The sequence below is a fragment of the Paenibacillus sp. FSL P4-0184 genome (assembly GCF_038004625.1).
Classification (GTDB): Bacteria; Bacillota; Bacilli; order Paenibacillales; family Paenibacillaceae; genus Paenibacillus_AQ.
The window spans coordinates 922248-979918 of sequence record NZ_JBBORN010000002.1; the positions used below are offsets into that span (position 1 = coordinate 922248).

Consider the following 57671-nt stretch of genomic DNA (forward strand, 5'->3'; position numbering starts at 1 on the left):
AAGGGTATACAGCGTTCAAGGCAGGCTTGCTGCTACTTCCTGGGGGGATTATTAACGGATTGATGTCCCCAATCATGGGTCGACTGTTCGACAAATACGGTCCCAAATGGCTCGTTATTCCAGGCCTGATTATTGCAGCTACAGCTTTATGGTTCTTCTCCAGTATTACTGTAGCTTCTACGGTCGTATTCGTAATCGTACTTCACAGTACGCTTATGATTGGTGTGTCGATGGTATTTATGCCTGCACAAACCAACGGAATTAACCAGCTACCGTTAGAATTATATCCAGATGGTACAGCGATCATGAATACATTGCAGCAGGTTGCTGGTGCGATCGGTACTGCATTAGCAGTCAGCATTATGTCCGCAGGTTCTAAGAGTTATATGAAGACTGTGGCCGATCCAACAGATCCAGCTAATATGTTGCCTGCATTCACGCAAGGTGTACAAAATGCATTTATTTTCGGAATGAGTATGGCGATTGTAGGTCTAATTCTTGCGTTCTTCGTGAAAAGAGTAGTCGTTAATCATAAAATGAATACACCAATGCATTAATCATTAAATTTGTAAAATCCCCTTACGGTAGATAGTGGAGAAGGTTCATGTACGTATGAACATACCACTGTTAATCGGAGGGGATTTTTTAAATCATAACAAGAAAGAGGGACCTCTCCCCGGTAGAGTGCCGAGAAGCGTTCGCCACCTAACTTCTTTTTAAGAAAAATGCTGGGCTATATTAGTCAGATACTCTGCTTCATCTGTATTTTCTTTCATATGAATGAGCATCTTTGCATCTTCTCCAACAATGTACCGGAATTGACTTGTCCCATCTGTGGCGGCTTGATATATAGTTTCCGCAACAATTTCTGGAGGTGAAGCATAGGTAGGTTGTTTTTCCATCTCACCCAATTTACCCAAAAAAGCAGTAGTAAAGGGTTTATAATCTGTTAATGCATCATTAAAAAAGAACTCCATCGATCTTCCACCAAAGTCCGTCTGAATAGCACCTGGTTCAATTAACTTAACTTTAATGTTCTGTGATGCTAATTCATAAGATACGGATTCAGAAAAACCTTCTACGGCAAATTTCGTTGAATGATACAGAGACATTGTAGGAAAGGTTACTTTTCCACCCATAGAAGAGATATTGATTAGCAAACCATCTTGATTAGATCTAAAATGTGGCAATATGGCTTTAGTCATACTGATAAGACCAAACACGTTCACTTCAAACTGTCTTCTGATCTGCTCATCTGTAGCTACTTCTATAAGACCCATTGTTCCATAACCAGCATTATTGAGAAGAACGTCAATTTTACCGAACCGCTTAATCGCTTCCGCTAACGCAGGTTGAATTGTGTCTGATTTCTCAACATCAAGCTGTAAAACCAATACATTATCAAGTGTAATAAGTTCACTTTCTTGTTCAGGTGAACGCATCGTGGCTACGACGTTCCATCCTCTTTCAGCAAAATGCTTTGCTGTAGTTCTACCAATGCCAGACGAAGCACCCGTTATAAAAATTGTTTTCATTAACAATTCCTCCTAAATTTTTTTGAGCGTTACCTCTTCAGTTGGTTCGTACAAAACTTACTTTGTAAGCATTAGCTGCTCCATGTTTGACAACCCTTCGGCAATGATTCTGAGTTTTGCTTTATATTCTTCTATGCCAATTTGGATACAGATGATCTGTGCTGGATGCATTGTATCTTTATAAAGTGAATACTGCTCAAGTAATTGATCTAACTTATGTTGTGATTCCTCCTGTACTTGCTTCAACCAAAGAATCACCTTGTCATACCCAACAAATTCACCAAAATATAGTCTCATCATAAAATCAGATTTCTTAATACTGTCAGCCTCTAGTGGGGCAAGTAAATAGGCGTTAAAACTATCTCTTCCTTTATCTGTGATATTTAAAAGATTCTTATTAGGCTTACCTTCCTGCTGCACATTTTCCTTAGTTATCAAACCCTCCTTTTCCATTCGAGCAAGTGTGGGATAAATCGTTCCATAACTGGAACTATAGAAATTAGAGAATATATTCTCCAATAACTGTTTTATTTCGTAACCAGTCTTCGATTCTTTCATAAGCATGCCTAAAATAACATCCTGACTGTTCAAAATAGAACCTCCTTGTAGTTTAGAAATATTTGTATATCACGCTTATAATATATCGGTTGGATATATATTGTGTCAATATATATTATTTTGATACAGGTAACTTTATCGAAATCATAAATCACTAGTTCCTTCAGGATTGTTTGGAATGGGTACTATGAACCAAATAGTTTCAGGTTATTCCCGTATGTCTAAATATTAAGTACAATTACATATATGGCAAAAGGGAGGTTATCTATTGAACTGGAAAAAATCCGGCTTGTTAAGTATTGCTATAGCCCTTGGTTCAGTGACAGGATTCAGTACTTTGGGTATAGAGCCAGTATCTGCCGCATCGGCAACGGAATCTGCAGGCGTTTATAATCAATTCCAGCAGTATGTACAGAAGCCGACATCTCTTGCTAACGCACGTAATTATTTAATTAACCATATCAAAGAAGTGGATACCTGGACAGCGACTCAGATGACACTTCAGCTGGAGAATGCACAGAAGGCACATTTATCTATATACTCAGAAAAGGTTTTTCCGGACAAGATGCAGAAAGAGATAAATAGTGCTTTTTCCAAAAGCAAAAATCTAACCTATACCTCACTCCTTAATACGATCAAAGATGCCAACGTACGTAATATGTTAATTGAAGGCCGGGATAAGGGATATAAGCTGGAGACCAGTGAGGGCATGTACTATCCGGTGATGCATTATGAGGGATTTAAGATCTTTAAGCCGTATATTACGAAGGACATCGCAGCTTATATTGACATCATGGCCACCGAATCTAATCAACCGAGTGTATCTGATGCAGCGATTGTAATCAGTTGGACCGAGTTAACGAATAGAGCGCTTGCAATAGAGGATTTTGTGACGAAATATCCTGCTTCTAACCGTTCAACCGCTCTTCAAAAAGAACTTCTCATTGCAACGTCCCGCTTATTGTATGGAACAAGTAATACACCTGCATATGACTATGATGAGCAAGTTATCAAACCAGAAGTAAAAAAGGCATATGAGAATGCACTAAAAAATAGCAAAGTTGATACTAGAATTCTTTCGATTTTAGAAAAGCTACTACAATTACTTAATTCCACGAATAATAAATTCACTCCTGTAATAGAAAAATTTCTAGTTGAAACCGTAAACTCGTAATTATTAGGGTATGTAAAGACAAGACAACATCTGAGAAGAGGCTGGATTAATTGAGATTAGGATCAAAAGGAATAAGAATCGCTGTTTTCGCAGTCGTGCTGTTGTTGTGGACAAACAGTATGTTTATGGGTAGTGCTGATGCTGCTTATGTCGGCTCTTCAACAGACTCTGTGCTGCAGCAAATGCAAATGGAGAAGAAGAGCCATTTACCGCAAGGTTTTGTCTATCTGGATGAAGTGATTCCAACGGCACAATATGAGATTCGATATTACGGAGATAATAATTTTGTGGGGAAGCGGATTGATGGCTACAAGGCGCCTTTAGCGATATTCTCGCGGACAGCGGCAACAGCTTTGAAGGCTGTAAGTGAGGATTTAGCGAACAAAGGGTATATTCTTAAAATTTATGATGCTTATCGTCCGCAGACGGCGGTGAATCATTTTGTAAGATGGTCACAGAATGCCGTAGATACTAAAATGAAACAGCAATATTACCCGCGACTGGATAAACGTAATCTATTTAAACTTGGTTTTATAGCTAAAAAATCAGGCCATTCTAGAGGTAGCACCGTCGATTTAACGATCGTAAATAAAGAAACGGGAGCTGAAGTAGATATGGGAAGCCCGTTTGATTTTTTCGGAGACATCTCCTATTACGATACGTCCTTAATCAACAAGACTCAGAAAGCAAATCGGGCGATCCTCAAAGAGGCGATGGTAAAACAGGGATTTAAACCTTACAGCAAAGAATGGTGGCATTTTACGCTGATCAAGGAACCTTATCCTAAACAATATTTTGACTTCAAGGTGGAATAACCTAGAACTTTAATGTCCATGTAAGAAGCGATTCACTTTTTTTGTTGAGCTTTACTACCATTAGGATTAGCAGATGCTGGAAACGCACATAATACTAATAGTCAAAAAAAGGGAGGTTTCGAACGGATGAACAAAATCGCGGTTGTTGTAGTGTTAAGTGTACTGTTATTGGTAAATGGATTTGGAGGAACTACCTATTCTACGGCTTGGGCAGATGTTAGTGAAGTAAAGGTGGTTTTGAATGGTCAGGTTCTGAAATCAGATCAATATTCAGCGTATCCAAACGGTTCTACGGTCATGCTACCCCTTAGAGAGGCATCAAGCGTCTTGAAATATCAAACCACTTATCAAAAAAGTACGGACACCATTACATTAAGTGGAGTCAAACAAAAGATTGAATATAAAGTAGGAAACGACTATATTACCATTAATGATAAAGAGAAAAGAGACTTTAAGGATAATGTTGTGTTTAGGAAGGAACACTTATATGTTCCGCTCTCTTTTTTCACTAGTGTAGGACTGGTAACCTCTTATAATGCTGAAGCTAATCTAGTGGAAGTTTATGCGCCCGAGGTTACAGCAAGTGTGATAGCGGGACTGCTGAGCACTGGGCAATTTCAAGAGTTAGAGAATCGATTCTTTAGTGATGAAATGAAACGTTCGCTTTCCACTACGGGTTTACAGAAATATTGGGCTGATTTTACTGCACGAGCTGGTACTTACCATGGGATAAAGTCTACTGAAAGTATTCAAAAAGAAGATCAAATGTCAATACAATGTGTACTTGGCTTTGCTGTAACAGATGCTTCCCTTGAGTTTGTTCTCAATAAGTCTGGTAAGATTGTCGAGTTAAAAGGAAACCTTCCTTCCATTTAATCTTGAGAATAATAATGATTTAGGTTTAGAACAACAGGCTATGCGTGCGTCCCTTAAGAAGAGATTTCTTCTTGGGACCATGCATAGCCATTTTTGTGTTTCAATAAACATACTGAGATGAACGTAAATGCAATGTATTTTTATTGTAAAAAAGGGTTTTATTTGTTGACTTTCACATTCATCGAAGGTAAATTAAAATTTGAAATAATTGTTAAAGCATTTAACTAAATTAGAGAAAAGAGTGGAGTACTGGATGACAAAATCAATTACTCAGAGTAGCCCGACAGAAGAACGGCCATTCTCGCTAAGAGCGATCCTCCCCCCGCTTCTTGCTATTATCGTCGGGATGATTATGGTTATTCTGGATGGAACCGTCGTGAATGTGGCTATACCGAAACTGGTGGACTATTTTTCTTCAGATTTAAAAACGATTCAGTGGGCGATTACAGGTTACACGTTAGCTTTAGCTGCTGTAATACCGCTCGCAGGCTGGATGACAGATCGCTTCGGTTCTAAACAAGTGTTTCTGGTGACGCTCACGTTGTTCATTCTTGGCTCCATGTTATGTTCTGTGGCTCAAACTTCTTCGCAGCTTGTTATTTTTCGTGTGATCCAAGGACTTGGTGGGGGGATGGTAGCTCCTATTGGGATGGCTATGGTGTTTAAGTTAGCTCCAGCAGAACGAAGAGGATCGATTATGGGAATGCTTGGGATCCCCATGCTGCTTGCACCTGCACTTGGCCCGATATTGTCCGGATGGCTTGTTGAATATGTTAGCTGGCATTGGATCTTCCTGATTAACGTGCCGATTGGGATTGTTGGTATTATTCTTGGTATTAAGTATTTGCCCAAGACGGAGAAGATCGGTAAAGGCAACCTCGACATACTTGGCATTATACTGGCACCGATTGCGTTTTCCATGCTAGCTTATGGAGTAAATGAAGGTGGGTCGAATAGTTGGTCATCGACTCCAGCAATCCTTGGATTATCTGTTGGTGGCGTTGCACTGATTCTATTTATAATCGTTGAGCTGCGGCATAAACAGCCTTTGCTGGATCTGCGCGTCTTTCGCTCCTCAGATTTCACCCGCGGCATTATTTTAACATGGGTCATGCAAGCCGCATTGTTTGGTTCCATGCTGTTTGTGCCGCTATACTTACAGCAGATTCGGGCTTATACACCACTAGAGACGGGGCTGATTCTGCTTCCGCAAGCTTTAGCTTGTGTAATCGGCATGCCGCTTGGTGGTAAATTGTTTGATAAGATAGGGGCACGACCGCTGGCTTTTGTGGGTCTGAGCATTATTACAGTTACCCTATTCCTACTGTCTGGGATTACGATGACTACAAGTCTAAACACCATTATGATGTATCTTGCTTTATTAGGATTTGGGATGGGTATAGCGATGATGCCACTCAATACACATGTTCTAAATGCAGCACCGCGTGAATTGGTGAGCCGGGTCACATCGCTTACAGCAGCGGCACAGCAGGTGGTTGTGGCCTTTGCCGTAGCAGGCTTGACGGGTTATCTGACAAGTCAAATTACTGTGCATATGGGAGCATTGAAAGCAGGAAGCAATCCTTTATCAGCAGCAGTTCTAGGTTTTGATGATGTATTTTTTCTATCTGGTTGTATAGCTGTAGTCGGTGTACTTATGAGTATTATCCTGCGCAAACCAAAGCTTTCCTCGAATGATTCTTCCTCCGAAGAGAGTAAGAAAGCAGATGCAGCAATGATGATGGGACATTAATTTATACGATAATCTTAGATAATAAAAAAAGGCTTCGTTCAGCTTGTATAGCTAACGACGCCTTTTTTGTATGAGAAAATCATCCTATAGATGTTCTGGTTTCTTCTGAGCCCACCTAGGGCTGAATGTAACTTTACCGAGTAGCTCCGATGCTACAATGCCTAGTAGAACAAGAGCTGCACCAGCATATCCTTGTATCGATAGCTTTTCAGCGGCGAACCAATAGCCAAACAACGCGGCGAATACCGGCTCAAGGGAGAAGATCAGTCCGGTGCGTGTAGGTGAAGTATATTTTTGAGCAATGGGTTGTAGGATGAAGCCACAGGCACTACAGAGAATCCCAAGTGCGAGGATCGCAATCCATGCTGGTAAGGTCGAAGGAAGTGAAGGTGTCTCGAACAGTACAGATAACACTAGAGCAAACCCTCCGGCAAAACCCAACTGTAAGATTCCAATATTCAGTGAATCACACTCTTTTACAGCCTTGCCTGTAAATAAGATCTGTACCGCATAGAACACCGCCGAAAGAATACAGAGGAAGTCACCTGGCCCAATTTTTAAGGTAGCGTTTAATGTAAGAAGTCCAATGCCAGCTATAGCGAGTACGGAGCCAAAGACTTGCGGAGGTGCAACTCTTTTTTTGAAAAGTATACGATCTAGTATCGGTACAAATATGACCGTCAAGGCTACTAAAAATCCAGCGTTGGAGGTTGTCGTGGTCTTCAGTCCGAACGTTATGCATGTGAACACACCGAGGAGTAAGAATCCGAGCAGAGCACCATATTTCAATGTTTTGATGTCAACTTTTCTTAAACGTTTGTGGAAGATCACTGTGGCTAATATAAAAGCAAGTCCGAAGCGGAGTGCAATCAGATTGAATTCGCCTAACGTGCCTAACCCCATTTTCATAAATATGTAGGAGGAACCCCAAAATAATGTTACAACTAACAGCAGCAGCTCAGCTTTGAGCGGTTTCATCTCGTCATCCATCCTTCTTCATTTTCAACTCAATTTAGTATAATACGGCTCTATACATAAGGTAACTGAATGTTTATCATAGGATACATGAGTAAAACTTATGTAATTTAAAAAGGTGAGGGATAGAGGTTGAGCATCAATAAGTATGAGATTTTTCTAAAGGTTGTAGAGCTAGGTAGCTTAACAAAAGCAGCAGATGTGCTGGGCTTTACGCAATCTGGAATTAGCCACACGATTAGTAGCTTGGAGATGGAGTTTGGTTTCACTTTATTAATTAGAAATAGATCTGGCGTTAAATTGACGGTAAATGGGGAGCAAGTACTACAGCCTATCCGTGAAATTCTGAAGTGGAATGAAAAATTGAAGCAGGAAGTAGCAGATATACATGGGCTAGAGGTCGGGACCATTACCATCGGTACATTCACAAGTGTATCCGTGCATTGGCTGCCAGGAATGATTAAGCAATTTCGCAGTGAATACCCCTATATCGAAATCAGGTTGATGGAAGGTGGTTACTTAGAGGTTGAGCAATGGATCGAGGCTGGAGTCGTTGACTGTGGTTTTATTTCTCTACCTACGCGTGACAAGTTCGAAGTGATACCCTTAAAAAAGGACCGGATGTTAGGAATCGTATCCAAAGAAAATCCGCTTAGTGCAGAACCTTTTCTCTCCTTATCCCAAATTGCTAAAGAGGATTTCATCATCCCGAAGGCAGGTTCAGATTATGATGTTAGGCGTGTACTGGATAAGGCGGGCATCAAACCGAATATTAAGTTCTCAGCAGGTGATGATTATGCCATTATGGCCATGGTGGAGAAGGGACTTGGAATTAGTATTTTGCCAGAGCTTGTATTAACCCGTCAGAATTATAATGTAACGATGCTTGAATTGGAAGAACGTAGTTTCAGATCACTTGGAATCGCTGTACATTCCATGAAATACGCCTCTCCCGCCACTAAAAAGTTCCTAAAGCATGTACAAGCGTGGTTGATGGGGAATCCCTGAACCTAAGAATACACCGTTTAGAATGAGCAAAACCCCTGATTAATTCAGGGGTTTTATTATGAATGAATATCCAAAATAAGGGTTGACGAGGGACTTTGTTCATGAGAGAATGTACGCGCGTACATTTATTGAATGCGCTTTCGTAGGAGGGATTTCTATCGCCAGCCGTAAAGAGGTTGCCGAGCTTGCCGGAGTCTCAGAAGCCACAGTCTCTCGCGTGTTAAACAACGTAGGCCCGCTCAAGGAAGAAACGAAGGAGCGTGTGTTGGCAGCTGCGCTCAAGTTGGGATATACCCCTAGTTCACTCGCGCAGAGCTTTGCTCGTAGAAGAAGTGGGCACCTTGGTGTAGTAATGCCTTATTTGCCAAATGCACGCTTGTTCTCCACTTATTATTTTTCAGAAATATTAAGTGGAATTGGGAGTAAGGCGCGAGAAGAGGGTTATGATCTGTTAATGCTGTTTCGAAATGCCGAAGAGAGAGTGGACTATAACGAATTGTTTAAGATGCGGAAGATTGATGCTTGCATTGTACTCGGTGCCAAAGAGGATCCAGGTGAGCTAGCCTCACTTCGACGTTTGAAGGAGGAAGGTCATCCGTTTTGCCTGATTAATCAGCATTTTGAAGGAGAGGCTTTTCTCGAGGTGGATGCTGATCATGTCGAAGGAAGCTGGCAAGCGGTCAGGCACTTACTGAATCAGGGCTTTACGAGGATTGCCTTTCTAAACGGGCCAGCATCTTATTCGAACAGCCGAGATCGTTTAACTGGTTATTTGCGCGCTTTGGAGGAGTCTAACCTTCCTTTAGATGAATCACTTCTATTCGAAGGTAACTTCAGTCGTAAAAGCGGTGCTATTGCTGCCAAGAAGATGTTGCCTCTGCTGAATGAGATTGATGCCATTGTAGCGGCCAATGATCGAATGGCCATTGGATTGCAGCAAGGCCTACAGGAATTAGGCATCCCAAGAGATCGCATCCCAGCCATGGTGGGTTATGATGATTCAGATGCTGCTGAGCTTACTACACCAGCCTTAAGCAGTGTGCGTGTTCCCTTTTATGAGCTAGGAGAAATTGCTGTATCTAAGGTATTAGAATTGCAGGGGAATAGTCGCTCAGAAATATCAACTCCCTCCCAAGTCATCCAGATTAACTTACCGACTGAACTAGTAATACGAGCTTCATCTAAATCTAAGAAATCTGAGGAGGAATAAGATGAAACAGCTTCGCATTGGAATGATCGGTTATAAATTTATGGGTAAAGCGCACAGTAATGCTTACCGCAGTTTGCCTATGTTTTTCCCGAAAGCGCTTAAACCGGAAATGTCTGTGATTTGTGGACGAAATGCTGAAGCGCTCGCAGAGGCTGCCACTCAGTTAGGATGGTCGGATTGTGTTACGGATTGGAAAGATCTAATCGCACGTGAGGATGTCGATCTTATTGATATAAATGCCCCTAGTAATGCACATAAGGAGATTGCTCTGGCAGCAGCCAAAGCTGGTAAACATATTTTTTGTGAAAAACCACTCGCACTGACCTTGGCAGATTCCCGTGAAATGCTGCAAGCGGCTGAAGATGCAGGGGTTACACATATGGTTGGTTTTAATTATCGCTTTTCACCGGCGGTTAGACTTGCTAAGAAGCTAGTAGAGAGCGGGCGGCTTGGGAAGATCTATCATTTTCGGGCTTGGTTTCTACAAGACTGGATTATTGATCCGGAGTTCCCGTTAGTGTGGAGATTGCAGAAGGAGATTGCGGGTTCAGGCTCACATGGTGATTTGGGTGCGCATCTCATTGATCTCGCACATTTCTTAGTAGGTGATGTGAAGGAAGTAATCGGTATGAGTGAGACCTTCATTAAAGAACGTCCACTTGCTGCTGAAATGACCGGATTAAGTGCCAAAGGGGATAAGGATGCTCCTAAGGGCAAGGTAACTGTAGATGATGCCACATTGTTTTTAGCCCGTTTTGATAACGGTGCCTTAGGTAGTTTTGAAGCTACAAGATTCGCAGCAGGTCATCGCTCTACCAATTCTTTTGAAATCAACGGAAGCCTTGGCAGTGTGAAATTTGATTTCGAGCGAATGAATGAACTCGAGGTTTATTTAACCTCAGATACAGAGGATGTTCAGGGCTTTCGGCGTGTGCTAGCAACGGACCCAGCTCATGAATATGCGGAGGCTTGGTGGCCGCCGGGTCATACGATTGGTTTTGAACATACGTTTATTCACGAAATGTTGGAGCTTTCTAACGCGATTGAAGAAGGACGTCAGCCTGTACCTAATTTCCATGATGGAGTGAAATGCCAAGCTGTGTTAGAAGCGGTAGAACGCTCTATTGAACAGCGCCGGTGGGTCGAAATATCTGAGATGTAATCAACAAAAATGCGTGTTTGAACAACCTCTATTAGAAGGAGTGCTGAAGATGAGAAAAGCATTGATAGTATGGGGCGGTTGGGATGGTCATGAGCCTGAACAGGTAGCTGATATATTCGCTAAGGTACTGCAAGAGGAACAATTTGAAGTTGAGGTATCGAATACACTTGAGGCTTTTGCCGATGTGGAGAAGCTTCTTGAACTAGATTTGATCGTTCCGGTATGGACGATGGGTACAATCGAACAGAATCTTGTGAATAATGTCTCGGCAGCTGTTCAGAATGGAACGGGTCTTGCGGGTTGCCATGGCGGGATGTGTGATTCTTTCCGAAATAATGTGGATTGGCAGTTTATGACCGGGGGGCAATGGGTAGCTCATCCCGGCAATGATGGTGTGAACTACACCGTAGAGATTTGCCAAAGCTCAAGTCCTCTCGTAGAAGGATTAGAAGACTTCACCGTTTGTTCAGAGCAATATTATCTGCATGTAGATCCAGCTGTAGAAGTACTTGCAACGACTCGTTTTCCAGTTGTTGAAGGCCCACATTCTTTCAACAAAGCCGTGGATATGCCAGTAGCCTGGACCAAACGGTGGGGTCATGGCAGAGTGTATTATAATTCACTCGGACATCATGCCGATATTGTAGCTATGCCACAGGTAAAGGAAATGATGCGCAGAGGACTGCTATGGGCTGCCGAGGGTAAAGTTCGCGCACAATCCCAAATTTCAGCGGTTAGTAGTAGCTATAGCGGAATGGCAGACAGTCAATAATCTCTGGGAGCGATCAACGAATGGATAAAGTCAAAGTAGGAATTATCGGATGCGGTAAAATCAGTAGCATATATATGGAGAACTGTCAGAAGTTCGAGATTCTTGATCTAGTTGCATGTGCGGACTTGGACTTGGAGAGAGCGAAGGAACAAGCCGATAAATACAATATTCCAAGCGTTTACACCACAGAGCAATTACTGAATGATCCGGAGATAGAGATCGTTATCAACCTGACGATTCCAGCTGTTCATGCGGATGTATGCCTGAAAGCTATCGAAGCGGGTAAACATGTGTATGTTGAGAAGCCACTTGCTGTGACGAGAGAAGAAGGACGCCAAGTTCTGTCAGCGGCTCGAGAAAAGGGCGTACTAGTAGGCAGCGCACCGGAAACATTCTTTGGATCGGGCATCCAAACCGTATTGAAACTGATCGAGGAGGGGGTAATTGGAGAACCCGTTGCAGCTACCTCATTTATGATGGGGCGTGGACATGAGCATTGGCATCCAGATCCAGAATTCTACTATGCCGCTGGTGGAGGTCCAATGTTCGATATGGGACCATACTATTTGACAGCATTGGTGCAGTTATTGGGTCCAATTCGTACGGTTAGCGGGATGACTGGTAAAGCGCTAGTCGAACGCACGATTACAAGTGAGAAGAAATCGGGTAATAAAATTCCTGTTCAAATTCCAACTCACGTTGCCGGAACATTAAGATTTGAGAATGGAGCCATAGCAACGCTGATTACAAGTTTTGATATCTTTGGCGGCAGTAACCTGCCGCATATAGAAATCTACGGAACACTTGGAACGATTCAAGTTCCGGATCCTAATAACTTTGGCGGTCCGGTGAAATTCCGGCTCATGGGTCAGAATGAATGGACAGAGCAAAAGCTGTTATCTGGATATGATCAAAATACACGCGGAATTGGTCCAGCGGATATGGCATATGCCATTCGGACTGGAAGAAAGCACCGCGCCAGTGGAGAATTGGCTTATCATGTACTAGAAGCGATGTGGGCATTCCATGATTCTTCAGATACTCATTCATTCTACGAAATGAAGAGTACCTGCACCCGTCCTGAAGCTCTTCCGATTGGACTCGCTCCTTATACATTAGATTAGAGAATTCATTCTGAATCTGCAACCTATCACTTCCAATCTCCGTTTGAGAAGATAAAGAGTGAGGGAGTGACAAGGATGCGTAAGTGGCTTGGTGGCTGGATATGGATTTCTGTTATTATACTATTCATAAGTGGATGTTCAGAAGATCAACAATCGAATAAGGAGCCGGCTCTAGCTGTTGCAATTACTGCAACTCCAGATATCTCGCCTACTGCGAGCGCTGGAATAGAAGATCCTAAAGCTGAAAAAGTGCTTTACTCCAGTGATCCTGAAGCGATTAAAGCTTTCCTATCCGCTCAGAAGATTCCTAACGGAGATATCTATCTACAGGATAATAAGGTTCATATCAATATCGTGGGTTTGAACTCGCAGATTGAGCAGCGGTTTGCTCAGACTTTCGCGGCAGGTACTTATGAGCTCCATGATGTTAGATATTCGATGCAAGAGTTATTAGCTGCACAAGAGCTTTTGCATAAACAAGAACTCTATCAGAAGCTTAATCTATACGGTTCCGGTGTGGACACGATTGGTAATAAAGTAACGATCACAATTCCATCTGATTATGCTGACACGGCCATACTTGAGATAGAAAAATGGATCGCTCCGGATATGTTGACCTACGACATTTCAGAGCTAGGCGAACCACATGTAATAGGTCAAATCGTAGATATCGATACCAAACAGGCGAAGCGGATTCTCATCCTTGAACCTGGCATGGAAGATCCCTCTTACTGGTTCTCATTCAATCAGAAGTCAACAATGTTTAACGAAGCTGGAGAATCGATTAGCTTTAAGGATTTGAAGGTTGGACAGCAGGTTGAGCTATGGAGTACCGGTATGGTGGATGAATCTTTTCCCGCGCTTGCAAGTGTGCGGAGGTTACAGCTTAATGCTACGGAATAATCCAATAGCCAGCATCGTTTGGGAGAGGCAAACGGTGCTATTTTTCGTGAATAGAGACCGAATCTCCTATTTTCGAACCCCTGAAGGGGTAATCCCTTTATACTGCTTGTACAGCTTGGTAAAATAATTGGGATTGTCGCAGCCGACTCTACCTGCAATCTCAGTCACTGTAAAATTGGTCTCGAGCAGCAATCGCTCTGCTTCATTTACTCGGCAAAGATTAACATAATCAATGAAGGTTCGACCTGTTAGCTTCTTAAAGGTTTTGCAGAAATGATATGGATTTAGATTTACGGATCTTGCGGCGCTTTCTACGGTCATTTTGTCATCGAAATGATTCTCCATGTACTCTAGAAGTGGCTTAAAACGCTCGCGATTAAAGGAGTGCCGCTCACTCGTTCTACCGGATACTTGTTCAGGTAGAAAGGTGCGAGAGAGCAGCACAAAGAGTAAATGCAGTTGATTCTTGATGACCAGTTGAAAAGCAGGTCCCTTCTGCAGTACTTCAACAACGATGGTATCCAGAAGAGAAAAATATGTGGAGCAGGTCGGAACAAGCTCTGCAGGTTTGACCGGCAGCTGATAACGATTCTCTAAATAAGGGATTACAAACTGCTCATGCTGAGGATCCTGCTTCCAATCCTTAAATAAAGAACTATGGAATACGACGGAGATAAAACGAACATGATCATCCCGCAGACTGTACCCAACATGCAATCCTCCAGAGGGAACAAACAATACCTCTCCGGCATGCAGTTCATAGGGCTTGCTGTCTATGTGAAAAATGGCGCTGCCTTCTTGCATAATGATGATTTCGAAATGCTCGTGCCAGTGTAAATACAGGATATTCTGACCGATCTTTGCATTCTTGCATTCATTAAAAAATAATCGGAATGGATACGTTTTTTCTTCTAATTGAGGATATTCTTTAAGATCATTAGGATAACTCATAATTCACTCAACTCCCACAATATACGACTATATAAACACAAGATAATAAGAGTTTTAAGCTCAGAAGCAGTATATACTCGGGTTATAGCACTTACTATAAACCAATATTGGAGTGGTCACAAGATGAAGGATACAATGCGAATTGGAACATTAGTAGGCGGCGGCGACGCTGTAAGAGTGATTCCACAAATTGTAGGACATGGATTTGAATCTTTTAGCTTAACCTTCTGGCAAACTACAGGGAAAACAGATCTTGTGGAAACTGGAAAGCGTGTGCAAGAGCTTGCAGCAGAACATGACTTCGTGATCTCATCTGTTGGGATCTTCGGCAATCCTTTGACGAATACTGGTGATAATTCCGATGCAATCGCGAGCTGGGAGCGACTGATTGATCATGCTCATTTGTTCGGAACGGATATGGTATCAGGTTTTACAGGAAGGTTACCAGGGGTATCCATTGATGAATCTATTCCGAAGTTCACTGAGGTGTTTGGAGAGTTGTCCAAAAGAGCAGCGGATCGCGGTTTGCGAATTGCTTTCGAGAACTGTTCTATGGGGGGAGACTGGGGATCAGGTGACTGGAATATTGCTCACAATCCATTAGCTTGGGAGAAGATGTTCAATGCTGTGCCTGCTGATAATATAGGACTCGAATGGGAGCCATGTCATCAGATGGTCCAATTGATTGATCCGATTCCGCAGCTTCGTAAATGGACAGATAAGATCTTCCATGTACATGGTAAGGATGCCACCATCGCTTGGGATATCGTAAAAGAATATGGAATTCATGGCCCCAATCCTTATGTATGGCACCGTACTCCGGGCTTTGGAGATACGAACTGGACCGATGTAATTTCTATTTTGCGTCAGGCAGGTTATAAAGGCACGATTGATATTGAAGGCTGGCATGATCCTGTTTATCGGGATGAGCTGGAAATGATGGGACAAGTACATGCTTTAAATTATTTAAAACAATGCCGGGGCGGTAGCTTTGTACCTAATCCGCTGTAACCGTAGAGGGGGAGAATGATGACAGCACAGTACCGTGTAGCGGTTGCAGGTTGCGGAGGAATGGCTAACGCCTGGATTGAATACGCTTTATCACGTTCAGATACTCAGATTGTTGCTCTTGTAGATATACGATTGGAGTCAGCACAAGCGATGGCGGCAAAGCATGAGATTTCTTGTCTGACGTTTACTGACATTAAAGAAGCAATTCAGGCGACTGAAGCTAATCTTGTGTTTGACGTTACAGTTCCAGGAAGCCATTACAGCATTTCTAGCACTGCATTAGAACTCGGATGTAATGTGTTTAGTGAGAAGCCACTGGCCGAGACTATGGAAGAGTGCACTAAGATTGTTGAGATCTCAGAAAGAACCGGAAAAGCTCATGCTGTGATGCAAAATCGCCGATTTGATCCGCGTATTCGTTCTTTACGCAACTTAATCGAGTCTGACACCATTGGTAGAGTAGGATACATCAGTTCTAGCTTTTTCCTCGGCGCTCATTTCGGAGGGTTCCGTGATGTCATGGAAAGCCCTCTACTGCTGGATATGGCGATCCATACCTTTGATCAGGCCCGATTTATTAGTGGAGCCAATCCGATTTCCGTTTACTGTCAGGAGTTTAATCCTCCCGGATCATGGTATAAGGGGAATGCGTCGGCAGTGTGTATCTTTGAGATGTCGGACGGATCTGTATTTACTTATCAGGGGTCTTGGTGTGCAGAAGGTGCCTCTACCTCTTGGGAAGCAGCTTGGCGTCTGAATGGGGAAAAAGGAACTGCCATTTGGGATGGTCATGACATGCCATATGCAGAGGTAGTCGTAGCAGGAGATCAGAGTGATAAATTTATTCGTGATGTTGAGCGTGTGAATGGAGAGGTTGTTGATATGGACAAAACCTTCCATCAAGGATGTTTGGAGGAAATGTTCCTGTCCCTAGCAGAAGAGCGTTCAGCAGAGACGAATTGTAGAGATAATCGGTATAGTATGGCAATGGTATTTGGAGCGCTGGAAAGTGCTAAAACAGGTCAGAAAATTGATCTAGTGGAGTTCATGAGTACCTCAGAGTGATGAAAACATTTTGTTAATTTTATCCAAACTTTAATGTTCATGTTATGATAGTTAAGAACATTATTCGGGGAGGATATTATGTACAAAGCCATTATATTTGATCTAGATAATACATTAATAAATTATAGTACTTGTGAAATCGAAGCGATGAAAAGAACCTGTAACGATCATAATCTCTTCGTAGAAGATATTGAGGCGTGGTCTTTATTTTATGGAGAGTTTTCAGGTCATAATTTTCGCCATTGGATGAACTTTGTGGGTGGTGGTGAGGTGAAGACTATAGGAGAGGTATTGAGGTATTCTTTTAGAGACACCCTTAAACAGGAGGAGCTTTTTCATAGCAAACTGTCAGATACTTATTGGGATTATTTTTGCAATTCCTGTTATTTTGAAGAAGGAGCGGAACAGATCTTAACTTCATTTAAAGATAAGTATGCTCTGGGGATTATCACCAATGGGATCAGTGAGGCACAAAGAAAAAGACTGCAAGCCGGTAAGATCTATGAAATATTCAAATCCATAATGATCTCTGATGAGGTAGGCATCCGAAAACCTGATAAAAGGATTTTTGAAATGTCTTTAATAGATCTACAGCTAAGCAATCATGAAGTGCTGTTCGTTGGGGATTCTTTACAAGATGATTACCATGGTGCAGTGAATTCTGACATTGACTTCTGCTATTACAATCGCCAGAATATAGAGGTTCCTAAAGACCTCAAGCCTAACTATATGATTAGTTCTCTTCTGGAGCTTAAAGATGTAGTGGGGTTGTAGCAATGCCAGAAAGGAGAACACACAATGGAAATTAGGGCTTATCAAGAATCGGATATTAGTCAGCTTATCTCATTGTTCTATGAGACGGTTCATTTCGTAAACAAACAAGACTATTCACAAGAACAGCTTAATGCTTGGGCACCTAAAGAGGACAAGGCTCTCAAACTTAATACTTGGAGCACTTCTTTACGTCAAAATATTACTTATGTAGCCGAAATTAACGGATACATAGTTGGCTTTTCGGATATGACATTGGAAGGACATTTGGATCGTCTTTTTGTCCACAAAGATTTCCAAGGCCAAGGCGTAGCCTTTGCTCTCGTGAACAAGCTTGAAATGAAGGCGAGAGAGCTTGGTCTTCATGAGATGGATACCGAAGCAAGTATTACAGCTAGACCATTTTTTGAACGACAGGGATACCAGCTTATGATGAAACAAAGTGTAGAACGAAAAGGAGTACTGTTAGTTAATTATCGGATGAGTAAAAAGCTAATTTAATCAAAAAAGCAGATTGCGCTAAGGAGCAATCTGCTTTTTGTATCTAATGAAGGAGGATCAATCAACAAGCTTTATTTGGATGAAGAATAACGATTTATAAAATTAGCGATTCCATTTGGAACGAATTTGTTAACTTCATTATTAAACAGGTCTGTATAGTTTGCAGTGATAACTTTACTTGGAACTAACGTTAAGTTTGAAAAATATTGCTTATACGCCTTATCATAGGCGGATTTATTCACTTCTTTTTGATTTACATAATAGCTTGGCAAATCATCCGTTTTTTCTTGATCTGGAATGTCGGCCAAGAATATCTCTTTGTCATTAAATTTGGTTCCTTGGAAACTAATCTCGAAAACCTGCAAATTAGAATTGTACGAACCACTGCCATCTACAAAAGCGATATAACGTAATGTTCCATCTTTTTTGTTCTTATAGAGATGCAGGCCACGATTTTCATCGCGCGGTAGAAATCCACCCATACCTACATTAAATATACCCTCTGAAATATCCTTCAGTTTTCCTTGATAATTGAATGGAATGACTTTTCCATTTTGGACGGTTAGAGCAATGTTGATGGGCTGAATGAATCGTAAAGAATACCCCTGTATAAGTTCAGGAGTACCATCAAAGTTCAAATCTACTAAAGTGAAATAATTGAAGTCACCGTCATAAGACCTATCTCTAGTAGCATCCATTAACGTTTTCTTGATATACTCAGAGTAAAGTGTCTTCCATGATTTTGCAGTTGCTGCTTTTGCTGACGCAGTAATTGGAATACTCCCCAATAATAAAAGTAATGTTACTATGATCCATGCAGTTCGCTTCATGACTCATTAGCTCCTTATCATATTACTATGTACTGGAAATTAATATTACTATTGTTAGATAATATGTTCCAGTAATAATATGGTATATGAAGGGTGTTTAGTCATAAATCAATTTCATTAAAGCCTCCGAGTCAAAACGATCTCCTTGCACTAACCATTGACCATCCACATCAAACATAGTCAGTATTCCCTCCAAAGGGGCACGTTTACTTTCTTTGTCATCCTTATCCAACATAACAAGATCACAGGTATATTTTAACTCAACAATATTTTTCTTTTGTTCGGAAAGGGTGAACTTTAGATTATCTGGTTTTAAAGAAAGCTTTTGTTTATTAGCGATTTGAAAAGGGATAGTTGTGATTCGGCTTCCTATAGCTTTTTCGGTATAGTATTCAGTAAAGTACGGTTTCATTTCTTCATTTCGGGCTAGAATGGATTCCTCAGAAAATAAATCATCAGAAACCTTAATGGTATATTCAACATTTTTGTACTTCTCAGCAGCTTTAGTGGCATCATCCACCTCTGAACTACAGCCCACAATTAACGTTAGGGATAATAAAATCATACTCAAGATCAATGGTGATTTACGCATTCGAACACCTCCATGTAATTGATTCTGTATTATTATACTTATATTACCATACATTGGTTTCGCAGCTTCAAGAAGAAAATGATTCAACTCCCTAAATATGGTATGGTGTAAATACTGTTGGCAACAGACGCATTATTATTACATATTAAAGAGCATTATGAGATTCATAGTGGCCATGATAAAGATGAAGTAGAACGGTTATGGGCAGCATTTTTAAATGGATATAAAAGTTTAAGAAATCTCAGTGACAATGATATTAGTGCTGTTCCTATGTTCGTTGCGCTTAGACAGCTTTGGTTATTTGCTTTATGTTTCAGTGAAGGTGAGCTTATTGGTGCAGCTGACTTTGACAATGGATTTATCGACAGTAAAATGGATTATTTCAGAAATTTAGAGGTGATCAAATGAATGATGAATTGGACAGTAAAGAAGCCATAAAAAGATGGGATAAATACGCAGAACTAATCTCAACTTCGTACGGCGAAAACGGGGATATCCATCGAGAAATTTTTTTGAATCCAGCTTTATTCAGTCTCATGGGTTCTATTGAAAATAAGAAGGTGCTAGATGCAGGCTGTGGTGAAGGATATTTAAGCAGAATGTTAGCTAAGGCAGGTGCCTCAGTTACTGGCGTTGATTACTCGCAGAACATGATAACGATAGCCAAGAGTAAATCACCAGAGGAATTAAAGATAAACTTCCATCATGGCAATTGTGAAGATCTCAGCTTTCTCCAGAATGAGAGTTATGATCTCATCGTTTCTAACATGGTGATTCATGACTTATCTGATTATGAGATGGCGATTCTTGAAATGTATCGTTTGTTAGTCGATGGAGGGACGTTTATATTCTCAATTCCACATCCTTGCTTTGTAACCCCTGGTAGCGGATGGGTGAAGTCGGATACTGGAGAGAAGCTTTATTGGAAAGTGGATAATTATTTCTACGAGGGCACATATAATCAGAACTTCCCTATAGATCAAGAGGAAAAATTTCTGATTTTTCATAGAACATTATCCAGTTATGTAAATACGATTATACGGGCTGGCTTTCAATTCGAAGAAATGATTGAGCCGAAGCCCACTGCTGAAATGCTTGCAAAGTATCCGTCTTTTGAAGAGGATTTTCGTTGCAGCGATTTTTTGGTTTTTAAACTGCGAAAGTAGGAGGGAGAAAGATGAACCATAATATTTTCAAAGAAGTTATAGACTCTGAAGAAGAGTTAAGGTCAATGTATGGGTATCCCAGTGAATTGGTAAACAACAAAAGTATAACCCTCATCGATCACCATTGCCGAGATTATATATCCAAATCACCGTTACTCTTTATAGCTACAAGTGATTCAGCTGGCAATTGTGATGTATCCCCGCGTGGAGATGCTGCAGGTTTTGTATATGTGTTAGATGACAAACATTTAGTAATTCCTGAACGTCCTGGTAATCGACGGTTTGATTCTTTGCGCAATATCCTTTTAAATTCAAAAGTGGGATTGATATTTATTATTCCCGGTCTTGAAGAAACCTTAAGAATAAATGGACATGCAAGGATTATCAAAGATCAAGAAATAATGGTTCATATGGAGGCTCAAGGTAAACTGCCGAAATTGGGCATTGCCGTTGATGTGGAAGAGTGTTATATGCATTGTGCTAAAGCTTTTAAAAGATCACATCTATGGGATGATACGTATTGGCCATTGAAAGCAGAGCTGCCAAAACCTTCGGTTATCATAGCAGAACATGCAAAAGAGCTTGGGATTTCTCAAGAGGATGTATCAAAGGGATTAAAGGATAGCTATGAGAATCGGTTATATTAGAAATGAAAGGATTAACTAAGATGAGCAAAGCTTTAAAACTCACTTCAGGGAATAAAGTAGGACTTATCGCTTGTTCTGATGGTGTGAGAGTGGAGAACCTGCCTAAAGTAGAAGAATTAATTAGAATTCTGAACTCGGTTGGTCTAGAGGTAGTAATGTCTAACACCTTGTTTAGAAGAGATGGTTATTTCAGTGGCAATCCTAAGGAAAGAGCAACGGAGTTGAATCGTCTATTTAATAATGATGAAATTCTTGTGATTTTTGATATTTCAGGTGGGGATTCCTCGAACCAGATCTTGGAATATCTCGACTACGATAATATTCGATTGCATCCGAAGCCTTTTTTCGGAATGAGTGACTTGTCCGTTATTTTGAACGCTTTACATACACAAAGTAATTCGAAATCCTATCACTATCAGTTGATGAATCTCGTATCTTCTGATGGGGCGGAGCAGCAAGCTGCTTTTTATCGAACATTTTTCGAAGGACATAACGATCTTTACGATTTCGACTTTCATTGGGTCCGTGGGAACCAGATGAGTGGGATTGTAATTGGCGGCAATATTCGATGTTTTATGAAGCTGGCAGGAACAAGTTATTTTCCAGACCCATCGAACAAGATTTTATTCTTAGAGAGTTTAAGTGGCAGAGCTAACAAAATCGTTTCCTTATTTGCTCAGCTTCAGCAAGCTAGAACTTTTGATAAATGTGCTGGAGTGATTCTTGGGTCATTTACTGAGCTTGAGAGCTATAATGAATTTTCAATCGTAGAAGCGTACTTGAAGGAAATCAGCGGGATTCCTATCGTGAAGACGGACGAGATCGGGCATGGTAGTGACAGTAAGTGTATTGTTATTGGTGAGAATATTACTTTATAAGAGCTAAAGGTGGATGATTGGTTTTCAAGGTGATTTATGTTGATAAGAGAGGAGTCAGAGAGAATTATGATGTCTACACACGACTACCCATCTAAAGAAGTATTGAAAAATGCTATACATACTGCCTATCTATCTCTCGATCTTGAATTTGAGGGCATTGAGAATGTTCAAAAAGACACTCGTATGGAAGGCGTCGATCGTACTCCAGCAGAAATTCTTGCCTATCAATTGGGATGGTTGAACCTTGTGATGAAATGGGATAGGGATGAAAAAGCAGGATTAACTGTCATTATGCCTTCACCGGACTATAAATGGAATCAACTTGGCGGATTATATCAATCGTTTTATCATACTTATGCCACCTACTCATTAGACGAATTAAGATCTTTATTTAAAGAAACAGAACAGCAATGGCAGGATTGGATTGATTCTTTAAGTGATGAAGAGCTCTTTACACAAGGCGTCTGGAAATGGACAGGAAATAATCCGAGATGGCCTATGGTAAAATGGATTCATATCAATTCCGTTGCACCGTTCAAGACTTTTCGTTCGAAAATTCGTAAATGGAAAAAGCTCAATTGTATTAACTAGCTCAATATAATAACCGCAGACCAAGCCATTGCCTAAGAGAAAAAATCTCTGAAGCAGTGGTTTTTTTCATATATATAGAAGGGAATTATATTGGCTTTATGTGGAGGAGATGGGATTAGTGGAAGAGAATGTATACTAGTCGTGATGATCTTTCTGAAACATTGTAAGTTATAGACACGACTGATCTTGAGGTTATTGAGAGTTCGTTTAATATTCTTAAAGAGTATTTTTGATAATCTAAAAGGAGCTACTGGTATGATCAAAAAAAGGAAAAATACATTCATCATCGCCGCATTCCTATCCATCTTTTTAATGTTACTAATAGCTAGTTATCTGTTAAATCCTCAACCTGTTCATGCAATGATGGTCGGCTTTACTAATATGGAGGAGCTTGATGAACATGTCTATGTAGAACCTGACATCCCTGAGAATATTGAGTATTTGATTATAAACGATCTCGAACAATCGAAAGAAAGAATTTCAGAGGTTTTTGACGGATTACATTCTACTCCAACCATTCTATTTGTTCAATCTCCTCAAGCCCTAAAGAAGTATGCTCAAAAGAATCGAACGGGACAGACTTATTATACATATTGGGGGTATTACGTCGTAATTGGTCCTGATGGATTTAATGAGGATGTAATAGCTCATGAACTGCTGCATAGTGAATTAAGAACGAGATTAAAAAATAAGGACAAGGTACCTGAATGGTTTGATGAAGGGTTAGCAACCGTAGTTGATCATAGATATATAAGAAATGAATATTTAAGCTTAGATCATATTAATGACTTAAGTAGTAGAGATGCTTTTTATGAACCCTCACAAGTAAAAGAAAATTTTGAGATCGCCCATTCAGAAGTTGCTAGGTGGTTCGGGATCGTAGGAAAATCAGGCTTAGCAGAACTTATTGAAGGATTAAATAAAGGTGAGGCATTTAATGAACTGTATAAAGCAATTGAATCTCGTAGATAGAGGAGGTTGTAATGAAGAAGTTCATTATTGTAATTCTAGCCATTGTTGCTTTAATGCCAATGCGCTCTTTGAATGCGGACTGGGCTTATTCTTTTGTTGTTTACTCAGGTGATATTTATGAAATATCAGACGAAGAACTCATCCCAGAGAATGAAATTGACAAGAAGATAGGGCAAGTAACACGATATTCAGACCACGAAGGAATGTATAGCGGCAACTTTTCAAATACTTACCCTAAGGGCACGCCATATTATTCAATTAAGAATATCGATCCAAAAGAAATCATTGCCATTAAGACCCACGAAGCTGAATTTGTCAAAGCCATTAATAAAGGTCAGTATGCCAATGGTCAATTGGAAAGTAAAACGATCTGGATTTCTATACTAGGGTCTTTAGTTATTGTGTTATTAATAATATGGATAATGAAACGAAAGAAATCTGTGCTATAGAAAGGATTGGTGATATGGGACTAAAAGAGGTTTACCATTTACCTGATGGAATTATAACGTTAGGAAAAATGAAACCTGCTACTTTGATTACGATACTATTTTATACGGGAATCATCGGAACCATATATTTTGCATTCCAGTTTGGAAAATATATAGCCATATCCAATGCTGTTATGAAGACGATAGTGTTTGATCAGGGGTATAACCAAGTTGTAACCAATAATTATATACTTGGATTTTTTGCTGGAGTTATGTGTTTTGTTGTACTTCTTGTCATTTGGAAAGTAGCTTGTGAGCTTTTATTAATGATTTTCAATGCGCTAAGTGCTTATGTAAATCGTAAAGGATAACTGTTGTCTTCAACTAAATTGTGGATGTGAATTTATGGATAGAAAAATCATCAGGTGTAGAGATATCGGTGCCTATGCACATGCTTTAACACGTGGAAAAGAATATGTAGTCGAAAATACAGATGAAAATAAATTCAGGGTTGTTGGAGATCACGGAAGAAAAGTTTGGATTTCAAATGACTATTTTTGTTCAACAAAAGAAAATATCTTACTCCTGCAGAAATGGAACTTTGATCAAGATATTGAAAGTGAACTTTTTGTAGAAGTGACGCTAACTTTTAATGATGGTTCTGAACGATGGTGTACTCTTACGACGCCGGGAAATTTAGTCCAATATTTTAGTAATAACTGCATGGAGCCCCCAGGATTATATATGAAGCATTTGATCATCATGAAGGCCATGAATAAAGAAGACGTTGAAGCAACCTTCAGATATTTAGATAGCCACAATGAACTTGTAGGATTAACCATCCCTCTAAATGAAATCTTGTTCAAAAATGACGTTTGACTCATGTGTAAATCATTCACTCCGATCTCAAATCCATGTTCATTGCTGTAATATCCCTTAAACTGTTCACTGGATAAGACAACTATAACTGTATTTTACTGAGCTAATGTAACAGGAGGAATGGATAACCCATGACAACCAAAAGAATACAAACCATTGAAAAGATCTTTAATAAAACCACAAGTTCTAAACAAATTCATGAGGGAATCCTATTTGTTGAGAATACTATTGGCGAATTCTCTTACAGTAAGGGATATGGGGGGAAGGATATTGACTCCCCTCTGCTTATGGCCAGCATTACCAAGTTATTTACTACCACCTGTATTTTAGCTTTACTAGAGAAAGGCGTTCTTTCCTTGGATGATAGGCTTACAAAGTATTTTGAAAATGAGCTGTTAAGTAATATCCATGTGTATGGTGGCAAGGATTATTCGTTTGATCTGACTCTATCAGATTTGTTGTTTCAGATCAGTGGGCTACCGGATGTGTTTGAAGAAGGAACAAATAGTGCTAAGAGTCGTGCCGTTGAGGAGGATTATTACACAACCTTCAGTGAGCAGGTGGCGCTGGTAAAGAAGCTGAAGCCACATTTTGCTCCTCGAACTAAGCGAAAAGCATACTATGCCGATATTAACTTTGATATGCTTGGTGAAATTATTGAGAAAGCAACAAATACAACATTAGCAGAAGCATATAAGAAATATATATTTGAACCACTAGTACTTGAGAGTACATATCTCCCTGAACATGAAAATGATTTTATACCGAATATCTATTATAAGGATAAATCTATTTATCGGCCCAAAGTAATTAGAAGTAGCCGTGCGAGTGGAGGCTGTATCACCACTGCTCGTGAATTAATGAGATTTATTAAAGGCTTCTTTGGAGGTAAGCTGTTCAATAAAGAGATATTTGAAAAACTACCGGCATCTAATAAACTTCAAGCATCAATGGGACCTATCTATTATGGCAGTGGCTATATGAGAATTCCTTTGGAAGGGGTGATTACGCTTTTTATGGGCAAGGGTGAGATAATGGGGCATTCTGGATCAACAGGGTCTTTTGCTTTTTATTACCCGGTTAAAGATTTATTTATGGTGGGGGATTTGAATCAGATGGGAAATGCTGCGCTACCTATTAGGTTATCCATGAAGCTTGCAATGATGACGAAATGATGATGAGAAGGTGGATGTAATGGAAAACATATCGAGTTTAATCGAAAAGTTATCATGGAATGTATCCGAAGAAGAAAAGATAGATGTAATTAATAAGCTACAATACATAAAGGATGAAGATTTGCATTTATTAGTACAACCTATATCAAAAGACTATTGGGATGGAGCGGCTGAAACAGTCATACGTTTAGGATATCCACGTGTGAAAAGCATATTGTCGGGTTTACTTGAATGGATACAAGATATAAATTGGCCCGGTGCGTGGGAAATAGCTAATTTTTTACTTGAAATAGGGGATCCGATAATTCCATATGTTAAAGACGTACTAAATCAACACAGTGATGATGAAGAATGGGTGTACAGGATTTTTAATGATTTAATTAATCATTGGAATACGGTACAAGTCCTACAGATACAAGCAGAATTAATTAAGATTTCACAGGAAAAAGCCAATGACCTTTCGGCATTAAGAATCTTATTAACTCACGGTATATACAAAAAAGATGTGGTCTATGAAATAATCCAGCACAAAAAAGATGTCCTTGTATTTGAACTCAAGGAACTTCATGATACTCATCCTGAAATTGATTGTGAAGCTCTTCATAAAGAATTCTTCAATCAGCAGCCTAATGTAATTAAACAGTTTCATGAGCACAATAAAGACCGTTTTTATATATGTAATGCGATATCTAACCGCCAAGAAGGTTTAAGAGAAATAGAAATTTTTACAGCTGAGTTTCTCACTTCATGAAGTTATCAAGCTTTACTGAAATAAATTTAAAGGAGATTTACGAGTGAACAACATCAAAGTGCTTCATTATGATGCGTTTTCTCCCTATCCGAACAAAGGGAATCCTGCGGGAGTAGTGTTAGAAGCTGATCATTTAAGCGAAAGTGACATGCAATCGATAGCTCATAAGGTCGGTTTTAATGAAACAGTTTTTGTAGTCTCATCAGAAATAGCTGATTTAAGGCTTAAGTATTTTACGCCAGGCCATGAGATCAATCTTTGCGGACATGCTACAATGGCATCTTTATTTGCTTTAAAAACAAAGGGTATCCTTGGAGAGGCTAGCTCGGTAAAGATCGAAACAAACGTGGGCGTGCTACCCATCCAATTCAGTATGGACAACAATAATCACTTACTAATAAAAATGAAGCAAGATCAACCGGAGTTTATTGAATTTAACGGCGATAGAGCGAAGCTTGCACACGCCATAGGTTTAACCCATGATGAGATAGAAGAGGATCTGCCTATTGTTTATGGCTGTACTGGCGCATGGACTCTATTAGTCCCAATTAAGAGTATCGATAGCTTTAATAAAATGAAACCGATAAACTCGTTGTTTCCGGAGATTTTAACGCAGCTTCCAAAAGCATCTGTACACCCATTTTCACTCCAAACTTTTGATCCACACTCATTAATGCACGCTAGACATTTCTCATCGCCTTTTTCAGGAACCGTTGAAGATTCAGTAACAGGTACAGCATCGGGAGTCATGGGGGCTTATTATTTAAAATATATTGATCCGCATTTGGACTTGATACAATTTGATGTGGAACAGGGATTGGAAATGGGTAGGAACGGTAAGGTGAACGTAGAAGTATTTCGAAATGAATCCGGTGAAATGGATGTGTTTATTTCTGGAACTGCGGTGTTTGTGGGGGAGGTAGATTTATGGAGATGATAAAATATACTCAGCTTGGAGTGTATGGAGTCTTAGTGAAGAACGATAAAGTATTATTAATTAAGAAAGCAAGAGGCCCTCATACGGGGAAGTGGGACTTTCCAGGGGGTTTTATTGAGTTTGGAGAGGAGCCGTATGAGGCTCTTAAGAGAGAGTTTTGGGAAGAGACCGGAATTACAAGTTTAAAAGGATTGCTTCATGATTCCATTTCCTATACATTAATTTATCCATACAGTGATACCCAGTTAGAAGAATTACATCATATAGGGATCATATATAATGTTTCATTGTTAGATGTGAACTTTGAGCTTAAGACCGATGGGGACGGACAAGACTCTGATGGGGCACAGTGGATAGAAATCAAACAACTAAACAACCTTGCTTTAACCCCTTTTGTGAAGAAAATAATGCTGGGTCATTATTAGAACTTTAATGATCTATGTAATGGAGGCAGCTTCATGATTGAAATTGATTGTTTGGGTGAAATCTGCCCAGTACCAGTAATGATGTTAAAAAAACATCAAAAAGCCATTCAGAAGGGTGAAAAGGTAATGCTAGTTACTGATCATAGCTGCGCGAAAGTTTCTATCACGGATTACTGTCGTGGTTCAAATCTAAAATGTTCCATTCAAGAAGTGATTAATGGAGTATGGGAAATTACGATTGAGGTTTAAGCTCAACACAAAGTATCTATTAAAGTCTTTTCAATATATCGAACTAATTGTTTCGTATCGTTATCACAGCGCTGATTTTGTTTCTTTATCATGTAGACATCGTTATTGACCTGGAACTGATCAATAGGAATGATCTTGAGTTGTTTACTATATAACTCTTTTTTTATGGACATATAAGGGAGAAAGGCGAGACCATGCCCTCTAATGGCAGCAAGCTTTACCGCCTCAAGAGAGTCTAGATTAAAGAGTATATTTAATTTAAGCTCGCCCACTGATACGGCGTTCAATGCCCTTTGCACACAATGAAGCTGTGAGGACCAGATTAAAGGATAATTGGGGAGCTCATTCAATGTGATTTTATCAGGGCAAACGGTCGTATGGCTTGCCACCAACATAACTTGATCTGAAAATACCATATGTGAGCTTAATTCGGATTTTGGAGAGGGACCGGAAATAAACCCGATATCACCTTCTTCAAGAAGTAAACGTTCTTCTACTAAGGACGATGCCCCTTCATTTAAAGTGATATGGCAATTGGGAAAATGTTTTTTTACCTCATACAAGGTACAAGGGAGAGCATAATTACAGACCTCCGGAATTGCATAAATAGACAGCTCTTGTTGTGTTGGCTGTAAATGATTGATTTCTGTGATCATATCATCATACAATTTACAGATTTGCTCCACGTACTTCTCCGCAATAATCCCTGCTTCGGTTAGGCTAGCGCCTTTATTACTTCTCACAAAAAGTTCAGAACCCAGGGTATTCTCCCATGATTTCAACTGCTGACTAAGTGCGGATTGGGTGATATGAGATTTCTGAGCGGCTTTAGATATACTTTTTAACGAAGCGATATCTAAAAATAATTTAAGCGTTTCCATATTCATACTTATTCCTCCTGTTGCCCGCTGTTAGTGCACACTATAGCATACTTGATTACGCTCCATCTGTGCCATTAGTAACACTTATACAGCATAAAGAAAGCAGATAACCACAGCTTAAATAAGTATGTTACTATTTTCACATAGTCAATTACATAAAAACGATGGAGGTGTTAGACTATGGGGCAAACCGTAAGTCCCGAAACGAGATCAACCCGAACCAGAGCTCCTAGAAAACCTAAAAAGAGTCAGTTGCCCATCGCGTTGCTGGTCACTGCTCTCATTATTGGGTTTGGTTTTTTCCTAGACCATTCCCACGATAAAATGGTTGTCTACCTGCTTTTCGGTATTTCGTTTGGCGTTATTTTGCAAAGATCACGTTTCTGCTTTACTGCATCACTTAGAGATCCCTGTATTACAGGCAGCACATCAGTTACAAGAGCGGTTCTTATTGCATTTTCTCTCGCTACGATCGGATTTACAGCCATTAAGTATCCAGCGTTCCTGGAAGGTAAACCGATTCCTGGGATGGACAATGTGGGTCAAATCAGCTTAGCTTTGATCATTGGTGCTGTATTATTCGGAATTGGCATGGTTATCGCGGGTGGATGCGCTTCGGGTACATTGATGCGTGTAGGTGAAGGATTCACGATGCAGATGCTTTCACTTGTGTTTTTTGTCATTGGTTCACTTTGGGGATCACATGATATGGGTTGGTGGAGAGCTAACGTTATAAAGGATGCACCAACTGTATTTTTACCAGACGTCTTTGGTTGGCTTGGAGCACTGGTTGTTCAGTTCCTGATTATTCTTCTGTTATACATTGCAGCTGTTAAATGGCAAGAGAAAAAGATGGGAAGCGCAGATTAGTTTAGATTATTACGTGAATATTTTCACTATTGTTATTCCAAAAAAATATAAAGGTGGTTTTTAAAATGGCTGAATTTACACTTGATTGCATGGGAGAAGCTTGTCCGGTTCCGTTAATGAGAACAGAAAAGAAAATGACTGAACTCAATGTAGGTGATGTACTAGTAGTAGCTATTGATCATAGCTGCGCAATGAAGAACGTTCCAGAATGGGCGAGAAAACAGGGACATAATGTGGAAATCGAAGAGGTTGATGATGGAGAATGGGAAGTTGTTATTGAGAAGGTAAAATAACATCGGTTACTAGGAAAGGACGGTGAAGGAAACGGTGAACGAATTCTGGTTGAAGATATCGTCTAACCGCTTTTACAAGCAATTGCTCAAAGAACCGTTTACTTATGTAACTGGAGCTGTACTTCTCGCTGTGTTTGCTACAGCACATCTGGCAGTTTTCTCAAAAGGATGGGGAGTAACCAGCGCCTTTGCAGACTGGGGAGCTTGGGCGTATCGATTGGTAGGAGGAAATGTAGATAACTGGGCTTATTTTAGTACGGAGAAAGCTCAAAAAACATTATCTTCCGGATTTTTAAATGATGGTGGGTCCATTCGAAATCTAGGGATTATATTAGGTGCTTTAGCAGCGACTTTGTTTGCTTCCGAATTCAAGCTGAAGAAAATTAAGTCCAAAAAGCAGGTTGTAGCAGCGGTAATTGGTGGGTTGCTCATGGGGTACGGAGCTAGACTGGCTAATGGATGTAATATTGGTGCATTGTTTACAGCTATAGCTTCCTTATCGCTTTCAGGATGGATATTTGGATTGTTCCTGCTGGTTGGCGCATTTATAGGCAGTAAATTATTAGCCAAATTCTTTATGTAAAAGTGAAATAGGCTGAGCTTGTAGCGCTGACGAGAGTCAGCCTATTTTATTAAGGCACAGACTCACAGGAGGGACAAAAGGAATGGAAAAGAAGACAGAACAGTATGATGTCGTCATTATCGGTGGCGGGGCTGCTGGTTTAACAGCGGGAATCTATTGTGGACGTGCAAAATTAAAGACTCTTCTCTTGGAAAAATCACTGGTAGGTGGTCTTGCCACTTATACTAATGAAATAGAAAATTATCCTGGTTTTCCTGAAGGAACGACCGGTACAGACCTTATGGGATTATTTCATAAACAAGCTAAGAAATTTGGTGTGGATTTTAAAATGACAGATGTAAAATCTGTTTCGGTAGCGGAAGATATTAAGGTAGTGGAGACCTTTCGGGTTCGTTATGAGTGCAAGGTCATTATTATAGCCAGTGGGGGAAAACCAAGAATTACCGGGGCAGCTAATGAAGATATGTTCTTATATGATAAAGGAATTTCTTTCTGTGCAACCTGTGACGCTGCAGCAAATACGGGAAAGACGGTTATGGTTGTTGGCAGTGGTGATGCAGCTATTGAAGAAGGAATGTTTCTGACCAAGTTTGCAGATAAAGTAATCGTTTCTGTTATGCATGATCATGGGAAAATGGATTGTAATGAAATTGCCAAAACGCAGGCACTAGAAAACCCTAAAATGGAATTCATGTGGAATACGGTGGTAAGTTCTTTCGAAGGTGAGGAACGTTTGAATTCCGTCGTCCTGAAAAATTTAAAATCTAATGAACTGCAAAACGTAAAGGTTGATTCATGTTTCTTATTTATTGGATATACCCCGAACACAGAAATTTTATCAGGTGTAGTTGAGTTGAATCGAAATGGATATGTCCTAGTCAATGAAAAAATGGAAACAAATATACCTGGTGTGTTCGCAGCAGGCGATGTATGTGATAAGTTCCTTAAGCAAGTGGCTACAGCTGTCGGTGATGGTGCCATTGCAGGGTATGGTGCAGAGAAGTATATCTCTGAATGTGAGGTTTATGAGCATCAAATTCTAAATCAAGGAAAACCATCCGTTGTTTATTTATGGAATGCAACTGATCCTTCTTGCCGGGAGCTATTACCACTCTTTGAGGCGTTTGAACAATCCCATACTGAGATCAGGGTCACAAAGGTAGATGTATATAAGTCACCCGGACTTGCTGCCAAGCTGGGAATAGATTCAGTACCTTCCATAGTTTATCTAGATGATGGAAAGATCCAAAGAGTAATTACAGACAAGATAAGCGATAACATATTGAATGCTCTAACGAATTGATGGAAAAGCCCTATGCAGATATCTCTGCATAGGGCTTTTTTTAATTATGCTTTTATTAAATTGGACGAGCTATTTCAAGAAAGTGTCAAAGTATCAATAATAGTTGTTTTGTCATATACCTTTGAAAGCGCTTAGATATTAAGATTAATTCATAAGATAGCAAATCAACGGAGGGAGAGTAGAGGAGAACCAAGGCTGCAAAAAGAGAGAAAGCCATGAAAGATGCTTTATTTATAAGAATCTAGGTTTAGGAGGACTTACATATGGCGAACGCAAGCGTCGCACCAGACAAGACATCAAGACCGAATCTCGGCAAGCATCGGACCAGCGGGATAAGACGCTTTTTTAAGCAAATAGATCTGCAGCTTATGGTATTGCCAGCACTTGTTTTAGTTTTTATTTTTGCCTATATCCCCATGTATGGTATTCTGATCGCTTTTCAAGATTACAAGTTAGGTAATAGCTTTATTAGCAGTGATTGGGTTGGATTAAAGCACTTTATTTACTTCTTTAATGCTCCTGAATTTGAAGTGGTTATGAAAAATACAATCATAATCAGCTTGCTGAAATTTTGTTTTGGATTTCCTGCACCGATTATTTTGGCGTTAATGCTGAACGAAGTTCGTAAGATGTTCTTTAAACGGGTTATTCAGACCGTTACATACTTGCCTCACTTCTTATCTTGGGTGGTTATCGGCTCGATGGTTACCTCGATGCTCTCCGTAGATAATGGCAGTATAAATATGCTGCTTGAGAAATTGAGATTTATTGATGAACCGATTAACTTCCTTTCTATGACCGAATATTTCTGGGGCATTTTAGTCACAACCAATGTGTGGAAGGAAATTGGATTTGCTTCGATCGTTTACTTAGCTGCCATTGCTGGTATTGATCCGCACTTATACGAAGCTGCTTCGATGGATGGTGCGAGTCGCTTTAAACAGATATATTTGATTACGTTGCCTTCCATTATGCCAGTTGTGATCATCTTTATGATTCTGGCGATCGGTAATCTGGTGAATGCAGGATTTGAAGATATTTTGATCCTTGCTTCCAATCCGGCTCTACGAGAGGTATCAGATTCAGTTGATGTATATGTTGTACGTGTCGGTATAGATAACTTCAGGTACTCCTATGCGACTGCTATCGGATTGTTCAAGGCCGTTATCAGTGTGACATTACTTACCTTTGCAAATTTCATTGCCAGAAGAGCGGGAAACAGCTTGTGGTAATGAATTACTTAATATAGGGGGACTGAATTATGAAACGTACTAACATAGGAGACCGATTGTTTATTGGATTCATATATGTATTCTTGACCTTACTGGCATTCTCCGCGTTTTATCCATTTTGGAATTCACTTGTGATTTCTTTTAATGAGGGGATGGATACTTCCAAAGGCGGAATTACTTTCTGGGTCCGTGAGTTCACGCTTGAGAATTATAAGATCGTATTTGAAGATTCTCGTTTAATGGGTGGATTCGTCATTGCAACATTGCGGACGGTAATTGGTACAGTAACAGCGATATTGGCCACTTCGATATTTGCTTATGGGATGTCGAAGCGCGAACTAATGGGTCGCAAATACTACATGATTATGTGTATCATTACAATGTATTTCGGTGGGGGACTCATTCCGTCATACATGCTTATCAGAAGTTTAGGCCTCTTCAACTCATTTTGGGTGTTTATTATTCCTGCACTTGTCAGCGTATGGAATATGATCATATTCCGGACCTTCTTCCAAGGTCTTCCGCAAGGTTTAGAAGAGTCAGCAAAGATTGATGGCTGCGGATACTGGGGGACTTTTCTTCGAATCGTACTTCCCTTGTCAGGGCCTGTCATCGCAACATTATCATTGTTCACAGCAGTCAATCACTGGAATGAGTGGTTCGTAGCGAGTATTTACATTACGAAAGAGGAGTTAATGCCGATTCAGACCATCTTGAGACAGATATTGTTCTCTAATATTGCTTCAGAACAGCTGTCTAATGTAGATGCAAGTTCCATTGCTCATATTAACTCAGCCAAGAAAATAACGTCGAAGTCATTAACGATGGCTACGATCATGGTTGCAACCATTCCGATTGTATGTGTATACCCATTCCTACAAAGATTCTTCGTTAAAGGTGTCTTGGTCGGATCATTGAAAGAGTAGGATGATAGAATGAGATGGGGTTTAGAGCGTATTGCTTTGAACATAGATTACAAATTGAAAGGGGAAAATACATTGAAGACTAAGAGAAAGATGCTTCTCGGAACGTTGTCTACCTTGCTATTGTCGACTGTGGTGGCGGGTTGTAGTGGCAACAATTCAAGCGCTCCAGCTGCAACTGCTGAACCAGTGAAAGAAGGAGGAACAGCGGTTAACACAGCAACTGAAGCTCCAGCAGCTGATTTGTATGAGTTAGGGAAAGAACCGCTTGAAGTATCATTCTACGGAAACTACGGCTGGTATCAAATGCCGAAATGGGGCAAAGATGCTGCTTCTAAATGGATTTTAGATAATTTGAAAATTAATGTCACTGGCATTAGCTCCGGTGGTAATAATGCTCAGAAGCTGCAAACGATGATCGTCGGTAATGAGCTGCCGGATATTGTTTGGACTGAGAAAGGTGCTGACGTAGAGCGTCTTCGTCAAGCAGATATGCTAGTTCCTTTGGATGAATACATTGATAAATATCCAAACTTTAAAAAGTACTTAACAGCTGGACATTTGGAATTGCTTCGTTCTCCTGATGGGAAAATCTATCAGCTGCCGAATTATTATACAACACAGCCAAACGGTAATGCTGGTTATGCGATCAATAAGAAAATTTACAAAGAACTCGGTTCTCCTAAGCTAGAGACTACGGATGATTTGTATGCTTACTTAAATGCTGTTAAAGCGAAGTTCCCAGATGTTATTCCGTTTGAGACTGGCTTAGCGAAAGATGGTAACGGTATTGACCAGTTGTTCTCCTCTTTTAAAGAGAATAACCTTTCGTTTACTAGAATATATGCTGTACCTGATGGCGATAAAATGGCTTCCATTTACAAAGATGAAGGGTTCCGTGAGTCCGTTGTCTTTGGTGCTAAATTAATGCGTGAGAAGCTTATGACACAGGATGCGAATACCCAAACAGAAGACCAGATTAGAGAGAAAGCGATGAATGGCAAGTTCGCTGTGATTGCGACATTCGATCCGATGAAGTTGCTCGCTACTGCTGATGAAGAGATGAAGAAGAAAAATCCGGAAGATGGTTATATGTTTATTAAACCAATCTACAAACCGGGCTTGGATCAAAGTAAAATCACACCGGGAACGTACAATCAGTTAGGATGGAACGTTGCTACAATCACTAAAAACGCTAAAAATCCAGAAGCTGTATTCGCAATGCTTGATTGGATGACAGGTGCAGAAGGTTCTATGGTTCTGAACTGGGGCCCTCCAGGACCAGACGCTTACTGGGATGGATTTGAAGCAGATGGACTTACTCCTAAATTTAATAAAGATAAATATCTAAATGAGCCAGAAGCATTGTCTGAAATCAGCGGTAAGGCTGGTGACTTGGTTTGGGTAGGAAACACGGTTTTCTTGGATAATACGAAGAAAATGATGTTGCAAACCCTTCCAGCTGATAAGATTGACTTTAGTAACCGTTGGCAGATGGAAGTAACGTGGGCTTCACAAGGCGACTTTACGGAGTTCCTAAACTGGGATCCGGCTCCAGACAGTGAAGAAGGTATTATCAGACAAAGCGTTAGAGATATCTGGCTAACTGCTAGAGCGAAATCAATGTATGCGAAGACCGATGCAGAAGCATTAGCCATTCTTGACAAAGCACATGATGATTCCATGAAGGTTGGTTATGAGAAATTCCTTGATTATGTTACAAAAGTATGGACAGAAAACAAGAAAGCTTTAGGAAAATAATAATTAGTAATACGAAGGTTTGCTACTAGGCAAGCCTTCGTTTTTACGTTGTATTCTGATGATTCATTGTTTATAGGCTGGTAGACAAATTTATGAATGGTATACTGGGAAAGAGTAATGGTAGAATTTACAGGGACAGATTTATGCATTTCAAAGGGGGACTTGTTGATGTACAACGTATTATTAGTAGACGATGAGATGCTGGATCTAGAAGGTATGAGACAATTTATTCCTTGGAATGAGCTTGGTATGGAAGTTGTGGAGGCAGCAAATAACGCGTTTACCGCGTGCGATATTTTAGATCAGCATGTTATTGATATTATCGTAAGCGATGTGAATATGCCGAATATGTCGGGCCTTGAGCTGGCTCGAATTGCCATAGAGAAAAAAAAGGATATACGCGTGATATTTGTAAGCGGTTACCAAGATTTTAGCTATGTTAAGCAAGCACTGTCACTAAAGGCTTATAGCTACGTCCTTAAGCCAATGGATGATAGTGAACTCATTGCTGCACTTCAGAAAGTAAGGCAGGATTTAGACGATGAACGTAAACGCCGTGATGTTGAAGAAGCCTATCAGCATATGATTCCAATGGCCAAAAATGATTTGTTGATACGCTTATTCGAAGGGGAATGGGAAGGGGAAGAGGGTAGCCAGGCCGGAATGTTGTCGCTTGTGAAGTCATACGGTCTGGATAAGCTGAATTGGCCTGTTCGTGTAGCTGTCTTGGAGCTTGACTACTTCAACTGGCTTCAAGGACAGGATAATCTCTCTAAACATCAAATGGCCAAGGACTTCCTTTGTGAAGTGAATAGAATAGGTCAGAAGCACGGAATGCCACATTGCTACAAGGTATCGTCCTATCGGATTGCATTATTGATTAACGAGCAGGAAATGGAAAAGTTCACTGAGGATATTTACGCCTCGATTCGTGCGAAGTTTCCAGTCACAATGACTGTAGGTGTAGGCAAACCAACATTTTCTATGGAACAGATTCATATCTCCTATCGACAAGCTATGGAAGCTGTGGACGGAAAAATGTTTATTGGCAAAGGCAATCTTATAATGTATGAGACCGTTAGCAGTGAACCAGGGATGATCGATGCTCGTATGTTAGATACCCGTATGGATACGTTGTTTAAAGCGGTGAAAGAGTATGAGTTAGTACTTATTTATGATGAGATCGACAAGTTATTCCGCTCTGTAAGTAGTTTAAGATCCAAATTCACTATTCATAATCTGGCTATGTATATCATTTGGAAGCTGGATCAGCAGTTAAAGGATGTTAGTGAGGATTTATTTGAAATTTTAGGTATGGAAATACATAGTTTAGATGTTTTACATCAATTCGATACGATCAGTGATATTCGCTCGTGGCTCGTGCTCAAAACGTTTGAGATCTCCGAGTACTTGCGTAGTAAATCAGATTCAGTGAACCATAAATTGATTAGAGAAATCATCCAAACGATGCAGGACAGAATGAGCGATAACTTTACGCTTAAAGATATTGCGCAGCAGTTCTCTTTCTCCCCTAACTATTTGGGTTATCTATTCAAAGAGGAAACAGGGAAAACGTTCAGTGAAGTACTTACACAGCTTCGAATGGATCAAGCAGGCAAGCTTTTAAAAGATCCGACCTGCAAAATCTATGAAATCGCCAGCAAGGTAGGCTATCGGTATCTCCCTTATTTCAGCAGACAGTTCAAAGAGGCTTATGGTATGACACCTATGGAGTATCGTAAGCGCGACAAGTGATGGGGGATGATGTTCTATGAAAATACGAAGAAGACATAAGTATGTGCCGATTGGGTATAAGTTAATGCTGACGTATATGTTTTTTATTATTATCCCTATATCCTTGATAGGGTTCGTCTCTCATTCCATGTATAATGATTCATTACGCGAACATATCAATACGAATATTAAAGGAACGTTATTGCAGATTCGTGACAATATTGATTATAAAATGGACGAAGTTACTCGAATATCAACGCAATTATACAGTGATTTTGATTTTTATCGGAATCTTCGGAGTTATGAGGAAGGCTGGGAAAATTACGATCGGATGTCTAAGAAGGTGCTGCCGAAGCTTGACGTAGCTATTCAATCTACAGGTGTGAAGATAGGGATGTCGCTATTTTTAAAGAATGAATCGATCCCTGAGATCTATTCGAATTCACTTGAGGGCTATTTGGATAATAGTAGCTTTTATCATCTCTACCACATGAAACGGATTGAAGGTAAATCCTGGTATTATGATTTTCCAACTGAAAAATACGCTGAAACTATGAAATGGTGGCAGATCGAGAGCGATGTAGAGAATAATCGCATCTCGTTGCTCCGTAGACTAATTGATACATACGAGCCTCTTGAGCCTAAAGAGATAGGATTCCTGCGGATTAATGTAAGGATTCCAGATCTATTTGACAGTGTCAATTATACGAAGATAGGAAAAGGAAGTAATTTAATTATAAAGAACGAATTTGGAAGAACGATGTATCAATCGGGTGAACTACCGGAGAACTATACTAATGAAGCCGAGCTAAATAAGGATTACCTGACGATTAAAGAAACGATTATGGTTGCTAACCAAGCATGGCAATTAATCGCGCTTGTTCCAATTGCAATCCTTGAAAAAGATGCAATGAAGGTACGTTTGTTTATTATCTTAATGTGTCTCATATGCTGTGTGGTTTTTAGCTTTGTAGGCATATTTATATCCCGTTATTTTTCGATTCGGATTAATAAGTTCGTATATGTGCTTAATGCCTATCGGGAAGGTGATCTTCACAAGCGTATAAAATATCGGGGGAAGGATGAATTCTCTCAGATAGCAACCGCGCTGAATGATATGGGTGAAAATATTGATATGTTGATTAAAGAGGTATATCTTACTCAGCTCCAGAAGAAGGAAGCGGAGCTTGAGATCCTACAATCGCAAATCAACCCACATTTCCTGTACAATACTTTGTCGTCTATTATTCAGTTAGCCAAGTTTGGTCAAAATGAGAAGCTGCAGAAGATGGTACTGGAATTAGCGAAGTTTTATCGTTTAACGCTTAATGAAGGCCGTACGATGATTCCGGTTCCAACTGAAATTGAGCAAGCAAACGCCTATTTAGAAATCCAGAAAATTAAATATGGTGATCGCTTGGAGGTTATGTTTGATTTTGATACAGAGATCTGGCCTTATGAAACCATTAAACTGATTCTACAACCCTTTATCGAGAACGTGCTGAAGCATGCTTGGTGCGGTGATCACATTCATTTACGGATTGTAGGACGTAAGGAAGGCGATAATATTCTCTTCCGTATCATTGACGATGGTATAGGCATCAGACAAGAGCGTATTGATCAAATTTTTGACTCGAAGGGACATACAAATACAGGTTATGGCGTCCGTAATGTGGATCAACGGATTAAACTGCAATATGGACCCGAGTATGGCGTAAGTATTTATAGTCGTGTGGGAATTGGAACATCGGTTCAGATCCTGATTCCTGCCAAAAAAAGAAAGTAAGCGGTATTGCAGTGATGATATAGAAAAGGGGTCATTAAGCTAGTTATCGCTAGCTTAATGACCCCTTTGATTATTCAAGTGAAAGTTAGAAACCTTTGTATTGCGGTTCTTCTGACTCTAATTCGGTTACCCGATTTTCAACCTGTGTAACGATTTGTTGTGTTTGCTCAGCTGCATTTGTGAATAAAGTTTTTGCACTTTCGTTTTGTGTTTCAAGTGCAAATTGCTCCAAGCTCGCTTGAGCGCCTTTTAAAGAAGATAAACATGTTTTAACTTGTGAGGCTACTGTCATTAGGTTTCTCTCCTCTGTTTTAAGTTTCTAGCATGACGTTTCCTATTGTCCTCAACCGTTACTTTAGTTATTCAGGAAAAAAATACAAGCTTAACACGTTAACCGATTTCCATAAATAAGTAGTCTAATTCAGGATTGAATGGACCTTTTTTGACAAATAATGAGTGTTACTAAACAAGTGTTGATTTAAAAAAGGAGGAAAATTGTGATGCCGGAGTGGTTGGAGGTTGTAGTACGAACACTCTTTGCTGTGGTTGTGCTTTTCTTTTTAACTAAATTACTGGGGAAGAGACAAGTATCGCAGCTTTCGTTCTTCGAGTATATTACGGGGATAACCGTCGGCAGCTTAGCCGCCTATATTTCTTTGGATACGGATAAGTATTGGCATTTAGGACTCATTGCACTGATTGTATGGGTCGCCTGTTCTTTAGGAATTGAATGGCTTCAGATGAAGAGTAAAAAAGCAAGAGACTTCATTGACTTTAAGTCCACCGTTCTTATAAAGGACGGGAAAATACTCGAAGATCATATGAAAAAGGAACGTTTAACAACAGATGAATTATTGGAAGAGTTACGTAAAAAGGATGTATTCAATATATCTGAAGTGGAATTTGCGATTATGGAGTCTGATGGAGCGATTAATATTCTGCTTAAGAAGGAGTATCTCCCTCTATCGGCAAAAGACCTGGGTGTGAAGGTTGCCCCACAGAAAGAGTCACAAGCCGTCATTATGGATGGGAAAGTATTAGATAAACCGTTAGATACCTTAAATCTGACTCGTAGCTGGCTTGATGGCGCGCTAGAGAAAATGGGGCTAACCGTCGAGAATGTATTTCTCGCTCAAGTTGATTCTTACGGTGAGCTGACGGTCGATTTGTATGCCGACAACTTTAAAGTTCCACAGCCACAAGATAAACCACAATTATATGCTTTACTCAAAAAATGTGAAGCGGATCTGGAAATGTTCAGTTTGTCGACAGAAAATGAAAAAGCTAAAAAAATGTACGAACAATGCTCAGAGCAATTGCAAGCATCTTTGAAAGTGCTAAAGCCTTTAATCCAAAGTTGATGGGCTTACAAACTTCATACCCAAAAGCAAGAAAGAACCGGTTTTTCGCATCGGTTCTTTTTTTCATATACAGTCAAATGGAGTATGAAGTATAAACCTCGTAAACAATTGGCAAACTAAGTCAGATTCGCAAGTCACAACCCAGGAGGTATAAAGCCTATGTCAGAAATTATAGAAATCATTAAAGATCAACTGAAGGAATGCAGTGATGCGGTGTATCAGTCCATTTCTGTTCATGGGCATACCTGTCTTTTGATCTATATACCTTCCATCATCGATTCTAAGACACTTCATGAAAGTATTGCTTTGCCACTAAAAACAGAAGCAGAAGCAAAGCTGGAATGGCCGAATTTTTTAGAACGGTTAGATCAAGGTGTTGTTTTTCCTATCCATTACCTCAAGGCATTTGACTTACAGAAGATTGTAGATATGATCGTTGCTGGAAAAGTAGTACTTTGTATTGAGGATCTTCCTTATGTTTATTATTTTGAAATTACCCAATATCAAAAAAGATCAGTGACCGAATCACAAAACGAACTTGTAGTGATTGGTCCCCAAGAAGCATTCATTGAAGACATAGAAACGAATCTCTCTTTGATTCGACATAAAATTAAACATCCGGATCTAAAAACCATTCATTATTCAATTGGTAAATATACAAAAACTGATGTGTATGTGGTTTATATTGAAGGACTTTATAAAAAAGAAGTTCTTGCTGAGATTAAACAGAAACTAGATCAAATAGATATTGATGGGATACTAGGCATTAGTTATATATCAGAATATTTAAGGAATGGTAACCTCACGCCATTTCCGGTATTTCAATATACAGAACGCCCTGATTCGGTGGCAGCTTCTTTAATGGAAGGCCGAATCGGAATCATACAAGATGGAACACCTACTGCAATGCTCGCTCCGACATCTTTTTTTACCATGCTGCAATCCTCTGAGGATTATTACCAAAGCTTTTATGCAGCAAGCTGGATTCGTATTGTTAGATTTCTGTTCTCAATCATATCCATGATTCTTCCATCGCTTTATGTAGCGATTACAACTTTTCATCCTCAAATCATTCCACCGAATCTGTTAATTACGATTGCTTCAGCAAGGGAGAACATTCCTTTCTCAGCTCTTACTGAGGCTTTAATTATGGAGCTTACCTTTGAAGCACTTAGAGAAGCAGGGACTAGAATTCCAAAGCCTGTAGGACAGACGGTTTCAATTATTGGGGGGATCGTTATTGGTCAAGCTGCGGTCCAAGCAGGAATTGTATCCGCTCCAATGGTTATTGTTGTTTCTATTACCGGAATTGCCACCTATATCATTCCTCATTATGAGCTAGGTCTGACTTTCCGACTACTTCGTTTCCCGTTACTGGTTATGGGTGGAACAATGGGGCTGCTCGGGGTATACATTACAGCTTTTTTGATTTACGGACATTTAGCTAACTTAAGACCGTTAGGTGCTCCATATTTGCAACCTGTTGCCCCATTTGTATTACAGGACTGGAAAGATACATTCGCTCGCTTTCCCTCGAACTTTATGAAGAAGCGCAGCAATCTTTATACAGATAGGAATAAAAGGAGACTGAAAGAAAAATGAGAATCCTGAAGATAGGAGTTATTATAATCTTGTTCCTAAATATAACAGGTTGTTGGTCGACGAAGGTAGAACTGGATGAACTAACATTTGTATACGGAATGTTTATTGATGAAGGCAAAGAACCAGGTACTGTTGAAATAACGATTAACTCACCTTTGCCCAATCGTCTTAACGCAGCCGGACAACCTTCACTTGGCGGTGGAGGTGACGGAACTACTTATTCTACCGTTTCTAAGACCGCAGAAACGATTGCAGATGCTATGCTGTTAATTCAAAAAGACTTAACACGTCAACTTAGTCTTGCTCAATTAAAGGTAATTGTCTTAGGGAAAACCTATGCTGAACAAGGAATCAGCGAACTACTATTATGGATTGAAAGAGAGCCAAGTCTTCCTTTGGGCGCTCATGTTATGGCTAGTCCCGGAAATGCAAAAGAGATGAATACTTTAACACCTATTTACGAGCAAATACCCTCGGATGTACTAAGGAACTTTGGATCTGAGAGATACTTGTTTTCAACTACGATTAAGGATTGCATGTTTGCTGAGGCATCCGGTGTTGGATTTGCTATCAACAATCTTTCATTTGGAAAAAAAGAAGAAACATCGAAAGATGGAAAACCAGAATTCTGGGCAGGAATCCAAGGGGCAATGCTGTTTCAAAAAGATAAGATGAAAGGAGTTCTTAAGCTTAAAGAGGGAAGGGCATTAGCTTGGGCGGTAGGCAGTCTTAAGCTGGCCGTTTACTCCGTCGATTGGGATGAGGGGAAAAGTGCCGCAAGTGTTGTATTTGTAAGCACAAAATCATCAAAAAAGTTAAATAAAACGGATAAGGGTCCTGTGTTTACAGTGAATTTAAAGGGGAAAGCAAGTGTGATTTATTTAAGGGATCCTAAGAATAGGGATACAGAGGAACTCGGTCAAATTATCATTGCGAAGCTTAAAGAGAAAGTCTCTGATAATCTTAACGAAGCTATTCGTAATACCCAAAAAGCAGGTGCCGATGTTCTGCAACTCGGATTGTTACTGGAATGGAACGATCCAAAGCAATGGAAGCAGCTTAGAGAGCGGTGGGAAAATTATTATGCTCTAGAAGCTGATATTAAAGTGAAGACAGATTTTAGCATTGTGGATTTTGGAACAGCAAAATAAGACGTTTAGAGGGAGAAGTTATGCAAACATCGAAATGGCAGCTGTTCCGTTTTTTCATTATTTTCTTCAGCTCCCAAGCCACTATTTTTTTGATTCCGACTCTAATTGCTACTTCATCCTATCAAGGCTGGATAGGTTTAATAGTGGGATCTTTATTAGGGTTAATATTATTGTGGTTTACTTTTCACGTCGGTATGCTGCGACCTAATCAAGCGTGGGTAAGCTTTGGAAAAGATATCATAGGTAAATGGCCGCACAAGTTCATGCTTCTTTTGCTGTTATGTTGGTGTATTTATTATGCATCCTTTGATATTGAGAACTTTGTGTTATTCTTTGGTTCTAATTATTTGAGAGGAACTCCACCTCTGTTTATTCAATGTGTAATTGGGTTAGTGATTATGTATACGGCAAGTTTAGGCTTTACAACGATAGCGTATATGGCGGATGGACTTTTTCTTATTTTTTTTATAACGATGATCATTTTATTTTATTTATTTCTCCCGAATGCGGACTTCAATATGCTACCCGCCTTCATTCATTATCATGATCCCGGGATTGCCCTAAAGGACTCTATTGTAGTCATGTCATGGTTTGGAGAATGGATTGTCCTCTTGTTTGTTGTGCCCGATCTGAAGCTTGAAGCGAAGATGTTGAAAAGATTAGTACTTACGGCGATATTTGTCTTAGTCACTGTCTTAATTGGTTGGTCGCTGACGATGATGAGTTTTGGTCCACATTTGGGTCGGGAACTGCAATATCCTTTCCTTGAATTGGTGCGCAGCGCCAAACAAGATAATCTGCTAGGCAATTCGGATCCGCTATTAATTGGAATATGGTCGTCTTCTATGTTCATACACAGCTCATTCCTTATCTATGTAGCCTCGAGATGTGTATCCGGCTTGTTTAATACAAAAGCTAGAAAAATGTACATTCCCTTCTTAACAATAACTTCAATAACGATAGCTTTTTTATATTCACGACACATAGGCAGTTATTATAAACACTATAATAGTTTTGCTATTGTTGTCATTTGGCTAATCGTTGAAAGTATCCCGATCTATTATGCCATCACGGCTTTCTTTCGCTATCGGAATAAAACTGCGAAGTAAATAAATTAGGAGTGGAAATCTAGGTTCTGTCTTTTTAATGGGCAGAACCTTTTCTTGTGAATTATATATTGGATACACTTTCTGTTATGATTAAAGGACTAATTACATTAATTTCCCAGATTGGATGGTGTATTTTACATGAATCTTCAAGAAGTCACTGAACTTATCAAATCTATTAGATCCAATCTAGCTAAAGTCATTGTTGGAAAAGAGGATGGAGTAGACCTGCTACTAACCGCATTACTTGCGAATGGCCATGTTCTGCTGGAAGATGTTCCGGGTACAGGTAAAACTTTGTTAGCCAAAGTCCTTGCAAAATCTTTAGATTGTACATTTAAGCGTATTCAATTTACTCCAGACTTGCTGCCTTCTGATTTAAGCGGGATTAATTTTTATAATCAAAAGACAGGTGAATTTCAGTTTAGACCAGGTCCAGTATTTGCGAATATTTTGTTGGCTGATGAAATTAACCGTGCAACACCAAGAACACAATCCAGTCTGCTGGAATGTATGGAGGAGCGGCAAATCACGATCGATGGTGTGACTCATGGCTTAGAAGCACCTTTTCTCGTAATTGCTACTCAGAATCCGATTGATAACCAAGGCACTTTTCCGTTGCCCGAAGCTCAATTAGATAGATTTCTGATGCGGATTACTACGGGTTATCCTTCATTTGACGAAGGGATTCATATTTTGCAGCGTTTCCGTGAGAATAATCCTCTTGAAGAGACTTTTGCTGTGGCTGCCGCTCAAGATATTCAAACTGCGCAGCGTTTGGCCGCTTCCGTGAGTATTAGTGATGATTTGCTAGCGTATATCGTTCGGATTACGGAAGCTACTCGCAAATCTACGGCAGTAAAACTAGGGGCGAGTCCACGTGCAAGTGGAGCATTGCTTAGATCATCTCAAGGATATGCTCTAATCCAAGGTAGATCTTACGTTACACCAGATGATATTAAAGCCGTAGCTGTTCCGGTGCTTGCACATCGTCTGCTTCTTCATCGTGGATTGGGTTCTAAAGAGGGACAGGCCGCGGAAATTGTGTTACAAGTGCTTCGTGAGGTAGAGGTGCCGACTGAACTCATTGCGTCCTTAAGAGGCGGAAAGGTGGAATGAGCTATGGCTTTGCCTTGGTTCATTTTTATTACAGTAGCTCTCCTGTTCCTTCTTGCCGTTATCTATGAACGGAATGGTCTGAAAGCGCTTAGTTATACTCGGTATTTTTCAACGAAGGTTGCTTATGAAGGGGATCAACTTGAGATGATCGAGGAGATCGTTAACGCGAAACTTCTGCCATTACCATGGCTTCGACTGGAATCTAGTATTGCAAGAGGCTTGGAATTTGGAAGTCAAGATAATCTTGGCATTAGCACGGGTGAGATCTACCAGAATCATATCAGCTTGTTCTTTCTTAAATCTTACCGTCATATTAAACGGCGTCATCAAGTAACTTGCGAACGGCGTGGGATATACCGTTTGGAGTCAGTCACTATGACCACTGGAGATCCCTTTGGATTGATCCGGAAAAATAAAACGTATCCTCTCCAATTAGAGTTATTAGTCTATCCTAATTTGCTGAATCTAGACGATCTTCCGCTACCGATACATAGCTGGCTGGGTGAACTTCCAGTGAAAAGATGGATCGTAGAAGATCCTTTCTTGACTGCAGGTATTCGCGAGTATAGCTCAGGAGATTCTATGGGACTTATAAACTGGAAGGCTACAGCGCGCACAGGGACTATGCAGGTACATAAGAAAGACTACACTGCGGATTCCAGGCTCGTCATTTGTCTGAATATAGAGGACAGTGATTCTATGTGGAGAGCGGTAACGGATGTGGAACGTATCGAGCAAGGGATAAGATATGCAGCCACTATCGCCGAATACGCCATGCGCCATGGAATTGAGACGGGATTTATCTGTAACGGCAGATTGGATAACGGGGGCGAAAGAGATCCTGTTGAAGCAGAGCCTATGGCTGAGCTGGAAGACTTGCTAGAGCTGTTAGCTAAGCTGGAGCTAGACAGAACGCTTCCTATGAGTCGATTGCTAGCTCTTCAAGGCGAGAGTGGAATAAGTGATACAGACTTTCTGATCATTAGCTGTCATAGAGGAGCAGAATTACAAGAGGCTGCTGACCTCCTATTGGTGTTGGGCAATGGTATAGAATGGCTGGATATTCCGGAACAGGGAGGAGAGAGCGCATGAAACTTCCGTTATCTGGTTACGTATGGAATACGGTCAAACTCTGGATATACTCTATCCTAGAACTATTATTAGTTTTACCTGTATGGATTCTGTTTCAGGTTTATGTACTGCCCAAGCAAGTTGAACCTATGTGGCTGACCGCCATACCATTAATATTATTAGTAGGTATTCTGCTTCGAAAACAGTGTAGTGTTAGATGGAAGCAACTGCTTGCTTCTCTAATCCTTGGGACGGTGGTTGGGGCTTTGTCAGCAGGAAGTCTGTCTATCGAGAGTCTGCCTTTAGGTGTCGCAGGTTTTATATGCGCTTTTCTCGGAATGACTGCTGACTCTCGGGATCAGTCCAGTAAGAAGTATTGGATAGGTATTGTAATCTATTTTGTTGCGACCATTGTCTTTGGGAGAATTCCTGATTTGGAGGAAAGTGTTACACTACTGACCTGGTGCGGTAGTTTGTGTCTATTACTCACACTATTTATTTCTAATAGTAGCTATTTACAATATAGTACGCTTTCACAAGAGGGTAAAGCTTTGCCAAAAGGATTACAAAGGAATAACCGTATTTATGTCATTGGTATAGGACTTGTTGCGGCCGTGTTAGCAGCAGGGGTCGGAAAAGCTATTGGGACACTGCTATGGAATATGGTTCGTTCGTTCTTCGGATGGATTAGTAATTTATTCTCTGGGTCAAGTGAGCCGCTACCTCCGCCAGTAGAACAGCCTCAAGCGAGTCCGGAACTACCTTTTGTTGGAGATGAAAAGCCTGGTCTACTAGCTGCTATATTAGATGTTGCTTTATATGTTGCTGGAGCTGTGTTATTGGGCGTTGCAGCTTATTATGGACTTCGGTGGTTGTATAGAAATGCTGGTGGGAAATTAAAGAGAGCCATGGATGCCTTGCTATCCATCCTTCGCAGGGAACATACTCCAAAGGACAATACAACTTATCTTGATGAGGAAAAAAGTGTATTTACATGGGAACAAACGCTTCAAGGTCTAAAGGATTTCTGGAGTACTCGCCTTACGCCAAGACATCGAAAAGACCGCTGGGAGCAGATGAATAGTGAAACGGAGCGTGTTCGTTGGTTATATCGGCGTTGGCTTCATTTGAAGCACGATCATGGTTATGAAGTTAAGAGTTATCTTACGCCGAAGGAAACAGAAGACGATATTATAAAATGGACTGCTCTTAACAAGCTTAAACATAAGGGCGAAGAACATACGGTTCATACGTCGAATTCATTGATTGAATTATATGAAAAAGTTAGATATGGAGAAGAAAAACCTTCTGCTAATGATGTGGCTGCATTGAAAGATAAATTGAAATTATAGAATAGAATATTCTTCAAATTCATGCAAATAGGAACAAATAGGTTACAAACGCTTCAAAAGTGTTACAACATGGATACAATTGGTTTTGTACTTACCACTATAATAATTCTAGCAAAATACTCGTGGAGGGAAGTAAATGAGAAAGCATAGCAGTACATATGTTGTTTTACTATTAAGTACCTTTGTCATCAGTCAACTGACTGGCCATACCGCTTCAGCGGCACCAGCTAATGCTGTTCGTACCAATCCAGCTGTAGCTGCGGCAACAGTAACACCCCCTAGTAATCTGGGTTCCATTTCATTAGGAGCAAATATTAAAGCTACATTAGAAGATGTCAATATTTGGTCACAACCTGGTGGAAATATTTTAACCTATACCCTGAATTATTCGAATGGGAGCAGTAAAAACGCGAACCTAATGTATTATTTTTCGAGAGTGACGACGCCAGGGGGTTCGGTTATTCCGGGTAACCCACTGAGCGCTGACGCGACTAAGAAGAAGATTGGTGCTAAAGAAAGCTTGCGGGTTACATATTACGTCAACATAGGCAAGACCAATTCGTTAAAAGGGATTAAGATTCCCATGTATGTATGGGATTCCAAAACCAAAGGTTATTTAAAGCATGCAGGAAGCTTTACTGTACCAGCTAATTATTCCCCAACTGCTGTAAATGGAAAAAATGTTAGCACCACAATGAATGACATTCCTGTCATCGCTAAAAGTGAGTCCTTGGAGCTCTATAAATATAATGGGAAAGTTTATGCCAAGGTGGGTATAAGCCTGACCAATAAGGGCAGTAAGGTACTCAGTGATCCGGGTTATGCGGCTTATTTACTCTCTGCAGGTGGCAGTTCGTATGAATTAGCACTTGATCGTTCTCAGATTAGTTACAAGATTCAGCCGCAGGAGAAGAAGACTATCTATTATCTTGCCGAGATTCCTCCTTATATGAAGACGGATAATATGAAGCTGCAATTTACGCAAAAAGATGAAGCACTGAAGCTTGAGATCGCTAAATCCTCGTACAAGCTACCGGCAGCTACAACCCCTAATTTGGTGGTAGGTAAAGGTGTGACCAAGAAAATCACCATTAATAATAATCCGATAGAAACTCAGTTAAACAACGCAAACGTATACGCTGAGAATAATAAAGGGATTTGGACCTTCCAGCTTCGAGTGAAAAATGTAGGGAAGACGGCCGTTACGTTGCCAACGTATGAGCTTGCCGTCAAATCTTCAACAGGGACAACCTTTCCGATCAATGCGAAGGGATTGAGCGGCTTAACCATAAAACCTTTGGAAGAAAAAATCATTCCACTTACCGCACAAATTCCGCTTGAGATTGAGCAGAGTTCGCTGCAATTGCAAATGATAGAGGCTGTTTCAGCTCCAGCTAATACAGAAACGGGCAGTTCAGGTGAGGGAACAGGATCTGAAGGGAATAATGTCAGTACGGGTAATACAGCCAAGCTGACAGTACCGATTGCCTACTACACAATTTCCTACACACTTCGGCCAGAGGTTCAAAAGGGCGTGGAGTATAGTGCATCCAATGAATATGGTTCTTTCACTTATAACTTGCTGTCTTTGCAGCGCTTTCCTTGGAAAGATGATGACATCGTTGTTGCTAGAATAAATATTAAGAATTCGCAATCGGTGGCTTTAACACTTCCAGAATTAAAAGGATCTGTGCAAGTAGACAATGACGATGTGTCTTCTTCTACAGAACTGTTTATGGACAAGGAAACCTCGACGATTGCGCCTGGGAAAAATGCGGAAATCTATGTATTTTCCAAAATCCCTTACACGCAAGAGTTCGATAAATTAAAAGTGAACCTCTTTACAACGGTAAAAGAAGAGAAGAGCTCGTTCCTGTCGCTTAGCACGAACAGTACGATGAATGCTGTAGCGACTATTGAACGTGGGGGAAGTTATGCAATCACCGGTAAAGGCAAGAACGCTAATGTCCAAGAGAACAAAACAATTATTTATGAAGGTCTCAATTCTAATATCGTATATACAGAGCTACTGCTTAGCAGTGAGGAAAAAAGACAAAGCAAAATGGCTCGCCTTCAGGGTTACTTTAAAACGGCAGATGGCCAGCTATTCGAAGCTACAGTGAATCAGCCAGATACTTCAGCTACACCTGGTGGTAAGCAATTAATAACGTACTGGGCAAAATTGCCTAAATCCGTTATTCCATCAGACGTAAGTATGTATCTAGGTCCAGGAATTACTGGGAATAAGCTGTCTGAACCTGGTCAGGAACCAACGGGATTCATTAACATTGCTTCATTGAGTCTAAATCCAGTTTCTACTCCACCGGAGAATAACTTGACGAAAGTTGCGCTATATCCATACACGATGTCTGTCCTAAGTTCGGAAGGGCGATCACTGAAAGGAAGTAATACTATAGACATCGTTATGAATTACAACCTGCTTCGTGACAGTACCTACGATATGGGAACCTTCACCCATAAACTAGTACTCAAAATGACAGATCCGTATGGCTTATCACAGGAACGAAGCTTGAACATCGGCACCGAACTTCTTGAAGGGAATAACAACTCGTATACTGCGACCTTTACGAATAATATGTACAAGAATTTGGAGGGTGGTTCGTACCGAATCACACTGTATGATGAGTTCCAAGGAGAACGGATCGAGCTGGCCAGCCAGGCATATAGCATAAAGATTGATAGAGCAGTAACTGAGAAGTAGGAATTCATATCTATTAATGTACGAGAAGGAGCAGCTCCAATGTTGCGAGTGGAAAATGTAACGCATTCTTTTAAGAATGGTAATGAAACGACGGCAGTCCTTCATCAAATAGATTTTTCTGTGAAAAAGGGGGAGATGGTTGCATTACTGGGGAGCTCGGGTTCCGGTAAGTCAACCATGCTCAACCTGATGGCAGGTCTGATGAAGCCTACGGAAGGCCACATTTACATTGCTGACCAAGATATTGTGAAGATGAGCGAAAACAAGCTATCTGAATTTCGTAGGAAGCATATCGGGTTTATCTTTCAAGCTTATGAACTGATTACTAGCTTGACTGTCCGTGAAAATGTTGAGTTGCCGCTTGTGTTCCAATCCGTTTCACCATCAATACGTAAGCAAAAAGCTCTGGCCTTGCTGGAAGGGGTCGGCATTCCGGATAAAGCCGACCTGTTCCCTTCACAGTTGTCTGGCGGACAGCAGCAGCGGGTCAGTATTGCACGTTCATTGATCACAGAACCGTCCGTTATTTTCGCAGATGAACCGACCGGAAATCTGGACTCGAAGACAGAAGAGGAAATTATCAATATCCTGCTTAACCTGAACAAGAAGATGAAGACCACCTTCATCGTTGTAACACACGAGCTCAAAGTTGCAGAACAAATGCAACGGATTTTCACGCTTCAGGATGGATATATGATTACTGAGAAACAAACTTCTTCGGATACAGAACTCGAAGGGGGTAAGCTCATTGAGGATTAGTGATATTTCACGTTTGGCTTGGGAGCAAGTCAAACGACGGAAAGTTGTCACAGGTCTTTGTATGGCAGGTATATCGATTGGCTGTGCTGCTATTATTGTTGCTTTAAGTATAGGAGATTCCGCGCAAAGCTATACGGAGCGGGAAATTAACCGGAATTTCAAAATGGATGAAATTACGGTGACTCCGAACAGCGGCATCCCTTCACAAGGGGGCGGAGAAGGAAAAGGAGCCTCTGCCTCTGATGCAAAGCTCGACCCCGGCAGGCTAACGGGCCAGAAGCTGAAAATTGTTCAAGGCCTGCGGCATGTTACCGCAGCAGCACCTTTTCAAGAGCTTGGCTACATACAAATGACTACTATCGATAATAAAATTACGGACGTACAGTTAATCGGAACGGATCTTCGACTATTAACGAAATATGACCATAAATTTAAGCAGGGTGGTCCTTCTGATTCGGTTGGTATGGCAGTACTAAACTATGGAGCAACTGTAGGATTGATTGATGTCGAGACTCGGCAACGTCTTTTTGAACAACTGAGTACTGATCCTTACAATGATAAAATAATGGAACAGTACAACAGTTTAAGCATGCTTCCGTCGGATATGTTCAAACAACAGGTTCAATTACAATCATATGACCCTGCTTCTCAAACTGGACAGTCTCTAATCAGCTCACCCATTCAAATTGTTGGGATATTGGATAGTACTGGGAACCCTGATATGGCGATGTACGACAAGAAGATTTATGTTTCGCTAGAGACTGGTGAGCGTCTGGTTGAACAACTGAAACTAATGAATGGAACTACTGGGCAAAAGGATGTTTACAACTCAGCCATTGTAAAAGTTGACAGTACGGACAATATTGTACAAGTGGAGAAGCTTATCCAGAAACTTACACTAAATACTAGTACGAATTTGTATCAAAAAGAGGCGATGGCTTCTACATTCAGTATGTTCAAGAAAGCAGCGCTTGGTATTGGTATATTTATTCTGATTATTGCCTCGATCTCGATCATCGTTGCGATGACCATGTCCACCCATCAGCGTCGTCGCCAGATCGGTATTATGAAGGTGCTAGGCGCCAATATGGGGCAAATCCGAAATATGTTCATTACAGAGGCGGCATTACTCGGGATGCTTGGTGGGTTGCTCGGTATAGGCTTTTCATACTTGATTGTGTTTGGCATAAATAAGCTGATTGGTTCCACAGGAGGAATGGGGATGGGTGAGCCCTTAGTAATCACTATTCCTCTGATGACCCTTCCAATAGGGATCGCATTTGCGGTAATGACAGGCGTACTATCGGGAATTTATCCAGCGATAAGCGCGTCCAGAACGAATGCGCTCACGGCGATAAAACGGGATTAGCTATTTTTAAGTTGAAAGGAAGCAGAAGTGATGAAGAGGAGAATCAAGTGGATTGTATTGGTATTGATTATTATTGCAGCGGGTTATTTTGTATACAACAAGATGTATAAACCCGAGGCACAGCTAGAACCTGTTGAACCACCACAGGCGATAACTTTTGAAGTGACACAGGAAACCATCACCAACTCTGTTCAGGTCAAAGGGAATTCACATTATGAGCAGGAAACGCTTGTATATGCACCATATGCTTCAAAGGTAACCAAGTGGAAGGTTGAGAATGGTGGGCAAGTTAAGAAGGGGGATTTGCTGTTTACCCTCGATCAGGAAGCCTTAAAGAATGAAATTGCTACACAAGAGGCAACCATTCGAAAGGCTCAGCTAGAAGCGGAATTAAATGAATTTGTTAGTCAGCAGGACCAGGAGAACGCAGCCCTTGGTGCAACAGAAGCCGAACGTATAAAAGCACTTACAGCCCAAGAATCAGCAAGAATAGGGGATGAGCTTAACCAAGTAAATGCTGAAATACAGGCTCGTGAATTAAAAGAAAAGAAGGCTAAGCTAAATACAGCCCTCTACCATGCTCCTGCAACAGGTGTTTTTCTATTTGACAGTGCGAGTGAAATTCCGCAAACGGTAACAGATAATCAATACATCGGCAAAATCGTAGATATGAACAAGCTTGAATTCATAGCTCTTGTAGGTGAACAAGATGTCTTTCGTATTAAGACGGGAATGAAGGTCGATGTTAAAATGACAGCTTTAAAAGATTTAAAGCTGTCTGGAGAAGTGACTAAGGTATCTAAATTTGCTAAGACTGCTTCGGGTCAAAATACTACTGCTACTTCGGTTCCACAATTTGAAGTGGTAATCTCACTGCAACCTAACGAGCGCTTAATTGGTGGACTAAGCTTGAGCGGAGAAATCGAGACGGTTCGCAAGGAAAATGCCATCGTTGTATCCAGCATCGCAGTAATGCATGAAGGAGATCTCTCCTACGTGATGCTGGATAAAGGCAATGGGGAATATGAACGTAGAGATATCAAAGTGGGCATGGAGACGGCTGACAAAACAGAGGCCGTCTCAGGGTTAAAGGTTGGAGATGTTGTTGTGCTTCAATAGATTGAAATAGACCTAAGCCTATTTCTCAATCGTGAGTCGCCAAGATTTAATATCTTTATTTAGCTCGGTAAGGTCAGGAACCGGAATTGGCTCATCGGATAGATTATATTTAGCTTTCAATGCTAAGATCCGATAGACGCTCTCATCAATCCGTGTTTCCTGTATCTTACCTTTTTTTACATGGTCCAGAAGCGATTCTAATACCCGTTTCTCATTATCATAGCCGTGAGCGATAAGTAAGATATCACTGCCTGCATTTATGGTATCTACCGCCGCTGTGGCAAGGTCGTAATTCTTCATGATTGCTCCCATAGTTAGATCATCTGTGATTACAAGTCCTTGATATTTCATGTCTCCGCGAAGTAGCTCACCAATGATTTTACTTGATAAAGATGCTGGTTTATCAGGATCAAGTTTTGGGAACAAAATATGGGCGACCATAACGGCGTCGGTTCCCTCTTGTATCGCAGCTTGAAAAGGGAGCCATTCTAACTTAGCCAGTTCTTCAGCGGTCTTATTTACAATCGGCAAATCAAGGTGGGAGTCGACGGAAGTATCACCGTGACCAGGGAAATGTTTGACAACCGGAACAACATCTTCGCTCTCAATTCCTTTCATTTCGGCAATCCCTAGCGTACTGACTAGTTCAGCGGAGTTACCGAAGGAACGATCTCCAATTACAGGATTATCTGGATTGCTATTGATATCAAGTACGGGAGCGAAGTTCATATTAAATCCTGCTGACAATACTTCTCTAGCGAGGAGCTTGCCCATCATTTCGGCAGCGTTAGCATCCTTACCGGTACCGACCTTTCCATTAGAAGGGAAGGAAGCATACTCCTTAGGCATCCGGCTGACTTTTCCGCCCTCCTGATCGATACTCATAAATAAAGGGGCAGGGTTGCCGCTGTTACTCTCTTTCATGGAATTTACAAGGCTGACCATACTCTTCAGATCTTGAATATTGTTCTTATAAAGGATGATTCCACCGACTTTGTCTTCAGCAATCATCCTTTTTGCTTGATCATCTAGAACGGTTCCGTCGATGCCAACAAGGAGCATTTGTCCAATTTTCTCTTCAAGGCTCATACTGGAAACCTGAACAGCAATTGGATCACTCTCTGAGGAGGGAGCTGCTGTTGAACTGGTAACAGGTGAAGATGTGGATTCGGCAGTCGGCGGATTTGTAGCGGCAGCTTGGGAACTGTTACTGCTATTGGAACAGCTAGTTAACAGAAGCATAGATACCATAGCAGAAGCCATTAAAAAGCTAGCAGAGAATGTAGGTCTAAGGATGTTGCGTGTAAATCTGGTCATTAGAATAGTCGTCCCTTCGTTGCTTATTTAGATGTCAGAAGGATGAATCCTTGCTGACTTAGATACACGGTGATAAGATGAACTTAAATCTTTACATATTAAAATTGAAATATGAGGTGACGGTCAAATGAAAGATGGATTAGTAAACGCACTTAATGAACAGATGAATTTCGAGTTTTATTCCGCTCATGTTTATCTAGCTATGGCAGCCTATTGTTCCGGTGAAAGTCTCGATGGATTCGCAAACTTTTTCTTAATTCAAGCAGAAGAAGAACGATTCCATGCCATGAAAATCTATAAGTTCCTTAATGATCGCGATAATCGGGCGACACTTGAAGCTCTACCAGAGCCAAAGAACGAATACTCTTCGATGCTGGATGCTTTTGAACATGCATTCGCGCATGAGCAACAAAACACGAAACGCTTCTATCATTTAGCTGACTTGGCGCTGGATGAGCGTGAACATGCAACGATCTATTTCTTGAAATGGTTTATTGACGAGCAAGTAGAAGAGGAAGCGCTCTTTAGCAACATCATTAGTAAACTGAAACGAATTGATAAAGATAGCAACGCCTTCTACATGCTGGATGCTGAATTTGCTGCACGTACTTTTACAGCTCCTGCTGAGTAAGTGATCTTACTTAAGATCAGAAGCCTGAGAAATCAGGCTTTTTTTATTTAATTGATGAAGGCAGTTTAATAGTCATCAGCTTATTATCCGTTCGGATGATCAGCATGCCTCCAGTTTTAAGAGAAGGGGCAAAGTTACGAGATCCTGTCTTCACAGTAAAAATTGGCTTCAACGTCAACATGTCATAAGCGTGAAATAGGCCATCTGATTGTCCGCTATAAACTACATTTCCAAAAAGATCCGTCTGAACTACAGGATTCTCACCATTATTGAGGACTACCGCTTGACCATTTCCAAGTTTGAGTGCGGATAACGTACCTGTATCATAATTGGAATATAACATTCTTTGCTGATGGACTTGGTTTAGAGGATAATCTTTCTCTTTTGCCATAGAAGTCCAGGATTGAACTGGCTTACCTTCCGCTGAGTAATTCCAGAAATCATATTTCACAAGCTTTTTGCCCTGAAAAATATAGAAGTCATTTCCGTCCAAGAATGCGGTCCCATTTACACCACCAAATGTAAATGCTCCATCTTTATTCTCGGTATCTGTCCATTTATATAAACGTTCTCCTTTAAGTTCACCCGTTTTTACGTTGAATACAGAAACTTTAACATTACGATTCACAGCGTCATCATCCATCATTAACGTATTGGTAATGGAGTAGAGGAGGCCGTCCTTTACTGCTAGTGGCCACCATTGACGGGTATGGTCCCATAGTTTTTTTCCTGTCAGACTGTCATAAGCGGCAAGTGCGGCAGTTGTTAATGCGCCTTGTGAGAGATAACTTCGAATAACAACCCCATCCGTTTCCATAAGTTCCGATAAGCCTGTAAAGTTATTACTCTCCTCCGCAGCCTTCCATTTAATCTTCCCGCTGACCGCATCGACAGCTGCGAATTGACTCTCTTGTGTTACATAAATGGTAGAACCTAGCCGTT

At 40.5% G+C, this 57671-nt stretch carries 60 protein-coding genes (2 of these 60 cut by a window edge); 50 read left to right on the forward strand and 10 right to left on the reverse strand.

The features are described 5' to 3' along the window. Positions 1 to 557, forward strand: the final stretch of a protein-coding gene (locus MKY52_RS25990; RefSeq protein ID WP_341055635.1) for a DHA2 family efflux MFS transporter permease subunit. It extends 898 nt beyond the left edge of the window; 557 of the gene's 1455 nt are visible here — the last part of the coding sequence; its start codon lies off the left edge, out of view; its stop codon occupies positions 555 to 557. Positions 558 to 716: 159 nt separating this feature from the next. Here the strand turns inward: MKY52_RS25990 and MKY52_RS25995 are convergent, their stop codons facing one another. Both MKY52_RS25995 and MKY52_RS26000 read right to left on the reverse strand, forming a co-directional pair. After that, positions 717 to 1535 (reverse strand): SDR family oxidoreductase, encoded by an 819-nt coding sequence (locus MKY52_RS25995; RefSeq protein WP_149644351.1) that lies wholly within the window; start codon positions 1533 to 1535, stop codon positions 717 to 719. A gap of 57 nt (positions 1536 to 1592) precedes the next feature. Further along, positions 1593 to 2126, reverse strand: coding sequence for a PadR family transcriptional regulator (locus MKY52_RS26000; protein ID WP_341054452.1), 534 nt, complete (start codon positions 2124 to 2126; stop codon positions 1593 to 1595). Positions 2127 to 2361: 235 nt separating this feature from the next. Here MKY52_RS26000 and MKY52_RS26005 point away from each other — a divergent pair, with 235 nt between their 5' ends. From MKY52_RS26005 to MKY52_RS26020, 4 genes are all read left to right on the forward strand, one after another. Further along, on the forward strand, positions 2362 to 3267 hold the full coding sequence (locus MKY52_RS26005) for a hypothetical protein (protein ID WP_341054454.1): 906 nt from the start codon (positions 2362 to 2364) through the stop codon (positions 3265 to 3267). Positions 3268 to 3317: 50 nt separating this feature from the next. Next, positions 3318 to 4082: a M15 family metallopeptidase gene (locus MKY52_RS26010; protein ID WP_341054455.1), complete on the forward strand. Its 765-nt coding sequence runs from the start codon at positions 3318 to 3320 to the stop codon at positions 4080 to 4082. A gap of 126 nt (positions 4083 to 4208) precedes the next feature. Further along, entirely contained in the window at positions 4209 to 4958 is a 750-nt protein-coding gene (locus MKY52_RS26015) for a stalk domain-containing protein (RefSeq protein WP_341054456.1), read from the forward strand. Between the two features lie 253 nt (positions 4959 to 5211). Continuing rightward, complete coding sequence (locus MKY52_RS26020; protein WP_341054459.1) at positions 5212 to 6711, forward strand: DHA2 family efflux MFS transporter permease subunit; 1500 nt, start codon at positions 5212 to 5214, stop codon at positions 6709 to 6711. Between the two features lie 84 nt (positions 6712 to 6795). Here the strand turns inward: MKY52_RS26020 and MKY52_RS26025 are convergent, their stop codons facing one another. Next, a complete protein-coding gene (locus MKY52_RS26025) occupies positions 6796 to 7689 on the reverse strand; it encodes a DMT family transporter (RefSeq protein WP_341054462.1) in 894 nt (297 codons plus the stop codon). Positions 7690 to 7818: 129 nt separating this feature from the next. On the opposite strand from MKY52_RS26025, the gene MKY52_RS26030 reads away from it, so the two are divergent. From MKY52_RS26030 to MKY52_RS26055, 6 genes are all read left to right on the forward strand, one after another. Next, on the forward strand, positions 7819 to 8694 hold the full coding sequence (locus tag MKY52_RS26030) for a LysR family transcriptional regulator (RefSeq protein ID WP_341054464.1): 876 nt from the start codon (positions 7819 to 7821) through the stop codon (positions 8692 to 8694). Between the two features lie 109 nt (positions 8695 to 8803). Beyond that, entirely contained in the window at positions 8804 to 9904 is a 1101-nt protein-coding gene (locus tag MKY52_RS26035) for a LacI family DNA-binding transcriptional regulator (RefSeq protein WP_341054466.1), read from the forward strand. 1 nt (position 9905) lies between these two features. Further along, positions 9906 to 11066 (forward strand): Gfo/Idh/MocA family protein, encoded by a 1161-nt coding sequence (locus MKY52_RS26040; RefSeq protein ID WP_341054469.1) that lies wholly within the window; start codon positions 9906 to 9908, stop codon positions 11064 to 11066. A 49-nt stretch (positions 11067 to 11115) separates the two neighbouring features. Further along, positions 11116 to 11838: a ThuA domain-containing protein gene (locus MKY52_RS26045; RefSeq protein ID WP_341054471.1), complete on the forward strand. Its 723-nt coding sequence runs from the start codon at positions 11116 to 11118 to the stop codon at positions 11836 to 11838. Between the two features lie 20 nt (positions 11839 to 11858). Next, positions 11859 to 12962: a Gfo/Idh/MocA family protein gene (locus tag MKY52_RS26050; protein ID WP_341054473.1), complete on the forward strand. Its 1104-nt coding sequence runs from the start codon at positions 11859 to 11861 to the stop codon at positions 12960 to 12962. 75 nt (positions 12963 to 13037) lie between these two features. Beyond that, complete coding sequence (locus tag MKY52_RS26055; RefSeq protein ID WP_341054474.1) at positions 13038 to 13865, forward strand: hypothetical protein; 828 nt, start codon at positions 13038 to 13040, stop codon at positions 13863 to 13865. A gap of 66 nt (positions 13866 to 13931) precedes the next feature. Here the strand turns inward: MKY52_RS26055 and MKY52_RS26060 are convergent, their stop codons facing one another. Then, complete coding sequence (locus tag MKY52_RS26060) at positions 13932 to 14816, reverse strand: helix-turn-helix domain-containing protein (protein ID WP_341054476.1); 885 nt, start codon at positions 14814 to 14816, stop codon at positions 13932 to 13934. Positions 14817 to 14939: 123 nt separating this feature from the next. On the opposite strand from MKY52_RS26060, the gene MKY52_RS26065 reads away from it, so the two are divergent. From MKY52_RS26065 to MKY52_RS26080, 4 genes are all read left to right on the forward strand, one after another. Beyond that, on the forward strand, positions 14940 to 15827 hold the full coding sequence (locus MKY52_RS26065) for a sugar phosphate isomerase/epimerase family protein (protein ID WP_076286382.1): 888 nt from the start codon (positions 14940 to 14942) through the stop codon (positions 15825 to 15827). A gap of 18 nt (positions 15828 to 15845) precedes the next feature. After that, positions 15846 to 16892: a Gfo/Idh/MocA family protein gene (locus MKY52_RS26070; protein WP_341055636.1), complete on the forward strand. Its 1047-nt coding sequence runs from the start codon at positions 15846 to 15848 to the stop codon at positions 16890 to 16892. Between the two features lie 78 nt (positions 16893 to 16970). Then, the gene (locus tag MKY52_RS26075) at positions 16971 to 17666 is read left to right on the forward strand and encodes an HAD family hydrolase (protein WP_042187829.1); all 696 of its coding nucleotides are present in this window, start codon (positions 16971 to 16973) and stop codon (positions 17664 to 17666) included. 24 nt (positions 17667 to 17690) lie between these two features. Further along, positions 17691 to 18164: a GNAT family N-acetyltransferase gene (locus MKY52_RS26080; protein WP_341054481.1), complete on the forward strand. Its 474-nt coding sequence runs from the start codon at positions 17691 to 17693 to the stop codon at positions 18162 to 18164. Between the two features lie 71 nt (positions 18165 to 18235). On the opposite strand, the gene MKY52_RS26085 is transcribed toward MKY52_RS26080, so the two are convergent. Together MKY52_RS26085 and MKY52_RS26090 are read right to left on the reverse strand one after the other, a co-directional pair. After that, the gene (locus MKY52_RS26085) at positions 18236 to 18994 is read right to left on the reverse strand and encodes a hypothetical protein (RefSeq protein WP_341054482.1); all 759 of its coding nucleotides are present in this window, start codon (positions 18992 to 18994) and stop codon (positions 18236 to 18238) included. A gap of 97 nt (positions 18995 to 19091) precedes the next feature. Then, positions 19092 to 19586: a hypothetical protein gene (locus MKY52_RS26090; protein ID WP_341054485.1), complete on the reverse strand. Its 495-nt coding sequence runs from the start codon at positions 19584 to 19586 to the stop codon at positions 19092 to 19094. A 117-nt stretch (positions 19587 to 19703) separates the two neighbouring features. Between MKY52_RS26090 and MKY52_RS26095 the strand changes: the two genes are divergently transcribed. The 14 genes from MKY52_RS26095 (at position 19704) to MKY52_RS26160 (ending at position 28684) form a co-directional block, all read left to right on the forward strand. Continuing rightward, positions 19704 to 19994, forward strand: a complete 291-nt coding sequence (locus MKY52_RS26095; protein WP_341054487.1) for a hypothetical protein — start codon at positions 19704 to 19706, stop codon at positions 19992 to 19994. After that, on the forward strand, positions 19991 to 20752 hold the full coding sequence (locus MKY52_RS26100) for a class I SAM-dependent methyltransferase (RefSeq protein ID WP_341054488.1): 762 nt from the start codon (positions 19991 to 19993) through the stop codon (positions 20750 to 20752). Before MKY52_RS26095 ends, MKY52_RS26100 begins: the two co-directional genes overlap by 4 nt. 11 nt (positions 20753 to 20763) lie before the next feature. Next, positions 20764 to 21399, forward strand: coding sequence for a pyridoxamine 5'-phosphate oxidase family protein (locus MKY52_RS26105; protein ID WP_341054489.1), 636 nt, complete (start codon positions 20764 to 20766; stop codon positions 21397 to 21399). Positions 21400 to 21419: 20 nt separating this feature from the next. Further along, positions 21420 to 22277 (forward strand): S66 family peptidase, encoded by an 858-nt coding sequence (locus MKY52_RS26110; RefSeq protein ID WP_341054491.1) that lies wholly within the window; start codon positions 21420 to 21422, stop codon positions 22275 to 22277. Between the two features lie 69 nt (positions 22278 to 22346). Then, entirely contained in the window at positions 22347 to 22868 is a 522-nt protein-coding gene (locus MKY52_RS26115) for a ClbS/DfsB family four-helix bundle protein (RefSeq protein ID WP_341055638.1), read from the forward strand. A 255-nt stretch (positions 22869 to 23123) separates the two neighbouring features. Then, positions 23124 to 23840, forward strand: coding sequence for a hypothetical protein (locus MKY52_RS26120; RefSeq protein WP_341054492.1), 717 nt, complete (start codon positions 23124 to 23126; stop codon positions 23838 to 23840). 11 nt (positions 23841 to 23851) lie between these two features. Continuing rightward, positions 23852 to 24289 carry a hypothetical protein gene (locus MKY52_RS26125; RefSeq protein ID WP_341054493.1) on the forward strand — a complete coding sequence of 146 codons (438 nt, stop codon included), beginning with the start codon at positions 23852 to 23854 and terminating at the stop codon, positions 24287 to 24289. Between the two features lie 14 nt (positions 24290 to 24303). After that, positions 24304 to 24639 carry a hypothetical protein gene (locus MKY52_RS26130; RefSeq protein WP_341054496.1) on the forward strand — a complete coding sequence of 112 codons (336 nt, stop codon included), beginning with the start codon at positions 24304 to 24306 and terminating at the stop codon, positions 24637 to 24639. A gap of 34 nt (positions 24640 to 24673) precedes the next feature. Continuing rightward, on the forward strand, positions 24674 to 25147 hold the full coding sequence (locus tag MKY52_RS26135; RefSeq protein ID WP_341054499.1) for a hypothetical protein: 474 nt from the start codon (positions 24674 to 24676) through the stop codon (positions 25145 to 25147). Between the two features lie 131 nt (positions 25148 to 25278). Continuing rightward, entirely contained in the window at positions 25279 to 26322 is a 1044-nt protein-coding gene (locus tag MKY52_RS26140; protein WP_341054502.1) for a serine hydrolase domain-containing protein, read from the forward strand. Between the two features lie 19 nt (positions 26323 to 26341). Beyond that, complete coding sequence (locus tag MKY52_RS26145) at positions 26342 to 27073, forward strand: DUF5071 domain-containing protein (protein WP_341054505.1); 732 nt, start codon at positions 26342 to 26344, stop codon at positions 27071 to 27073. A gap of 43 nt (positions 27074 to 27116) precedes the next feature. Beyond that, the gene (locus tag MKY52_RS26150) at positions 27117 to 28010 is read left to right on the forward strand and encodes a PhzF family phenazine biosynthesis isomerase (RefSeq protein WP_341054508.1); all 894 of its coding nucleotides are present in this window, start codon (positions 27117 to 27119) and stop codon (positions 28008 to 28010) included. Beyond that, positions 28001 to 28435: an NUDIX hydrolase gene (locus tag MKY52_RS26155; protein ID WP_341054510.1), complete on the forward strand. Its 435-nt coding sequence runs from the start codon at positions 28001 to 28003 to the stop codon at positions 28433 to 28435. The genes MKY52_RS26150 and MKY52_RS26155 overlap by 10 nt, the downstream gene beginning before the upstream one ends. Positions 28436 to 28468: 33 nt before the next feature. Beyond that, a complete protein-coding gene (locus MKY52_RS26160) occupies positions 28469 to 28684 on the forward strand; it encodes a sulfurtransferase TusA family protein (RefSeq protein ID WP_042187842.1) in 216 nt (71 codons plus the stop codon). A 2-nt stretch (positions 28685 to 28686) separates the two neighbouring features. On the opposite strand, the gene MKY52_RS26165 is transcribed toward MKY52_RS26160, so the two are convergent. Beyond that, complete coding sequence (locus MKY52_RS26165; protein WP_341054512.1) at positions 28687 to 29571, reverse strand: LysR family transcriptional regulator; 885 nt, start codon at positions 29569 to 29571, stop codon at positions 28687 to 28689. A gap of 174 nt (positions 29572 to 29745) precedes the next feature. Between MKY52_RS26165 and MKY52_RS26170 the strand changes: the two genes are divergently transcribed. From MKY52_RS26170 to MKY52_RS26210, 9 genes are all read left to right on the forward strand, one after another. Further along, positions 29746 to 30435 (forward strand): YeeE/YedE thiosulfate transporter family protein, encoded by a 690-nt coding sequence (locus tag MKY52_RS26170; RefSeq protein WP_042187846.1) that lies wholly within the window; start codon positions 29746 to 29748, stop codon positions 30433 to 30435. Positions 30436 to 30500: 65 nt separating this feature from the next. Continuing rightward, positions 30501 to 30728 carry a sulfurtransferase TusA family protein gene (locus MKY52_RS26175; protein ID WP_036678256.1) on the forward strand — a complete coding sequence of 76 codons (228 nt, stop codon included), beginning with the start codon at positions 30501 to 30503 and terminating at the stop codon, positions 30726 to 30728. Between the two features lie 34 nt (positions 30729 to 30762). Further along, positions 30763 to 31311, forward strand: a complete 549-nt coding sequence (locus MKY52_RS26180) for a YeeE/YedE thiosulfate transporter family protein (protein WP_341054514.1) — start codon at positions 30763 to 30765, stop codon at positions 31309 to 31311. A gap of 82 nt (positions 31312 to 31393) precedes the next feature. Next, on the forward strand, positions 31394 to 32614 hold the full coding sequence (locus MKY52_RS26185; protein ID WP_341054516.1) for an FAD-dependent oxidoreductase: 1221 nt from the start codon (positions 31394 to 31396) through the stop codon (positions 32612 to 32614). A gap of 263 nt (positions 32615 to 32877) precedes the next feature. Continuing rightward, complete coding sequence (locus MKY52_RS26190) at positions 32878 to 33846, forward strand: ABC transporter permease (RefSeq protein ID WP_042127372.1); 969 nt, start codon at positions 32878 to 32880, stop codon at positions 33844 to 33846. Between the two features lie 29 nt (positions 33847 to 33875). Beyond that, positions 33876 to 34772, forward strand: coding sequence for a carbohydrate ABC transporter permease (locus tag MKY52_RS26195; RefSeq protein ID WP_042127373.1), 897 nt, complete (start codon positions 33876 to 33878; stop codon positions 34770 to 34772). A 72-nt stretch (positions 34773 to 34844) separates the two neighbouring features. Next, positions 34845 to 36530 (forward strand): extracellular solute-binding protein, encoded by a 1686-nt coding sequence (locus tag MKY52_RS26200; RefSeq protein ID WP_341054519.1) that lies wholly within the window; start codon positions 34845 to 34847, stop codon positions 36528 to 36530. A gap of 168 nt (positions 36531 to 36698) precedes the next feature. After that, complete coding sequence (locus MKY52_RS26205; RefSeq protein WP_341054522.1) at positions 36699 to 38285, forward strand: response regulator transcription factor; 1587 nt, start codon at positions 36699 to 36701, stop codon at positions 38283 to 38285. A gap of 16 nt (positions 38286 to 38301) precedes the next feature. Beyond that, complete coding sequence (locus MKY52_RS26210; RefSeq protein ID WP_341054524.1) at positions 38302 to 40050, forward strand: sensor histidine kinase; 1749 nt, start codon at positions 38302 to 38304, stop codon at positions 40048 to 40050. 85 nt (positions 40051 to 40135) lie between these two features. Here MKY52_RS26210 and MKY52_RS26215 read toward each other — a convergent pair whose 3' ends face one another. Further along, a complete protein-coding gene (locus tag MKY52_RS26215; RefSeq protein ID WP_036678243.1) occupies positions 40136 to 40342 on the reverse strand; it encodes a DUF1657 domain-containing protein in 207 nt (68 codons plus the stop codon). 208 nt (positions 40343 to 40550) lie between these two features. On the opposite strand from MKY52_RS26215, the gene MKY52_RS26220 reads away from it, so the two are divergent. From MKY52_RS26220 to MKY52_RS26270, 11 genes are all read left to right on the forward strand, one after another. Further along, complete coding sequence (locus tag MKY52_RS26220; RefSeq protein ID WP_076298929.1) at positions 40551 to 41411, forward strand: DUF421 domain-containing protein; 861 nt, start codon at positions 40551 to 40553, stop codon at positions 41409 to 41411. A gap of 159 nt (positions 41412 to 41570) precedes the next feature. Continuing rightward, positions 41571 to 43013, forward strand: a complete 1443-nt coding sequence (locus MKY52_RS26225) for a spore germination protein (protein ID WP_341054526.1) — start codon at positions 41571 to 41573, stop codon at positions 43011 to 43013. After that, complete coding sequence (locus MKY52_RS26230; protein ID WP_341054528.1) at positions 43010 to 44164, forward strand: Ger(x)C family spore germination protein; 1155 nt, start codon at positions 43010 to 43012, stop codon at positions 44162 to 44164. The genes MKY52_RS26225 and MKY52_RS26230 overlap by 4 nt, the downstream gene beginning before the upstream one ends. A gap of 20 nt (positions 44165 to 44184) precedes the next feature. Further along, a complete protein-coding gene (locus MKY52_RS26235) occupies positions 44185 to 45273 on the forward strand; it encodes a GerAB/ArcD/ProY family transporter (RefSeq protein WP_341054530.1) in 1089 nt (362 codons plus the stop codon). A 138-nt stretch (positions 45274 to 45411) separates the two neighbouring features. Continuing rightward, positions 45412 to 46389 (forward strand): AAA family ATPase, encoded by a 978-nt coding sequence (locus MKY52_RS26240; protein WP_341054532.1) that lies wholly within the window; start codon positions 45412 to 45414, stop codon positions 46387 to 46389. Positions 46390 to 46392: 3 nt separating this feature from the next. Beyond that, positions 46393 to 47481 (forward strand): DUF58 domain-containing protein, encoded by a 1089-nt coding sequence (locus tag MKY52_RS26245; protein WP_341054534.1) that lies wholly within the window; start codon positions 46393 to 46395, stop codon positions 47479 to 47481. Further along, on the forward strand, positions 47478 to 48812 hold the full coding sequence (locus MKY52_RS26250; protein ID WP_341054535.1) for a hypothetical protein: 1335 nt from the start codon (positions 47478 to 47480) through the stop codon (positions 48810 to 48812). The genes MKY52_RS26245 and MKY52_RS26250 overlap by 4 nt, the downstream gene beginning before the upstream one ends. Before the next feature lie 136 nt (positions 48813 to 48948). Continuing rightward, a complete protein-coding gene (locus tag MKY52_RS26255) occupies positions 48949 to 51534 on the forward strand; it encodes a hypothetical protein (protein ID WP_341054536.1) in 2586 nt (861 codons plus the stop codon). A 39-nt stretch (positions 51535 to 51573) separates the two neighbouring features. After that, a complete protein-coding gene (locus tag MKY52_RS26260) occupies positions 51574 to 52293 on the forward strand; it encodes an ABC transporter ATP-binding protein (RefSeq protein WP_042187870.1) in 720 nt (239 codons plus the stop codon). Continuing rightward, positions 52283 to 53662, forward strand: coding sequence for an ABC transporter permease (locus MKY52_RS26265; protein WP_341054537.1), 1380 nt, complete (start codon positions 52283 to 52285; stop codon positions 53660 to 53662). Before MKY52_RS26260 ends, MKY52_RS26265 begins: the two co-directional genes overlap by 11 nt. A 30-nt stretch (positions 53663 to 53692) precedes the next feature. Continuing rightward, complete coding sequence (locus MKY52_RS26270) at positions 53693 to 54781, forward strand: efflux RND transporter periplasmic adaptor subunit (protein WP_341054539.1); 1089 nt, start codon at positions 53693 to 53695, stop codon at positions 54779 to 54781. 18 nt (positions 54782 to 54799) lie between these two features. On the opposite strand, the gene nagZ is transcribed toward MKY52_RS26270, so the two are convergent. Beyond that, positions 54800 to 56098 (reverse strand): beta-N-acetylhexosaminidase, encoded by a 1299-nt coding sequence (nagZ, locus tag MKY52_RS26275; protein WP_341054541.1) that lies wholly within the window; start codon positions 56096 to 56098, stop codon positions 54800 to 54802. Positions 56099 to 56225: 127 nt separating this feature from the next. On the opposite strand from nagZ, the gene MKY52_RS26280 reads away from it, so the two are divergent. Continuing rightward, entirely contained in the window at positions 56226 to 56729 is a 504-nt protein-coding gene (locus tag MKY52_RS26280) for a ferritin (RefSeq protein ID WP_042127399.1), read from the forward strand. Between the two features lie 43 nt (positions 56730 to 56772). Here the strand turns inward: MKY52_RS26280 and MKY52_RS26285 are convergent, their stop codons facing one another. Next, positions 56773 to 57671: the 3' portion of an outer membrane protein assembly factor BamB family protein gene (locus tag MKY52_RS26285; RefSeq protein ID WP_341054544.1), read on the reverse strand. It continues 460 nt past the right edge of the window; the window shows 899 of its 1359 coding nt (coding positions 461-1359); its start codon lies beyond the right edge, outside the window; the stop codon is at positions 56773 to 56775.

Coding starts and splice junctions, on each gene's coding strand:
- MKY52_RS25995 (WP_149644351.1), bottom strand. CDS start 1,535: ATGAAAACAATTTTTATAACGGGTGCTTCGTCTGGCATTGGTAGAACT.
- MKY52_RS26175 (WP_036678256.1), top strand. CDS start 30,501: ATGGCTGAATTTACACTTGATTGCATGGGAGAAGCTTGTCCGGTTCCG.
- MKY52_RS26085 (WP_341054482.1), bottom strand. CDS start 18,994: ATGAAGCGAACTGCATGGATCATAGTAACATTACTTTTATTATTGGGG.
- MKY52_RS26020 (WP_341054459.1), top strand. CDS start 5,212: ATGACAAAATCAATTACTCAGAGTAGCCCGACAGAAGAACGGCCATTC.
- nagZ (WP_341054541.1), bottom strand. CDS start 56,098: ATGACCAGATTTACACGCAACATCCTTAGACCTACATTCTCTGCTAGC.
- MKY52_RS26250 (WP_341054535.1), top strand. CDS start 47,478: ATGAAACTTCCGTTATCTGGTTACGTATGGAATACGGTCAAACTCTGG.
- MKY52_RS26185 (WP_341054516.1), top strand. CDS start 31,394: ATGGAAAAGAAGACAGAACAGTATGATGTCGTCATTATCGGTGGCGGG.
- MKY52_RS26255 (WP_341054536.1), top strand. CDS start 48,949: ATGAGAAAGCATAGCAGTACATATGTTGTTTTACTATTAAGTACCTTT.
- MKY52_RS26205 (WP_341054522.1), top strand. CDS start 36,699: ATGTACAACGTATTATTAGTAGACGATGAGATGCTGGATCTAGAAGGT.
- MKY52_RS26055 (WP_341054474.1), top strand. CDS start 13,038: ATGCGTAAGTGGCTTGGTGGCTGGATATGGATTTCTGTTATTATACTA.
- MKY52_RS26170 (WP_042187846.1), top strand. CDS start 29,746: ATGGGGCAAACCGTAAGTCCCGAAACGAGATCAACCCGAACCAGAGCT.
- MKY52_RS26155 (WP_341054510.1), top strand. CDS start 28,001: ATGGAGATGATAAAATATACTCAGCTTGGAGTGTATGGAGTCTTAGTG.
- MKY52_RS26025 (WP_341054462.1), bottom strand. CDS start 7,689: ATGAAACCGCTCAAAGCTGAGCTGCTGCTGTTAGTTGTAACATTATTT.
- MKY52_RS26140 (WP_341054502.1), top strand. CDS start 25,279: ATGACAACCAAAAGAATACAAACCATTGAAAAGATCTTTAATAAAACC.
- MKY52_RS26245 (WP_341054534.1), top strand. CDS start 46,393: ATGGCTTTGCCTTGGTTCATTTTTATTACAGTAGCTCTCCTGTTCCTT.
- MKY52_RS26070 (WP_341055636.1), top strand. CDS start 15,846: ATGACAGCACAGTACCGTGTAGCGGTTGCAGGTTGCGGAGGAATGGCT.
- MKY52_RS26015 (WP_341054456.1), top strand. CDS start 4,209: ATGAACAAAATCGCGGTTGTTGTAGTGTTAAGTGTACTGTTATTGGTA.
- MKY52_RS26215 (WP_036678243.1), bottom strand. CDS start 40,342: ATGACAGTAGCCTCACAAGTTAAAACATGTTTATCTTCTTTAAAAGGC.
- MKY52_RS26190 (WP_042127372.1), top strand. CDS start 32,878: ATGGCGAACGCAAGCGTCGCACCAGACAAGACATCAAGACCGAATCTC.
- MKY52_RS26270 (WP_341054539.1), top strand. CDS start 53,693: ATGAAGAGGAGAATCAAGTGGATTGTATTGGTATTGATTATTATTGCA.
- MKY52_RS26040 (WP_341054469.1), top strand. CDS start 9,906: ATGAAACAGCTTCGCATTGGAATGATCGGTTATAAATTTATGGGTAAA.
- MKY52_RS26135 (WP_341054499.1), top strand. CDS start 24,674: ATGGATAGAAAAATCATCAGGTGTAGAGATATCGGTGCCTATGCACAT.
- MKY52_RS26230 (WP_341054528.1), top strand. CDS start 43,010: ATGAGAATCCTGAAGATAGGAGTTATTATAATCTTGTTCCTAAATATA.
- MKY52_RS26195 (WP_042127373.1), top strand. CDS start 33,876: ATGAAACGTACTAACATAGGAGACCGATTGTTTATTGGATTCATATAT.
- MKY52_RS26075 (WP_042187829.1), top strand. CDS start 16,971: ATGTACAAAGCCATTATATTTGATCTAGATAATACATTAATAAATTAT.
- MKY52_RS26110 (WP_341054491.1), top strand. CDS start 21,420: ATGAGCAAAGCTTTAAAACTCACTTCAGGGAATAAAGTAGGACTTATC.
- MKY52_RS26080 (WP_341054481.1), top strand. CDS start 17,691: ATGGAAATTAGGGCTTATCAAGAATCGGATATTAGTCAGCTTATCTCA.
- MKY52_RS26260 (WP_042187870.1), top strand. CDS start 51,574: ATGTTGCGAGTGGAAAATGTAACGCATTCTTTTAAGAATGGTAATGAA.
- MKY52_RS26240 (WP_341054532.1), top strand. CDS start 45,412: ATGAATCTTCAAGAAGTCACTGAACTTATCAAATCTATTAGATCCAAT.
- MKY52_RS26105 (WP_341054489.1), top strand. CDS start 20,764: ATGAACCATAATATTTTCAAAGAAGTTATAGACTCTGAAGAAGAGTTA.
- MKY52_RS26045 (WP_341054471.1), top strand. CDS start 11,116: ATGAGAAAAGCATTGATAGTATGGGGCGGTTGGGATGGTCATGAGCCT.
- MKY52_RS26210 (WP_341054524.1), top strand. CDS start 38,302: ATGAAAATACGAAGAAGACATAAGTATGTGCCGATTGGGTATAAGTTA.
- MKY52_RS26130 (WP_341054496.1), top strand. CDS start 24,304: ATGGGACTAAAAGAGGTTTACCATTTACCTGATGGAATTATAACGTTA.
- MKY52_RS26060 (WP_341054476.1), bottom strand. CDS start 14,816: ATGAGTTATCCTAATGATCTTAAAGAATATCCTCAATTAGAAGAAAAA.
- MKY52_RS26225 (WP_341054526.1), top strand. CDS start 41,571: ATGTCAGAAATTATAGAAATCATTAAAGATCAACTGAAGGAATGCAGT.
- MKY52_RS26125 (WP_341054493.1), top strand. CDS start 23,852: ATGAAGAAGTTCATTATTGTAATTCTAGCCATTGTTGCTTTAATGCCA.
- MKY52_RS26235 (WP_341054530.1), top strand. CDS start 44,185: ATGCAAACATCGAAATGGCAGCTGTTCCGTTTTTTCATTATTTTCTTC.
- MKY52_RS26145 (WP_341054505.1), top strand. CDS start 26,342: ATGGAAAACATATCGAGTTTAATCGAAAAGTTATCATGGAATGTATCC.
- MKY52_RS26100 (WP_341054488.1), top strand. CDS start 19,991: ATGAATGATGAATTGGACAGTAAAGAAGCCATAAAAAGATGGGATAAA.
- MKY52_RS26220 (WP_076298929.1), top strand. CDS start 40,551: ATGCCGGAGTGGTTGGAGGTTGTAGTACGAACACTCTTTGCTGTGGTT.
- MKY52_RS26065 (WP_076286382.1), top strand. CDS start 14,940: ATGAAGGATACAATGCGAATTGGAACATTAGTAGGCGGCGGCGACGCT.
- MKY52_RS26035 (WP_341054466.1), top strand. CDS start 8,804: ATGTACGCGCGTACATTTATTGAATGCGCTTTCGTAGGAGGGATTTCT.
- MKY52_RS26280 (WP_042127399.1), top strand. CDS start 56,226: ATGAAAGATGGATTAGTAAACGCACTTAATGAACAGATGAATTTCGAG.
- MKY52_RS26165 (WP_341054512.1), bottom strand. CDS start 29,571: ATGAATATGGAAACGCTTAAATTATTTTTAGATATCGCTTCGTTAAAA.
- MKY52_RS26160 (WP_042187842.1), top strand. CDS start 28,469: ATGATTGAAATTGATTGTTTGGGTGAAATCTGCCCAGTACCAGTAATG.
- MKY52_RS26115 (WP_341055638.1), top strand. CDS start 22,347: ATGTCTACACACGACTACCCATCTAAAGAAGTATTGAAAAATGCTATA.
- MKY52_RS26120 (WP_341054492.1), top strand. CDS start 23,124: ATGATCAAAAAAAGGAAAAATACATTCATCATCGCCGCATTCCTATCC.
- MKY52_RS26090 (WP_341054485.1), bottom strand. CDS start 19,586: ATGCGTAAATCACCATTGATCTTGAGTATGATTTTATTATCCCTAACG.
- MKY52_RS26050 (WP_341054473.1), top strand. CDS start 11,859: ATGGATAAAGTCAAAGTAGGAATTATCGGATGCGGTAAAATCAGTAGC.